This is a genomic window from Salmonella sp. FC25216, from assembly GCF_057751355.1.
On the sequence record NZ_JBDGON010000016.1, the window covers coordinates 1 to 57,671 of the forward strand.

General features: G+C 53.3%; 54 protein-coding genes, 6 tRNA genes and 1 pseudogene (1 of these 61 running past the window's edge). 46 read left to right on the forward strand and 15 right to left on the reverse strand.

Going from position 1 to position 57,671, the window contains the following annotated elements:
• Positions 1-33 precede the first annotated feature (33 nt).
• Together AC3G3F_RS22080 and AC3G3F_RS22085 are read left to right on the forward strand one after the other, a co-directional pair.
• Positions 34-110, forward strand: a tRNA-Asp gene (locus AC3G3F_RS22080).
• An 8-nt stretch (positions 111-118) separates the two neighbouring features.
• A tRNA-Trp gene (locus AC3G3F_RS22085) sits at positions 119-194 on the forward strand.
• A gap of 92 nt (positions 195-286) precedes the next feature.
• Here the strand turns inward: AC3G3F_RS22085 and hdfR are convergent.
• On the reverse strand, positions 287-1,135 hold the full coding sequence (gene hdfR, locus AC3G3F_RS22090; RefSeq protein WP_077944465.1) for an HTH-type transcriptional regulator HdfR: 849 nt from the start codon (positions 1,133-1,135) through the stop codon (positions 287-289).
• A gap of 106 nt (positions 1,136-1,241) precedes the next feature.
• On the opposite strand from hdfR, the gene maoP reads away from it, so the two are divergent.
• Positions 1,242-1,580 (forward strand): macrodomain Ori organization protein MaoP, encoded by a 339-nt coding sequence (gene maoP / locus AC3G3F_RS22095; protein ID WP_000840996.1) that lies wholly within the window; start codon positions 1,242-1,244, stop codon positions 1,578-1,580.
• A 24-nt stretch (positions 1,581-1,604) separates the two neighbouring features.
• Here the strand turns inward: maoP and AC3G3F_RS22100 are convergent, their stop codons facing one another.
• Positions 1,605-3,125, reverse strand: coding sequence for a YifB family Mg chelatase-like AAA ATPase (locus AC3G3F_RS22100; RefSeq protein WP_053528826.1), 1,521 nt, complete (start codon positions 3,123-3,125; stop codon positions 1,605-1,607).
• A gap of 351 nt (positions 3,126-3,476) precedes the next feature.
• Between AC3G3F_RS22100 and ilvL the strand changes: the two genes are divergently transcribed.
• The 7 genes from ilvL (at position 3,477) to ilvA (ending at position 10,126) form a co-directional block, all read left to right on the forward strand.
• Positions 3,477-3,575: an ilv operon leader peptide gene (gene ilvL, locus AC3G3F_RS22105; protein WP_024149608.1), complete on the forward strand. Its 99-nt coding sequence runs from the start codon at positions 3,477-3,479 to the stop codon at positions 3,573-3,575.
• Positions 3,576-3,661: 86 nt separating this feature from the next.
• Positions 3,662-3,712, forward strand: coding sequence for a peptide IlvX (gene ilvX, locus AC3G3F_RS22110; protein WP_193394364.1), 51 nt, complete (start codon positions 3,662-3,664; stop codon positions 3,710-3,712).
• Between the two features lie 2 nt (positions 3,713-3,714).
• Positions 3,715-5,361, forward strand: coding sequence for an acetolactate synthase 2 catalytic subunit (gene ilvG, locus AC3G3F_RS22115; protein WP_023247361.1), 1,647 nt, complete (start codon positions 3,715-3,717; stop codon positions 5,359-5,361).
• Positions 5,358-5,621 (forward strand): acetolactate synthase 2 small subunit, encoded by a 264-nt coding sequence (gene ilvM / locus AC3G3F_RS22120; RefSeq protein ID WP_000983260.1) that lies wholly within the window; start codon positions 5,358-5,360, stop codon positions 5,619-5,621. Before ilvG ends, ilvM begins: the two co-directional genes overlap by 4 nt.
• 17 nt (positions 5,622-5,638) lie before the next feature.
• The gene (ilvE, locus tag AC3G3F_RS22125) at positions 5,639-6,568 is read left to right on the forward strand and encodes a branched-chain-amino-acid transaminase (protein WP_053528823.1); all 930 of its coding nucleotides are present in this window, start codon (positions 5,639-5,641) and stop codon (positions 6,566-6,568) included.
• A gap of 160 nt (positions 6,569-6,728) precedes the next feature.
• The gene (gene ilvD, locus AC3G3F_RS22130) at positions 6,729-8,579 is read left to right on the forward strand and encodes a dihydroxy-acid dehydratase (RefSeq protein WP_488395776.1); all 1,851 of its coding nucleotides are present in this window, start codon (positions 6,729-6,731) and stop codon (positions 8,577-8,579) included.
• Positions 8,580-8,581: 2 nt separating this feature from the next.
• A complete protein-coding gene (ilvA, locus tag AC3G3F_RS22135; RefSeq protein ID WP_053528828.1) occupies positions 8,582-10,126 on the forward strand; it encodes a threonine ammonia-lyase, biosynthetic in 1,545 nt (514 codons plus the stop codon).
• Positions 10,127-10,147: 21 nt separating this feature from the next.
• Here ilvA and ilvY read toward each other — a convergent pair whose 3' ends face one another.
• Complete coding sequence (ilvY, locus tag AC3G3F_RS22140; RefSeq protein ID WP_063390929.1) at positions 10,148-11,038, reverse strand: HTH-type transcriptional activator IlvY; 891 nt, start codon at positions 11,036-11,038, stop codon at positions 10,148-10,150.
• A 154-nt stretch (positions 11,039-11,192) separates the two neighbouring features.
• Between ilvY and ilvC the strand changes: the two genes are divergently transcribed.
• Positions 11,193-12,668, forward strand: coding sequence for a ketol-acid reductoisomerase (gene ilvC, locus AC3G3F_RS22145; protein WP_070802876.1), 1,476 nt, complete (start codon positions 11,193-11,195; stop codon positions 12,666-12,668).
• Between the two features lie 166 nt (positions 12,669-12,834).
• On the opposite strand, the gene ppiC is transcribed toward ilvC, so the two are convergent.
• Positions 12,835-13,116, reverse strand: a complete 282-nt coding sequence (gene ppiC / locus AC3G3F_RS22150) for a peptidylprolyl isomerase PpiC (protein ID WP_001140255.1) — start codon at positions 13,114-13,116, stop codon at positions 12,835-12,837.
• A 193-nt stretch (positions 13,117-13,309) separates the two neighbouring features.
• Between ppiC and AC3G3F_RS22155 the strand changes: the two genes are divergently transcribed.
• The 4 genes from AC3G3F_RS22155 to rep all read left to right on the forward strand — a co-directional run bounded on the left by AC3G3F_RS22155 (position 13,310) and on the right by rep (position 17,635).
• Positions 13,310-14,011, forward strand: a complete 702-nt coding sequence (locus tag AC3G3F_RS22155) for a Crp/Fnr family transcriptional regulator (protein WP_024149609.1) — start codon at positions 13,310-13,312, stop codon at positions 14,009-14,011.
• A 28-nt stretch (positions 14,012-14,039) separates the two neighbouring features.
• Complete coding sequence (locus AC3G3F_RS22160) at positions 14,040-14,783, forward strand: nucleoside phosphorylase (protein WP_023247370.1); 744 nt, start codon at positions 14,040-14,042, stop codon at positions 14,781-14,783.
• Entirely contained in the window at positions 14,783-15,511 is a 729-nt protein-coding gene (gene pnuC, locus AC3G3F_RS22165; RefSeq protein WP_001804215.1) for a nicotinamide riboside transporter PnuC, read from the forward strand. The genes AC3G3F_RS22160 and pnuC overlap by 1 nt, the downstream gene beginning before the upstream one ends.
• A gap of 99 nt (positions 15,512-15,610) precedes the next feature.
• The gene (gene rep / locus AC3G3F_RS22170) at positions 15,611-17,635 is read left to right on the forward strand and encodes a DNA helicase Rep (protein WP_053528820.1); all 2,025 of its coding nucleotides are present in this window, start codon (positions 15,611-15,613) and stop codon (positions 17,633-17,635) included.
• A gap of 39 nt (positions 17,636-17,674) precedes the next feature.
• Here the strand turns inward: rep and gppA are convergent, their stop codons facing one another.
• Together gppA and rhlB are read right to left on the reverse strand one after the other, a co-directional pair.
• Positions 17,675-19,156: a guanosine-5'-triphosphate,3'-diphosphate diphosphatase gene (gene gppA, locus AC3G3F_RS22175; RefSeq protein ID WP_023247372.1), complete on the reverse strand. Its 1,482-nt coding sequence runs from the start codon at positions 19,154-19,156 to the stop codon at positions 17,675-17,677.
• Positions 19,157-19,292: 136 nt separating this feature from the next.
• Positions 19,293-20,558 carry an ATP-dependent RNA helicase RhlB gene (rhlB, locus tag AC3G3F_RS22180; RefSeq protein ID WP_000047525.1) on the reverse strand — a complete coding sequence of 422 codons (1,266 nt, stop codon included), beginning with the start codon at positions 20,556-20,558 and terminating at the stop codon, positions 19,293-19,295.
• A 143-nt stretch (positions 20,559-20,701) separates the two neighbouring features.
• On the opposite strand from rhlB, the gene trxA reads away from it, so the two are divergent.
• The 20 genes from trxA to AC3G3F_RS22280 all read left to right on the forward strand — a co-directional run bounded on the left by trxA (position 20,702) and on the right by AC3G3F_RS22280 (position 37,873).
• Positions 20,702-21,031, forward strand: a complete 330-nt coding sequence (trxA, locus tag AC3G3F_RS22185; RefSeq protein ID WP_001280776.1) for a thioredoxin TrxA — start codon at positions 20,702-20,704, stop codon at positions 21,029-21,031.
• A gap of 247 nt (positions 21,032-21,278) precedes the next feature.
• Entirely contained in the window at positions 21,279-21,362 is an 84-nt protein-coding gene (locus tag AC3G3F_RS22190) for a rho operon leader peptide (protein WP_134820045.1), read from the forward strand.
• Positions 21,363-21,449: 87 nt separating this feature from the next.
• Positions 21,450-22,709, forward strand: a complete 1,260-nt coding sequence (gene rho, locus AC3G3F_RS22195; RefSeq protein ID WP_001054532.1) for a transcription termination factor Rho — start codon at positions 21,450-21,452, stop codon at positions 22,707-22,709.
• A 239-nt stretch (positions 22,710-22,948) separates the two neighbouring features.
• Complete coding sequence (gene wecA, locus AC3G3F_RS22200) at positions 22,949-24,052, forward strand: UDP-N-acetylglucosamine--undecaprenyl-phosphate N-acetylglucosaminephosphotransferase (protein ID WP_023247374.1); 1,104 nt, start codon at positions 22,949-22,951, stop codon at positions 24,050-24,052.
• Between the two features lie 11 nt (positions 24,053-24,063).
• Positions 24,064-25,110, forward strand: a complete 1,047-nt coding sequence (gene wzzE, locus AC3G3F_RS22205) for an ECA polysaccharide chain length modulation protein (protein ID WP_000193413.1) — start codon at positions 24,064-24,066, stop codon at positions 25,108-25,110.
• 55 nt (positions 25,111-25,165) lie between these two features.
• Entirely contained in the window at positions 25,166-26,296 is a 1,131-nt protein-coding gene (wecB, locus tag AC3G3F_RS22210) for a non-hydrolyzing UDP-N-acetylglucosamine 2-epimerase (protein ID WP_023247375.1), read from the forward strand.
• Positions 26,293-27,555, forward strand: coding sequence for a UDP-N-acetyl-D-mannosamine dehydrogenase (wecC, locus tag AC3G3F_RS22215; protein WP_023247376.1), 1,263 nt, complete (start codon positions 26,293-26,295; stop codon positions 27,553-27,555). The genes wecB and wecC overlap by 4 nt, the downstream gene beginning before the upstream one ends.
• Positions 27,555-28,622 (forward strand): dTDP-glucose 4,6-dehydratase, encoded by a 1,068-nt coding sequence (gene rffG / locus AC3G3F_RS22220; RefSeq protein ID WP_070804302.1) that lies wholly within the window; start codon positions 27,555-27,557, stop codon positions 28,620-28,622. The genes wecC and rffG overlap by 1 nt, the downstream gene beginning before the upstream one ends.
• A 32-nt stretch (positions 28,623-28,654) precedes the next feature.
• A complete protein-coding gene (gene rfbA / locus AC3G3F_RS22225; RefSeq protein ID WP_023247378.1) occupies positions 28,655-29,536 on the forward strand; it encodes a glucose-1-phosphate thymidylyltransferase RfbA in 882 nt (293 codons plus the stop codon).
• On the forward strand, positions 29,514-30,191 hold the full coding sequence (gene rffC, locus AC3G3F_RS22230; protein WP_488395782.1) for a dTDP-4-amino-4,6-dideoxy-D-galactose acyltransferase: 678 nt from the start codon (positions 29,514-29,516) through the stop codon (positions 30,189-30,191). The genes rfbA and rffC overlap by 23 nt, the downstream gene beginning before the upstream one ends.
• 4 nt (positions 30,192-30,195) lie before the next feature.
• Entirely contained in the window at positions 30,196-31,326 is a 1,131-nt protein-coding gene (gene rffA / locus AC3G3F_RS22235; RefSeq protein WP_053510976.1) for a dTDP-4-amino-4,6-dideoxygalactose transaminase, read from the forward strand.
• Between the two features lies 1 nt (position 31,327).
• Complete coding sequence (gene wzxE, locus AC3G3F_RS22240) at positions 31,328-32,578, forward strand: lipid III flippase WzxE (RefSeq protein WP_488395784.1); 1,251 nt, start codon at positions 31,328-31,330, stop codon at positions 32,576-32,578.
• Complete coding sequence (locus tag AC3G3F_RS22245) at positions 32,575-33,654, forward strand: TDP-N-acetylfucosamine:lipid II N-acetylfucosaminyltransferase (protein WP_053510977.1); 1,080 nt, start codon at positions 32,575-32,577, stop codon at positions 33,652-33,654. Before wzxE ends, AC3G3F_RS22245 begins: the two co-directional genes overlap by 4 nt.
• Complete coding sequence (gene wzyE / locus AC3G3F_RS22250) at positions 33,651-35,009, forward strand: ECA oligosaccharide polymerase (RefSeq protein ID WP_063389949.1); 1,359 nt, start codon at positions 33,651-33,653, stop codon at positions 35,007-35,009. The genes AC3G3F_RS22245 and wzyE overlap by 4 nt, the downstream gene beginning before the upstream one ends.
• A complete protein-coding gene (gene wecG / locus AC3G3F_RS22255; RefSeq protein ID WP_023247384.1) occupies positions 35,006-35,746 on the forward strand; it encodes a lipopolysaccharide N-acetylmannosaminouronosyltransferase in 741 nt (246 codons plus the stop codon). The genes wzyE and wecG overlap by 4 nt, the downstream gene beginning before the upstream one ends.
• 206 nt (positions 35,747-35,952) lie before the next feature.
• A complete protein-coding gene (gene thrP, locus AC3G3F_RS22260) occupies positions 35,953-37,338 on the forward strand; it encodes a bifunctional threonine/serine APC transporter ThrP (protein ID WP_023247385.1) in 1,386 nt (461 codons plus the stop codon).
• A gap of 102 nt (positions 37,339-37,440) precedes the next feature.
• Positions 37,441-37,517, forward strand: a tRNA-Arg gene (locus AC3G3F_RS22265).
• A 54-nt stretch (positions 37,518-37,571) separates the two neighbouring features.
• Positions 37,572-37,647, forward strand: a tRNA-His gene (locus tag AC3G3F_RS22270).
• Between the two features lie 20 nt (positions 37,648-37,667).
• A tRNA-Leu gene (locus AC3G3F_RS22275) sits at positions 37,668-37,754 on the forward strand.
• Between the two features lie 42 nt (positions 37,755-37,796).
• Positions 37,797-37,873, forward strand: a tRNA-Pro gene (locus AC3G3F_RS22280).
• A gap of 587 nt (positions 37,874-38,460) precedes the next feature.
• On the opposite strand, the gene hemY is transcribed toward AC3G3F_RS22280, so the two are convergent.
• From hemY to hemC, 4 genes are read right to left on the reverse strand one after another with little or no spacing between them, the layout of a single operon-like run.
• The gene (gene hemY, locus AC3G3F_RS22285; RefSeq protein ID WP_044136175.1) at positions 38,461-39,657 is read right to left on the reverse strand and encodes a protoheme IX biogenesis protein HemY; all 1,197 of its coding nucleotides are present in this window, start codon (positions 39,655-39,657) and stop codon (positions 38,461-38,463) included.
• 2 nt (positions 39,658-39,659) lie between these two features.
• Positions 39,660-40,829, reverse strand: a complete 1,170-nt coding sequence (gene hemX, locus AC3G3F_RS22290; RefSeq protein WP_023247387.1) for a uroporphyrinogen-III C-methyltransferase — start codon at positions 40,827-40,829, stop codon at positions 39,660-39,662.
• Positions 40,830-40,850: 21 nt separating this feature from the next.
• A complete protein-coding gene (hemD, locus tag AC3G3F_RS22295) occupies positions 40,851-41,591 on the reverse strand; it encodes a uroporphyrinogen-III synthase (protein WP_079814183.1) in 741 nt (246 codons plus the stop codon).
• Entirely contained in the window at positions 41,588-42,529 is a 942-nt protein-coding gene (gene hemC / locus AC3G3F_RS22300) for a hydroxymethylbilane synthase (RefSeq protein ID WP_023247389.1), read from the reverse strand. Before hemC ends, hemD begins: the two co-directional genes overlap by 4 nt.
• A gap of 376 nt (positions 42,530-42,905) precedes the next feature.
• On the opposite strand from hemC, the gene cyaA reads away from it, so the two are divergent.
• Positions 42,906-45,452, forward strand: a complete 2,547-nt coding sequence (cyaA, locus tag AC3G3F_RS22305; protein ID WP_023247390.1) for a class I adenylate cyclase — start codon at positions 42,906-42,908, stop codon at positions 45,450-45,452.
• Positions 45,453-45,547: 95 nt separating this feature from the next.
• Here the strand turns inward: cyaA and cyaY are convergent, their stop codons facing one another.
• Positions 45,548-45,868: an iron donor protein CyaY gene (gene cyaY, locus AC3G3F_RS22310; protein ID WP_023247391.1), complete on the reverse strand. Its 321-nt coding sequence runs from the start codon at positions 45,866-45,868 to the stop codon at positions 45,548-45,550.
• Positions 45,869-46,006: 138 nt separating this feature from the next.
• Between cyaY and lptM the strand changes: the two genes are divergently transcribed.
• The 8 genes from lptM (at position 46,007) to corA (ending at position 53,108) form a co-directional block, all read left to right on the forward strand.
• Entirely contained in the window at positions 46,007-46,210 is a 204-nt protein-coding gene (gene lptM, locus AC3G3F_RS22315; protein WP_023247392.1) for an LPS translocon maturation chaperone LptM, read from the forward strand.
• A gap of 36 nt (positions 46,211-46,246) precedes the next feature.
• Positions 46,247-47,071, forward strand: a complete 825-nt coding sequence (dapF, locus tag AC3G3F_RS22320) for a diaminopimelate epimerase (RefSeq protein ID WP_023247393.1) — start codon at positions 46,247-46,249, stop codon at positions 47,069-47,071.
• Positions 47,068-47,775: a DUF484 domain-containing protein gene (locus tag AC3G3F_RS22325; protein WP_023247394.1), complete on the forward strand. Its 708-nt coding sequence runs from the start codon at positions 47,068-47,070 to the stop codon at positions 47,773-47,775. The genes dapF and AC3G3F_RS22325 overlap by 4 nt, the downstream gene beginning before the upstream one ends.
• Complete coding sequence (gene xerC / locus AC3G3F_RS22330) at positions 47,772-48,674, forward strand: tyrosine recombinase XerC (protein ID WP_000132874.1); 903 nt, start codon at positions 47,772-47,774, stop codon at positions 48,672-48,674. Before AC3G3F_RS22325 ends, xerC begins: the two co-directional genes overlap by 4 nt.
• Positions 48,674-49,390: a 5-amino-6-(5-phospho-D-ribitylamino)uracil phosphatase YigB gene (gene yigB / locus AC3G3F_RS22335; RefSeq protein ID WP_023247395.1), complete on the forward strand. Its 717-nt coding sequence runs from the start codon at positions 48,674-48,676 to the stop codon at positions 49,388-49,390. The genes xerC and yigB overlap by 1 nt, the downstream gene beginning before the upstream one ends.
• 135 nt (positions 49,391-49,525) lie before the next feature.
• Entirely contained in the window at positions 49,526-51,688 is a 2,163-nt protein-coding gene (uvrD, locus tag AC3G3F_RS22340) for a DNA helicase II (RefSeq protein ID WP_488395789.1), read from the forward strand.
• 258 nt (positions 51,689-51,946) lie between these two features.
• Positions 51,947-52,003, forward strand: coding sequence for a YsgD/CorL family protein (gene ysgD / locus AC3G3F_RS22345; protein ID WP_212723238.1), 57 nt, complete (start codon positions 51,947-51,949; stop codon positions 52,001-52,003).
• A 154-nt stretch (positions 52,004-52,157) separates the two neighbouring features.
• Positions 52,158-53,108, forward strand: a complete 951-nt coding sequence (corA, locus tag AC3G3F_RS22350) for a magnesium/cobalt transporter CorA (protein WP_000947142.1) — start codon at positions 52,158-52,160, stop codon at positions 53,106-53,108.
• Between the two features lie 94 nt (positions 53,109-53,202).
• Here the strand turns inward: corA and AC3G3F_RS22355 are convergent, their stop codons facing one another.
• From AC3G3F_RS22355 to yigI, 4 genes and pseudogenes are all read right to left on the reverse strand, one after another.
• A complete protein-coding gene (locus AC3G3F_RS22355) occupies positions 53,203-53,679 on the reverse strand; it encodes a DUF943 family protein (RefSeq protein ID WP_488395792.1) in 477 nt (158 codons plus the stop codon).
• A pseudogene (locus tag AC3G3F_RS22360) lies at positions 53,679-54,523 on the reverse strand (YPO3983 family protein). The gene AC3G3F_RS22355 and the pseudogene AC3G3F_RS22360 overlap by 1 nt, the downstream one beginning before the upstream one ends.
• Positions 54,524-54,724: 201 nt before the next feature.
• On the reverse strand, positions 54,725-55,621 hold the full coding sequence (gene rarD, locus AC3G3F_RS22365; protein WP_053510992.1) for an EamA family transporter RarD: 897 nt from the start codon (positions 55,619-55,621) through the stop codon (positions 54,725-54,727).
• A gap of 43 nt (positions 55,622-55,664) precedes the next feature.
• Complete coding sequence (gene yigI / locus AC3G3F_RS22370; RefSeq protein ID WP_001277136.1) at positions 55,665-56,132, reverse strand: acyl-CoA thioesterase YigI; 468 nt, start codon at positions 56,130-56,132, stop codon at positions 55,665-55,667.
• Positions 56,133-56,296: 164 nt separating this feature from the next.
• Between yigI and pldA the strand changes: the two genes are divergently transcribed.
• Together pldA and recQ are read left to right on the forward strand one after the other, a co-directional pair.
• On the forward strand, positions 56,297-57,166 hold the full coding sequence (gene pldA / locus AC3G3F_RS22375; protein WP_023247398.1) for a phospholipase A: 870 nt from the start codon (positions 56,297-56,299) through the stop codon (positions 57,164-57,166).
• Between the two features lie 83 nt (positions 57,167-57,249).
• Positions 57,250-57,671: the 5' end (the start) of an ATP-dependent DNA helicase RecQ gene (gene recQ / locus AC3G3F_RS22380; protein ID WP_001664819.1), read on the forward strand. It continues 1,408 nt past the right edge of the window; 422 of the gene's 1,830 nt are visible here — the first part of the coding sequence; its start codon is at positions 57,250-57,252; the stop codon falls past the right edge of the window.

A 57,671-nucleotide genomic window follows, 5' to 3' on the forward strand; every position in this document is an offset into this window, starting at 1 on the left:
ACAGCCGGTGGTAGTAAAGTAAAAGAATTCGGTGGAGCGGTAGTTCAGTTGGTTAGAATACCTGCCTGTCACGCAGGGGGTCGCGGGTTCGAGTCCCGTCCGTTCCGCCACCCTAATTAGGGGCGTAGTTCAATTGGTAGAGCACCGGTCTCCAAAACCGGGTGTTGGGAGTTCGAGTCTCTCCGCCCCTGCCAGAAATAATCCTTAGCAGATGCTAAGGATTTTTTTTGCCTAAAATTACCTGGTCAGGTAATCGTAAACTCCCTTCTTTTTCTCTTCATCATTTTCATTTTTCATCCAGCACATCAGTTTTTAACAGATCGCGGATAAGCGAATATTTATCGCTGTTTTGCAGCCAAATGGCGTATAGCGGCCTTGAAAGCGTTGCGCTATCGGCAACGGTATGTAATCCGCCCTTTTCGTTTGCCCAGTTTACAGGAAGCCAGCTACAGCCATTTAATGCGCTAAGCTGCTGTCGGGCGAGTTCGGCTGAGCTGGTTGTTAATACCGGCACTTCATCTGCTGCGATCAATCCTGTTTCATGCTGTTGGAAGTCTGGTCCCCACTCCAGCCGCAGATAATTGAGTTCTGATTTCATACGGGCAGGGCTGCTGCAATATAGCGCCAGAGTGAAGTGCCCTAACAGTTGACTGCTGAATTCATCCATTTTGGGCGCTTCGGTAGTAATGAGGAGATCAAGCTGGCGTTCATGAAGTTGCTTCACAAGCGATTGCCGTTGAGCGATTCTGGCTTCGAATTGCAGGCCGCTTTGCGGCTCCTGTAGTTGGTACAGTCGGCCCAGCCAGTCGTTAAGCATACACTCCCATAAAGACGCGCTGGCGCCAATGGAAAACTCGTTATGACGCGAGGTATTCGCCACCTCTTTACGCGCCGCCTGCCACGTATTCATCAGCGTTTCCGCATACGGTAAAAGCTTTTCGCCAGCCGCGGTTAAACGGATATTGTTTCTGTGCCGCGTAAAGAGGTTTACGCCCAGTTGATTCTCCAGTTGCCTGATACGGAAGCTCACCGCGGATTGCGTCAGGTAAAGTGCTTCTGCGGCCCGCCCGAAATGTCGCGTCCGGCTAACTTCCAGGAAAGTTTTTAACAATTCCGTATCCACTGTGCTCTCCACAAAATTATTTGTCGTTATGATTTAAATGTTTTGTTTTACACTCTGTCAAGCGTAACTAATACTCCGCGCCATAAATAGCTCAGACAAAGAATTAGGAGCGTGCAGGATGGCGGAAAGCTTTACGACGACTAATCGATATTTTGACAATAAACATTATCCACGTGGATTCTCTCGTCATGGGGATTTCACGATTAAAGAGGCACAATTGCTTGAGCGTCATGGTCATGCCTTTAATGATCTGGATCTTGGTAAGCGTGAGCCAGTAACTGAAGAAGAGAAGCTGTTTGTAGCGGTATGTCGCGGTGAACGCGAGCCGGTAACGGATGCAGAACGCGTCTGGTCTAAGTATATGACGCGTATCAAGCGCCCAAAACGCTTTCACACCTTGTCTGGCGGCAAGCCGCAAGTTGAAGGCGCAGAAGACTACACCGAAGCTGATGATTAATAAAAAGGGCGTAATGCCCTTTTTTTACGCCAATAGCTTTTGCAAATGAATTAACAACCTGTCTATCGCCCGATAGCTTACCGCCTCCTGCAAATGCTGACGCGAGATACTGTCTGCCTGTTCTATGTCGGCAATGGTTCTGGCCACCTTTAGCAAGCGCTGCCAGGCGCGAATGGATAATCCAAGATGCACCAGCGTGCCCTCAAGCCAGCGGGCGTCATCGTGATGTAAAACACAGTATTTTTGGATCTCGCGACCTTCCAGATGCGCGTTTAACTTCTTCTGGCGTTGGTACTGCCGCTCCTGGGCGGCGATGACCCGCTTTTTTACCGTAGCGCTGTTCTCACCCTTTGAGGCGTGTTGGCTAAGAATCCCGGGCGGAGGAAGCGGTATCTCAAGCGAAAGGTCGAAACGATCAAGAAACGGGCCTGACAACCTATTAAGGTAACGTAGTGTCTGTTCTGGCGTGCAGCGATTATGGTTTCCCTGATAATGTCCGGTCGGGCTGGGATTCATTGCGGCGATTAACTGGAATCTGGCAGGGTACGTTATTTTCGCTCTGGTGCGAGATAAATGAATTTGGCCGGATTCTATAGGTTCACGTAGTGCATCCAGTGTGCGTCGCTCAAATTCAGGCAATTCATCAAGAAACAAAATTCCGTTGTGCGCCAACGATATCTCTCCCGGTGCGGGTATTGCGCCGCCGCCGACCATAGCAGTAAGTGAGGCGCTATGATGAGGTGAGCGAAAGGGACGTTGCTGCCATTGTTTTTGTACCGTATCTGCATTAACCAGACTGAGGATCGCGGCGCTTTCCAACGCCTCTTCATTACTTAATGGTGGAAGAATCCCGCTCAGTCGACTGGCCAGCATGGTTTTACCCGTACCCGGCGGGCCGATCAATAACAGGTTATGTCCACCTGCCGCTGTAATCTCCAGGCCGCGTTTACCCTGCTCCTGACCGATTACATCGCTAAGATCGGCAGTTGTGGTAGGCGATGCCATATCCTGGGCTAAGGGTCTTTCCAGGGCGTGCTTCCCTTCCAGAAAGGCGCAGACGGTTTGTAGATGATCGGCGATAAAACAACCTTCTTTGCTGATAAGCCCAACCTCCGCCGCGTTCTCTGTTGCGACGATAATATTTCTGCCAGCCCTGATGGCTTCAGTTGCGCTTGATATTGCGCCAGGAACGCCGCGTAATGCGCCTGTAAGCGCTAACTCACCTACCAGCTCATATGCCTCAAGATTCAACGCCGTAAGCTGCTCAGACGCGGCCAGAAGCGCAACAGCAATAGGCAGGTCATACCTTCCGCCTTCTTTCGGTAGATCGGCTGGAGCAAGGTTAATGGTTATCTTTTTAGCCGGAAATTCATATCCGCTATTAATGATCGCACTGCGTACCCGATCACGCGCCTCTTTTACCGTGGTTTCCGGTAGGCCTACCATAGTTAATCCCGGTAACCCATTACTGATATGCACCTCTATAGTGATAGGCGGCGCATTGACGCCAAGTGCGGCGCGGGTATGAACAATCGACAGTGACATAATCCCTCCTGTTGCGTGGATTATGCGGAATAGAAGAGAACATTGAATTACTGATTTTTTGTTTTTTAGTGGTGGATTCCTGAATTTTGGCGTCATTTTCAGGTAATAAACATAAATCTGGAAGAACACTCGCAGAAGCGAAAAGGAGGAAAACAGGAGGGAAAGCGCACCAAAAGAGGGAAGAAAACGTGAAAATTTTTCAGTTGCTAATTTTTCTTATAAAAAACAAAGAGCTTTTAGGTATACACCTGCACTATCTGAAACGTGGTTAAAAAAATATCTTGTGCTATTGGCGAAACCTATGGTAACTCTTTAGGTATTCCTTCGAACAAGATGCAAGAATAGACAAAAATGACAGCCCTTCTACAAGTGATTAGCCTGGTCGTGATTAGCGTGGTGGTGATTATTATCCCACCGTGCGGGGCTGCACTTGGACGAGGAAAGGCTTAGAAATCAAGCCTTAACGAACTAAGACCCCCGCACCGAAAGGTCCGGGGGTTTTTTTTGGCCTGAAAAACTTAAGCGAGGAGCAGATCGTGAATAACAGCATAAAATTCTGTTTCTCCAGAATTATGACGGGGATGTAACTATGAACGGGGCACAGTGGGTGGTACATGCTTTGCGAGCTCAGGGGGTGAAAACCGTATTTGGTTATCCTGGCGGCGCAATTATGCCGGTTTACGATGCGTTGTATGACGGTGGTGTGGAGCATCTGTTGTGCCGTCATGAGCAGGGCGCGGTGATGGCTGCGATCGGTTATGCCCGTTCTACCGGTAAAACCGGTGTTTGTATCGCCACCTCCGGCCCTGGCGCCACTAACCTGATCACTGGCCTGGCGGATGCGTTGTTAGATTCGGTACCCGTCGTCGCGATCACGGGTCAGGTTTCCGCTCCGTTCATCGGCACCGATGCGTTCCAGGAGGTGGATGTGTTAGGGCTGTCGCTGGCATGTACCAAGCACAGCTTTCTGGTGCAGTCGCTGGCAGAGCTGCCTCGTATCATGGCAGAGGCTTTTGAAGTCGCCAATGCTGGCCGTCCCGGACCCGTTCTGGTGGATATCCCTAAAGATATCCAGTTAGCCAGCGGAGCGCTGGAGCCCTGGTTCACTACCGTTGCTAACGAAGCGATATTCCCCCATACCGCGGTTGAGAAGGCGCGTAACATGCTGGCGCAGGCGCAGAAGCCGATGCTGTACGTCGGCGGCGGTGTTGGTATGGCGCAGGCGGTTCCGGCGCTGCGTAAATTTATCGCGGTAACGCAAATGCCGGTTACCTGTACGCTGAAAGGGCTGGGCGCTGTTGAAGCTGATTATCCGTACTATCTGGGAATGCTGGGAATGCACGGTGCCAAAGCCGCAAATTACGCGGTGCAGCAGTGCGATCTGCTGATTGCCGTCGGGGCGCGTTTTGATGACCGGGTGACCGGTAAGCTGAATACGTTTGCGCCGAACGCCAGTGTGATCCATTTAGATATTGATCAGGCCGAATTGAACAAATTACGCCAGGCGCACGTAGCGTTACAGGGCGATCTGAATACGCTGTTACCTGCGTTACAGCAACCGTTATCTATCGATGAGTGGCGGCAGCATAACGCTGCAATGCGTTCCGAGCACGCCTGGCGCTATGACCATCCTGGAGAGGCTATCTATGCGCCGTTGTTGTTGAAGCAATTGTCGGAACGCAAACCCGCAGACAGTGTGGTGACGACGGATGTGGGACAGCATCAGATGTGGTCAGCCCAGCATATGACTTACACCCGCCCGGAGAATTTCATTACCTCCAGCGGTCTGGGGACGATGGGCTTTGGTCTGCCTGCTGCCGTTGGCGCACAGGTAGCGCGACCGAATGATACCGTTATCTGTATCTCCGGTGACGGCTCCTTCATGATGAATGTTCAGGAGTTGGGCACCGTAAAACGCAAGCAGTTACCGTTGAAGATAGTCTTACTCGACAACCAGCGGTTAGGGATGGTTCGACAATGGCAGCAACTGTTTTTCCAGGAACGATATAGCGAAACCACCCTCACCGATAACCCCGATTTCCTCATGCTGGCCAGCGCCTTCGGCATTCAAGGCCAGCACATTACTCGTAAAGACCAGGTTGAAGCGGCACTTGACACGATGTTGGCAAGCGAAGGTCCGTACCTGCTTCACGTCTCAATCGACGAACTTGAAAATGTCTGGCCGTTGGTGCCGCCTGGCGCCAGTAACTCTGAAATGCTGGAGAAATTATCATGATGCAACATCAGGTCAATGTATCGGCACGCTTTAATCCAGAAACCTTAGAACGTGTTTTACGCGTGGTGCGCCATCGTGGTTTTCAGGTGTGCTCCATGAATATGGAAGCCGCGACCGATGCGCAGAATATAAATATTGAATTGACCGTTGCCAGTCCCCGGTCGGTCGACTTACTGTTTAGTCAGTTAAGTAAACTGGTAGATGTTGCGCATGTCGCGATCTGCCAGAGCGCTGCCACATCACAACAAATCCGCGCCTGAGCGCAAAAGGAAGAAAAATGACGACGAAAAAAGCTGATTACATTTGGTTCAATGGCGAGATGGTGCGCTGGGAAGACGCGAAGGTTCACGTAATGTCTCATGCGTTGCACTACGGTACGTCGGTATTTGAAGGGATTCGGTGCTATGACTCTCACAAAGGCCCGGTGGTGTTCCGTCATCGTGAACATATGCAGCGCCTGCGCGACTCAGCAAAAATTTACCGTTTTCCGGTTTCCCAGAGTATTGATGAACTGATGGAAGCCTGCCGCGCCGTGATTCGTAAAAATAATCTGACCAGCGCCTATATCCGTCCGTTGGTATTTGTGGGCGATGTCGGTATGGGCGTTAATCCGCCCCCGGGATACACCACTGACGTCATCATTGCCGCGTTCCCGTGGGGGGCATACCTGGGCGCCGAAGCGCTGGATCAGGGGATCGATGCGATGGTTTCTTCCTGGAATCGCGCTGCACCGAACACCATTCCGACCGCCGCCAAAGCGGGCGGGAACTACCTTTCCTCACTGCTGGTGGGTAGCGAAGCGCGCCGCCACGGCTATCAGGAAGGCATTGCTCTGGATGTAAACGGCTATATCTCCGAAGGCGCAGGCGAAAACCTGTTTGAGGTAAAAGATGGCGTGCTGTTTACTCCGCCGTTTACCTCTTCCGCGTTGCCAGGCATTACTCGCGACGCGATCATCAAACTGGCGAAAGAGCTGGGTATTGAAGTGCGCGAGCAGGTGCTGTCCCGTGAATCGCTGTATCTGGCCGACGAAGTGTTTATGTCCGGAACAGCGGCAGAGATTACTCCGGTACGCAGCGTTGATGGTATCCAGGTAGGCGAAGGCCGCTGCGGTCCTGTTACCAAGTGTATTCAACAAGCCTTCTTTGGTCTCTTCACTGGAGAAACCGAGGATAAATGGGGCTGGTTGGATCAGGTAAATTCATAATAAATAAAATTAATATTTTCCCAAAATAATTTGCGTCACAGGAAGGCGGCAACGCAGCGAATCCCCAGGAGCTTACTGTAGTAAGTGACTGGGGTGAGTGAGGCAGCCAACGCGCCTGTGGCGTGAAGTATGAAGGGAAAAGATGGGGAGTAAATAAAGCATGCCTAAATACCGTTCCGCCACCACCACCCATGGCCGTAATATGGCGGGTGCCCGCGCGCTGTGGCGCGCCACCGGAATGACCGACAGTGATTTTGGCAAACCGATTATCGCCGTGGTGAACTCATTCACTCAGTTTGTGCCGGGTCACGTTCATCTGCGCGATCTCGGTAAGCTGGTCGCCGAACAGATTGAAGCTTCCGGCGGTGTGGCGAAAGAGTTCAACACTATTGCCGTGGATGACGGCATCGCGATGGGTCATGGGGGGATGCTTTATTCACTGCCATCGCGCGAGCTGATCGCCGACTCCGTTGAGTACATGGTGAACGCTCACTGCGCCGACGCGATGGTGTGTATCTCCAATTGTGACAAAATCACCCCAGGCATGTTGATGGCTTCGCTGCGCCTGAACATTCCGGTGATCTTTGTCTCCGGCGGACCGATGGAAGCCGGGAAAACCAAGCTTTCAGATAAAATTATCAAGCTGGATCTGGTTGATGCCATGATTCAAGGGGCGGATCCGAAGGTCTCTGACGATCAAAGTAACCAGGTGGAACGCTCCGCGTGCCCAACCTGCGGCTCCTGCTCTGGCATGTTTACCGCTAACTCCATGAATTGCCTGACCGAAGCGCTGGGCCTGTCGCAGCCGGGCAACGGTTCGTTGCTGGCGACTCACACTGACCGGAAGCAGTTGTTCCTCAATGCTGGTAAGCGGATTGTTGAACTGACTAAACGCTATTACGAGCAGGATGATGAAAGCGCACTGCCGCGAAACATTGCCAACAAGGCGGCGTTCGAAAACGCTATGACGCTGGATATTGCGATGGGCGGTTCGACCAATACCGTTCTGCATCTGCTGGCGGCGGCGCAGGAAGCAGAAATCGACTTTACAATGAGCGATATCGATAAGCTTTCCCGCAAAGTCCCGCAGTTGTGCAAAGTGGCGCCGAGCACGCAGAAGTATCATATGGAAGATGTCCACCGCGCGGGGGGCGTCTTAGGCATTCTGGGCGAGCTGGATCGTGCGGGTCTGTTGAACCGTGATGTGAAAAACGTATTAGGCCTGACGCTGCCGCAAACGCTTGAGCGGTATGACGTTATGGTGACGGAAGATGAAGCCGTGAAACAGATGTTCCGCGCCGGGCCTGCGGGCATTCGCACGACTAAAGCGTTTTCGCAGGATTGTCGCTGGGATTCGCTGGATGACGACCGCGCAGAGGGTTGCATCCGCTCGCTGGAGTATGCCTATAGCAAAGACGGTGGTCTGGCGGTGCTGTATGGCAACTTCGCCGAAAACGGCTGCATTGTGAAAACCGCAGGCGTGGATGACAGCATTCTCTCCTTCACCGGCCCGGCAAAAGTGTATGAAAGCCAGGACGACGCGGTAGAGGCGATTCTCGGCGGGAAAGTAGTGGAAGGCGATGTGGTCGTGATCCGCTACGAAGGGCCGAAAGGCGGGCCGGGAATGCAGGAAATGCTCTATCCGACCAGCTTCCTGAAGTCGATGGGGCTGGGCAAAGCCTGCGCGCTCATCACCGATGGGCGTTTCTCCGGCGGTACTTCGGGTCTTTCCATCGGCCACGTCTCGCCGGAAGCGGCCAGCGGCGGCACTATTGCGCTGATTGAAGATGGCGACACCATTGCGATTGATATCCCGAACCGCAGTATTCAGTTGCAGTTGAGCGAGACTGAAATCGCCGCACGCCGCGAGGCGCAGGAGGCTCGCGGTGATAAAGCCTGGACGCCGAAAGATCGTCAGCGTCAGGTTTCGTTTGCCCTGCGTGCCTACGCCAGCCTGGCGACCAGCGCCGATAAAGGCGCGGTGCGCGATAAATCGAAACTGGGAGGTTGATGATGGCGGAATCTCAACCTCTGTCAGCCGCACCGGAAGGGGCGGAGTATCTGCGCGCAGTGCTACGCGCGCCAGTATACGAAGCGGCGCAGGTGACGCCGCTGCAAAAAATGGAAAAGCTCTCGTCACGTCTGGACAACGTTATTCTCGTCAAACGCGAAGACCGGCAGCCGGTACATAGCTTTAAGTTGCGCGGCGCTTACGCGATGATGGCCGGATTGACCGAAGAACAAAAAGCCCACGGCGTGATTACCGCTTCGGCGGGGAACCATGCACAGGGCGTGGCGTTTTCCTCCGCGCGGCTTGGCGTTAACTCTCTGATCGTCATGCCAAAAGCAACGGCAGATATTAAAGTCGATGCGGTACGCGGTTTTGGCGGCGAAGTGCTGTTGCACGGCGCTAATTTTGATGAAGCGAAAGCGAAAGCTATTGAACTGGCGCAGCAGCAGGGTTTTACCTGGGTGCCGCCGTTTGATCACCCAATGGTGATCGCCGGGCAGGGCACGCTGGCGCTGGAGCTGCTTCAGCAGGATTCGCATCTCGATCGTGTCTTTGTGCCGGTTGGCGGCGGCGGCCTGGCGGCGGGCGTAGCGGTACTGATCAAACAATTGATGCCGCAAATCAAAGTTATTGCCGTCGAAGCGGAAGATTCCGCCTGCCTGAAAGCGGCGTTGGAAGCAGGTCATCCAGTGGATCTCCCGCGCGTTGGGTTGTTTGCTGAAGGCGTGGCGGTAAAACGCATCGGCGACGAAACGTTCCGGCTGTGTCAGGAATACCTTGATGATATTGTCACCGTGGATAGCGACGCTATCTGCGCGGCGATGAAAGATCTGTTTGAAGATGTGCGTGCAGTGGCGGAGCCGTCCGGCGCGCTGGCGCTGGCGGGGATGAAAAAATATATCGCCCAGCACAATATTCGCGGCGAACGCCTGGCGCACGTCCTTTCCGGCGCCAACGTCAACTTCCACGGCTTGCGCTATGTGTCTGAACGCTGCGAGCTAGGGGAACAGCGCGAAGCGTTACTGGCAGTGACCATTCCGGAAGAAAAGGGTAGCTTCCTCAAATTCTGCCAGTTGCTTGGCGGGCGTATGGTCACAGAATTTAACTACCGTTTTGCCGACGCGAAAAATGCCTGTATTTTTGTCGGCGTACGCGTCAGTCAGGGTCTGGAGGAGCGAAAAGAGATTATCACCCAACTGTGCGACGGCGGTTATAGCGTAGTGGATCTCTCCGACGATGAAATGGCGAAACTGCATGTGCGCTATATGGTCGGTGGCCGTCCCTCCAAGCCGTTACAGGAGCGTTTGTATAGCTTCGAATTTCCGGAGTCGCCCGGCGCGTTGCTTAAATTCCTGCATACGCTTGGCACGCACTGGAATATTTCGCTATTTCATTACCGTAGCCACGGTACCGATTATGGCCGCGTGCTGGCGGCGTTCGAGTTGGGCGATCATGAGCCGGATTTCGAAACCCGGCTCTATGAACTGGGTTATGAATGTCATGATGAGAGCAATAACCCGGCGTTCCGGTTCTTCCTCGCGGGCTAAGCGAAGCGCCGCCATCTCGCATTAGTGGCCAGGCAGTAAGTTCCAGAACGCATCAATAAGCGGCTCATGCAGCCGCTTTTTTTGTGCGCACACGCCCAGTTCAAACGGCGTTTTCTCATCGCTACGTTCTAAAATCATCACACGATTACGTACCGGCTCCGGACTGTTTTCCAGTACAACCTCCGGAATTAAAGCCACACCGCAGCCCAATGCGACCATTGATACCATCGCCTCATGACCGCCCACCGTGGCGTAAATCGATGGATTACTGATTTTATGCCGACGGAACCACAGTTCAATGCGGCGACGTACCGGCCCCTGATCGGCCATGATAAACGGCACCGTCGCCCAGTCCGGTTTTTCTACCGCGACCTGGCTACGTACCGGGCAGGGCAGCGCCGGGGCGATCAGCACAACAGCCAGATTCTCCAGCATCGAAAACGCCACCGCGCCCGGCAGCGTTTCTGGTTTGCCGGCGATTGCCAGGTCCGCTTCTCCCGTCACTACCTTCTCCATCGCGTCGGCGGCGTCGCCGGTGGTGAGCTTAATTTCGACGGAGGGATGCTCGGCGCGGAAGCGGTCGAGGATCGGCGGCAGGTGGCTGTAGGCGGCGGTCACTGAACAAAAGATATGCAATTCACCGGAGAGCGATGGTCCCTGTTGGTCGAGCGTATGGCGTAGCTGCTGATACTGTAATAACGTTTGCTGGGCGAACACTCGCAGTTCCTCCCCGGCGTCAGTGAGCGTCACGGTGCGGTTATCGCGCACAAACAGCGACTGCCCGAGGTCTTCTTCCAGGCGTTGTATCTGGCGGGAAAGCGTGGAGGGGCTGACGTGCATTGCCCGCGCGCTGCGGCCAAAGTGGCGGCTTTCCGCCAGATGCAGGAACGTTTTTAGATCGCGTAAATCCACAGACAGACCTCCGTTTTTTGACGTTGCATAAACCGCAACATAACGTTGTGAATATATCAATTTCCGCAATAAATTTCCTGTCATATAGTGGGTTCAATCTCGCAAAAGCGAACCGAATAATAAGCACCACAACACAACATCATGAGGTATCACCATGGCTAACTACTTTAATACACTGAACTTGCGCCAGCAGTTGGCGCAACTGGGTAAATGCCGCTTTATGAGTCGCGATGAATTCGCCGATGGCGCAAGTTACCTTCAGGGTAAAAAAGTGGTTATCGTCGGCTGCGGCGCGCAGGGTCTGAACCAGGGCCTGAACATGCGCGACTCCGGCCTGGATATCGCCTACGCCCTGCGTAAAGAAGCCATTGCTGAAAAGCGTGCTTCCTGGCGCAAAGCGACCGAAAACGGCTTTAAAGTGGGAACCTATGAAGAGCTGATCCCGCAGGCGGACCTGGTGGTTAACCTGACGCCGGACAAGCAGCACTCTGACGTGGTACGCTCCGTACAGCCGCTGATGAAAGACGGCGCTGCGCTGGGCTACTCCCACGGATTTAACATCGTGGAAGTGGGCGAGCAGATCCGTAAAGACATTACCGTGGTGATGGTGGCGCCGAAGTGTCCGGGTACCGAAGTACGTGAAGAATACAAGCGTGGCTTCGGCGTACCGACGCTAATCGCCGTTCACCCGGAAAACGATCCGAAAGGCGAAGGCATGGCGATTGCCAAAGCCTGGGCCGCTGCAACTGGCGGTCACCGCGCGGGCGTGCTGGAATCTTCCTTTGTCGCGGAAGTGAAATCCGACCTGATGGGCGAGCAGACCATTCTGTGCGGTATGTTGCAGGCTGGTTCTCTGCTGTGCTTCGACAAGCTGGTGGCAGAAGGCACTGACCCGGCGTATGCGGAAAAACTGATTCAGTTCGGCTGGGAAACCATCACCGAAGCGCTGAAGCAGGGCGGTATCACCCTGATGATGGACCGTCTGTCTAACCCGGCGAAACTGCGCGCTTACGCGCTGTCCGAGCAATTGAAAGAGATCATGGCGCCGCTGTTCCAGAAACATATGGACGACATCATCTCCGGTGAATTCTCTTCCGGTATGATGGCGGACTGGGCTAACGATGATAAGAAACTGCTGACCTGGCGTGAAGAGACCGGCAAAACCGCGTTCGAAACCGCACCGCAGTTTGAAGGTAAAATCGGCGAGCAGGAATACTTCGACAAAGGCGTACTGATGATCGCGATGGTGAAAGCGGGCGTTGAGCTGGCGTTCGAAACCATGGTCGATTCCGGCATTATCGAAGAGTCTGCTTACTACGAATCCCTGCACGAGCTGCCGCTGATCGCGAATACTATCGCCCGTAAGCGCCTGTATGAAATGAACGTCGTGATCTCCGATACCGCAGAATACGGTAACTACCTGTTCTCTTACGCTTGCGTACCGCTGTTGAAACCGTTTATGGCGGAATTGCAACCGGGCGATCTGGGTAACGCTATCCCGGAAGGCGCGGTAGACAACGCACAGCTTCGCGACGTGAACAACGCGATTCGCAGTCATGCTATCGAGAAGGTGGGCCAGAAACTGCGCGGTTATATGACGGATATGAAGCGTATTGCCGTCGCCGGATAATACCCCGTCGTCTTTCAACTTACAGATGCGTTGGCTACGTTCGTACACCCCAGTCACATAGTTATCTATGCTCCTGGGGCTGTACTCACTTGCCGCCTTCCTGCAAGTTGAAATCCTTAGGGGAAGGCTTTGAGATAAAAAACCGGTGCAATTAGACACCGGTCTTTTAATTTCGGTACAGCACCTTAATGATGTGATAGCCGAACTGGGTGTGCAGTGGGCCGGTTGGCTCCAGTACCGGGCAGGAAAAGACCACTTTATCGAATGCCGGAACCATCTGGCCCTGACGAAATTCGCCTAAATGACCGCCTTTTTTACCGGATGGGCAGATAGAATGCTTCTTCGCCAGCTTCTCAAAATCGCCGCCGTTTTTAATTTGCTCCAGAAGATCTAAAGCCAGTTTCTCTTCTTTTACAAGGATATGCAGCGCTGCTGCCGTTTTTGCCATTATTGTGTTCTCACGTCGCAAAGATTGGCCGTCACTTTATCACTCCTTAGGCTGTCAGACATATACTCTTCGCCATTACAGGACAGATGTCCCGCCTGATTTAATGAACCGGGAGATAAGCGGCATTTTTAGCGGGCGTATTGCGGATGTGCGGGACGGCGGTCCTGTCCTTTCTGACAAGGGGCGAGATACCATGAACATAATGAAAAACGCAGAATTTCCAGACGACTGGCTTTTAGGGCTACGCCAGGTCGTACGCGACCCTGTGCTCTATGAATTACTCAAATATTGTCCGCTGGAAATCATGCAGTGCTGGCGATTTGACGACATTTCCCGCGGCGCGCTTATCTGCCGCCAGGGGGAAATATGCCAGCAATTTTCGCTCATCGTGGCCGGCGAAGTGGATGTTTTTTACGAAGCTGAAGATGGACGCCGTTACCGGCAGGCGCGTTATGGCAAAGGCGACATGCTGGGCGAGCTGGAGATATTTGAGTCGCGGCATTACATCTGTTCTGTCGTAGCCGTCGGCAATGTACAGCTACTCAGCCTGCCGCAAGCGCATTTTTGCCGCTGGCTAACGCTGGATAACCATTTTAACCAGCGAATGCTGCGGTTTTTCAGTCAACAGTATTACCAGTTGTCGAAAAAGGCCAGTAGCGACAATTTGTACTCGCTGCATCAGCGCGTATGCCAGGCATTATGGCTGCGTTATCAACAATATGAATCAACCATTATTTTGCTTGATAAGCAGAATCTTGGTCAGGAATTTGCGGCGACGACGCGCAGTATCAACCGGATACTGCACGATCTGAAATCGCTGAACATTATCGATACCGACGGTGAGCGGATCATTTTACTGGCTCCTGAAAAACTCAAACAGGAGGCGGAAATCTGAACCTCTCAGAACAATAAGGAGACGGGAGATGCAACCCCATATTCGGCTTAACACAAGCATGACCTGCGCGAAATATGCGCTTTTGCCCGGCGATCCCGGGCGGGTGGATAGAATCGCCCGTTTTCTTGATAAGGCTAAAATTTTGGGGCAAAACCGGGAATTTCGCGCGGCGTGCGGCTGGTATCGGGGCGTTGAAATAGTCGTGCTTTCCACGGGAATCGGCGGACCATCAACCGCTATCGCCATCGAGGAGTTACGCCAGGTTGGTGTCAACACGCTAATCCGTATCGGTAGTTGCGGCGCGTTGCAGGACTCGCTGGCGTTGGGCGATGTGATCATCGCCCACGGCGCGGTGGCTGACGACGGCGCCAGCAAAACCTATGCGCCCGCCAGTTATCCGGCCTGTGCGGACCCGTATCTTACCGCCACGCTGATACAGCAGGCGAAACAGATGAACATCTCTGCCGTTTGTGGACTGGTACGCAGCCATGACAGCTTTTATACCGATCGCGAAGCTGAACTGGATGCCGAATGGTCGGCCCGGGGGGTTCTCGGCGCGGATATGGAAACCGCCGCGCTGATGGTCGTGGGGGCGTTACGTGGGCTGCGTACAGCGTCGTTACTAAACGTGGTCGTCGCGCATAATGGCTGTCTGGAGAGCAGTATTAACCATTATGTTCAGCAGGAAACCTTGTGCCAGCAAGGTGAAGAGCGCCAGATTTCTCTGGCGCTTCAGGCCATTTATTTCGATAGTTTGCAAGGGGAGCAATGATGGACTTTTTCAGCATTAACAATGTAATGGTCAACATTCCTCTCGGCGAGGGTGGGTATGCGCTGTCGTGGATTGAGGCTATCGGCACCGTCTTTGGCTTATTGTGCATCTGGTGCGCCAGCCGGGAAAAAATCATTAATTACCTGTTTGGCTTGATTAACGTCACTCTGTTTGCCGCCATCTTTTTTCAGATTCAACTATATGCCAGCTTGCTACTTCAGGTGTTTTTCTTTGCGGCGAATATTTACGGCTGGTACGCATGGAGCCGGCAGAATGACGCCCAGGAAGCCGCTCTGAAAGTACGCTGGCTCTCTCGTCAACAAACATGGAGGTTGGGGGGCATATGTATTATCGCCATTCTGCTGATGACGTGGTTTATCGATCCGGTCTTTGCTATGTTGACCCGCGTTATGCTCGCCCTGCTGCAAACGGTAGGTATTCAGGTGGCGATGCCTGAACTCCAGCCGGACGCGTTCCCGTTCTGGGATTCCACCATGCTGGTGTTGTCGATTGCGGCGATGGTGCTGATGACCCGCAAGTACGTGGAAAACTGGCTGCTGTGGGTGATTATTGATGTGATTAGTGTTGTGATCTATGCGGTACAAGGCGTTTATGCGATGTCGCTTGAGTATGTTCTGCTGACGGCGATCGCGCTAATGGGTTCTTACAGTTGGATCAAGAGTGCGCAGCGTAATGGCTATACGCCGCTTGCCGCCAGAGCCTGCTGATTGACCTTTTCCAGGCTGCCAGAAAAGGCAGCCTGGTCTTCTCTGAGCCTCGCTTTCTGCTACAATCCCTCCCCCGTTCGAAGATTGAGCACTATTCCCATGCGTTTAAATCCCGGCCAACAACACGCTGTCGAATTCGTCACCGGACCCTGCCTGGTGCTGGCTGGGGCGGGTTCTGGTAAAACTCGCGTAATTACCAATAAAATCGCCCACCTGATCCGCGGATGCGGCTATCAGGCCCGGCATATTGCGGCGGTGACGTTTACTAATAAAGCGGCGCGCGAAATGAAAGAACGCGTCGGGCAGACGCTCGGTCGTAAGGAAGCGCGCGGTTTGATGATCTCCACCTTTCATACGCTAGGGCTGGATATTATTAAGCGCGAGTACGCTGCGCTGGGGATGAAATCGAACTTTTCATTGTTTGACGATACCGACCAGGTCGCCTTGCTCAAAGAGCTGACCGAAGGCCTGATCGAAGACGACAAGGTTCTGTTACAACAGCTGATCTCCACGATCTCCAACTGGAAAAACGATCTCAAAACGCCTGCGCAGGCAGCGGCGGAGGCAAAAGGTGAACGCGATCGTATTTTTGCCCACAGCTACGGGCTTTATGACGCCCATATGAAGGCATGTAACGTTCTCGATTTTGATGATTTGATTCTGCTGCCGACGCTGCTGCTGCAACGCAATGACGAGGTACGCGAGCGCTGGCAGAATAAAATTCGTTATCTACTGGTGGATGAATATCAGGATACTAATACCAGCCAGTATGAGCTGGTTAAGCTGCTGGTCGGGCAACGTGCGCGCTTTACCGTGGTGGGCGATGACGATCAGTCTATCTACTCCTGGCGTGGGGCGCGCCCACAAAACCTGGTGTTACTGAGCCAGGATTTCCCGGCGTTGCAGGTGATCAAGCTGGAACAAAACTATCGCTCTTCGGGCCGCATTCTGAAAGCGGCGAATATTCTTATCGCCAATAATCCGCACGTCTTTGAAAAACGCCTCTTTTCCGAACTCGGTTACGGCGCGGAACTCAAAGTGTTAAGCGCAAACAATGAAGAGCATGAAGCTGAGCGCGTTACCGGCGAACTGATTGCCCATCACTTTGTGAACAAGACCCAGTACAAGGATTACGCCATTCTGTATCGCGGGAACCATCAGTCGCGGGTATTTGAAAAATTCCTCATGCAGAACCGTATTCCGTACAAAATTTCCGGCGGCACATCGTTCTTCTCCCGTCCTGAGATTAAAGACCTGCTGGCCTACCTGCGGGTGTTGACCAACCCGGATGATGACAGCGCTTTCCTGCGCATCGTGAATACGCCAAAACGCGAAATCGGTTCGGCCACTCTGCAAAAGCTGGGTGAATGGGCAATGACGCGTAATAAAAGCCTGTTTACCGCCAGCTTTGATATGGGGCTTAGCCAGAAGCTGACCGGGCGTGGTTACGATTCATTGACGCGTTTTACCCACTGGCTGGGGGAAATCCAGCGTCTGGCCGAACGCGAGCCTATCGCCGCCGTGCGCGATCTCATCCACGGTATTGATTATGAATCCTGGTTGTACGAAACCTCGCCGAGTCCCAAAGCGGCGGAAATGCGTATGAAAAACGTTAACCAGCTCTTTAGCTGGATGACCGAAATGCTGGAAGGCAACGAACTTGATGAGCCGATGACGCTGACCCAGGTGGTTACACGCTTTACGCTGCGCGATATGATGGAGCGAGGCGAGAGCGAAGAAGAGCTGGATCAGGTACAGTTGATGACGCTTCATGCTTCGAAGGGGCTGGAATTCCCGTATGTGTATATGGTGGGAATGGAAGAAGGATTTTTGCCGCATCAAAGCAGCATTGACGAAGATAATATTGAGGAAGAGCGTCGGCTGGCCTATGTCGGGATCACCCGCGCGCAGAAAGAGCTCACCTTTACATTATGTAAAGAGCGCCGTCAGTATGGGGAACTGGTACGCCCGGAACCCAGTCGCTTCCTGCTGGAACTGCCGCAGGATGATTTAATCTGGGAGCAGGAGCGCAAAGTGGTGAGCGCCGAAGAACGAATGCAAAAAGGGCAAAGTCACCTGGCTAATCTAAAAGCCATGATGGCGGCAAAGCGAGCGAAACCGTAGGCTGGATAAGCGAAGCGCCATCCGGAAATCAGACTACGTTTAGCGAACATCCAGCGGCCAGTGTACATAGCTTTGCCACTGGCTTTCCTGATCAATCAACTCTTTACCCAGCGGGTGATGCGCCAGCCAGCCGTCAGGCAAGGTTAACGTCAGATTTTCATTTAGCGCCTGTAGCGTAATTTCTGGTACCAGATCGTCACGACGGCGACCGGCAAAGAGAATCGCCAGTCGCAGCAAACGGCATAGCTGTTCCGCAACACGGGGTGGTACCGCGTTTTGCTGATGAAGCGAAGAGAGATCGACCGGATTGGTCTGATTCAGTAAGAGGGTAGCGAGCAACTTTTTCTGCGCGGGCGTATAGCCAGGCAGATCCAAATGGCGTACTAAATAGGCGGCATGATAGGGCGCCTGTTTAAAATCAACGCTCAGACCGATCTCATGCAACTGGCAGGCGCTAAGCAACAGTTCACGACTGATAGGCTCAATATGCCATTCATTTTCTACCTGTTTGAGGAAGTTATCCGCCAGCTTCGCTACGCGATTCGCCTGATCGGTATCGACGATAAACCGACGCTGAATGTTTCGCAGCGTGCGGCTGCGGATATCCTGATCCACCGCCAGGTGCAGCATCCCATACACCAGCCCTTCGCGTAACGCGCCGCCTGCCAGCGTCATGCACTGGATGTTCAACTCGGTAAATATCGCGATCAGAATAGCCAGCCCGCTTGGGAAAACCAGCGCGCGTTCCAGCGTCAGGCCTTCGATTTCCAGCTCTTCCAGACGCCCGCACTGTATCGCGCGTTGTTTTAGCTGCTGCAGTTTGGCGAGCGTAATGCGCTCGTCCATCCCCTGCGCCATCATGATTTCCTGCAATGCCTGTACGGTGCCGGAGGCACCCACGCAGACTTTCCAGCCATGAAAACGCAGTTCATCGGCGACCGGACGCAGCACATCGCGCGCGGCCTTCTCCGCATCATCAAAGTTTTCTTGCGCCAGATTACGATCGCTAAAATAGCGTTCAAGCCACGTTACGCAGCCCATCGACAGGCTAAACAGCGACGTGGTTTGTGCGCCAGTGCCGGTAACCAGTTCAGTACTGGCGCCGCCGATATCCACCACCAGCCGCTGATCTGCGCCGCCAGTGGTATGAGCGACACCTTGATAAATCAGCCGCGCCTCTTCTTCGCCGCTGATAACCTGCACCGGACAACCGAGGATGATCTGCGCTTTTGCGATAAATTCACCCGCATTGACGGCGAGACGCAATGTTGCGGTGGCAACCACGCGGATTTGCGGCTGTGGAATATCCTGCAAACGTTCAGCAAACAGGCGCAGGCATTGCCAGCCGCGTTCCATCGCTTCGGCTGAAAGTCGGTTGTCGCTGTTCAGACCAGCGGCCAGACGCACCTTGCGTTTTATTCGGGTCAGCGTCTGGATGCTTCCCGCCACCTCACGTACGACCAGCATATGAAAACTATTGGAACCGAGATCAATGGCTGCATACAACGAGGTAGAATTCATACACTTCATCCTTCAACCTGTATCCGTGTTGGCTGCGTACTCTCCCCCAAATCACTTACTAAAGTAAGCTTATCGGGATTCGTTTTCTTGCCGCCTTGATACAGGCTAAATGATTTTGTGTATGGCATAACTTTTCTTAACCTGAACGACGACGATTACGCGGAGCGCCAGCGCGGCGCGGACCATTGCCAGGGCGCGAACGCGTCAGGCGCAACGGCTTGGGCAGATCGTTCATGAGCGCTTCCGGATTGTATTTGCTGACCGGAATCGAGTGGCCGATATAGCTCTCAATGGCGGGCAAATTCAGCGCATATTCTTCGCAAGCCAGACTGATGGAATGTCCGCTGGCGCCTGCGCGACCGGTACGACCGATACGGTGAACATAGTCTTCACAATCGTCCGGCAGATCGTAGTTAAAGACGTGCGTTACGGCGGGAATATGCAGCCCGCGCGCCGCAACATCGGTCGCCACAAGAATATCCAGATCGCCGCGGGTGAACTCATCCAGAATCCGCAGGCGCTTTTTCTGCGCGACGTCGCCGGTCAACAGACCAACACGATGGCCGTCTGCCGCCAGATGTCCCCAGATATCTTCGCAACGATGCTTGGTGTTGGCGAAAATAATGGCGCGATCTGGCCACTCTTCTTCGATCAGCGTTTGCAGTAAACGCATTTTCTCTTCATTAGAGGGGTAGAAAAGCTCTTCTTTAATGCGGTGGCCGGTCTTTTGCTCCGGTTCAACTTCAACATATTCGGCGTTGTTCATCTGTTCAAACGCCAGTTCGCGAACCCGGTAAGACAGGGTGGCGGAGAACAACATATTCAGACGCTGCGCAGCCGGCGGCATACGACGGAACAGCCAGCGGATATCTTTAATAAAGCCCAAATCGTACATGCGATCGGCTTCATCGAGTACGACGACCTGAATGGCGCCGAGGTTAATGTGATTTTGTTTGGCGTAGTCGATCAGTCGGCCCGTCGTACCGATAAGAATATCAACGCCGCTTTCCAGCACTTTAAGCTGTTTGTCGTAACCATCGCCGCCGTAAGCCAGGCCTAATTTTAAGCCTGTCGCTTGCGCCAACGGTTCCGCGTCGGCGTGAATTTGTACGGCTAATTCACGCGTCGGTGCCATGATCAGCGCGCGCGGCTGGTTCACCTTGCGATCGTCGATCGCGGGATGAGAAAGTAAATAATGAAACGTTGACGTCAGAAACGCCATCGTTTTCCCGGTACCGGTTTGCGCCTGCCCTGCAACGTCACGACCCGCCAGCGTTAGCGGAAGGGCCAGTGCCTGAATGGGCGTACAATTATAAAACCCTTTTTTTTCAAGGGCTTCAACCACCTGTGGGTGCAGGGCGAAGTCGGAAAACTTCTGTTCTGTTAAATGTGTTTTGCTCATAGTGTGGTAGAATATCAGCTTACTATTGCTTTACGAAAGCGTATCCGGTGAAATAAAGTCAACCTTTGTTGGCGAAGTTAACATCAGCACCTCGTTGGTTAATGCTACACCAACACGCCAGGCTTATTCCTGTGGAGTTATATATGAGCGATAAAATTATTCACCTGACTGACGACAGTTTTGACACGGATGTACTCAAAGCGGACGGGGCTATCCTCGTTGATTTCTGGGCAGAGTGGTGCGGACCGTGTAAAATGATCGCTCCGATTCTGGATGAAATCGCTGACGAATATCAGGGCAAATTGACTGTTGCCAAACTGAACATTGACCAGAACCCAGGTACTGCGCCTAAGTATGGCATCCGCGGTATTCCGACTCTGCTGCTGTTTAAAAACGGCGAAGTGGCGGCAACCAAAGTAGGCGCATTGTCTAAAGGTCAGTTGAAAGAGTTTCTCGACGCCAATCTGGCGTAATACCGTTTATACGTCGAATGATAAAGGCGCTGTATGGTCAGGGGTCTGTCATTCGACGAATGATTAAGGTATCAGGCAGTTTCGTGGCGTCCGTTGTCCTTTCGTTATTCTTAAATTGTCAGGATCTCTGGACGCCCGGTCTGAGTCGTGCTAAGTTAGTATTGACTTCGAATTAAACATACCTTATTAAGTTTGAATCTGGTTTTATCCGTCACTTCCCGTTTTTTCTCGCACGAGAAGTGGAAAGATTCCTGGCTCTTCGCTCATTCCGTCTTGTCGTTTCAGTTCTGCGTACTTTCCTGTGACCAGACAGCGAACAGACATGAGTTGATAGCCGTAAACAGGCATGGATGACCCTGCCATACCATTCACAACATTAAGTTCGAGATTTACCCCAAGTTTAAGAACTCACACCATTATGAATCTTACCGAATTAAAGAATACGCCGGTTTCTGAGCTGATCACTCTCGGCGAAAGTATGGGGCTGGAAAACCTGGCCCGTATGCGCAAGCAGGACATTATTTTTGCCATCCTGAAGCAGCACGCAAAGAGTGGCGAAGATATCTTTGGCGACGGTGTGCTGGAGATACTGCAGGATGGATTTGGTTTCCTCCGTTCTGCAGACAGCTCCTACCTCGCCGGTCCTGATGATATCTACGTTTCCCCCAGCCAAATCCGCCGTTTCAACCTCCGCACTGGTGATACCATTTCTGGTAAGATTCGCCCGCCGAAAGAAGGTGAACGCTATTTTGCGCTGTTGAAAGTTAACGAAGTTAACTACGATAAACCGGAAAACGCCCGTAACAAAATCCTCTTTGAGAACTTAACCCCGCTGCACGCAAACTCTCGTCTGCGTATGGAACGTGGTAACGGTTCTACCGAAGACTTAACGGCGCGCGTTCTGGATCTGGCTTCGCCGATTGGCCGCGGCCAGCGTGGTCTGATTGTCGCGCCGCCGAAGGCGGGTAAAACCATGCTGCTGCAGAACATCGCGCAGAGCATTGCGTATAACCATCCAGACTGCGTGCTGATGGTGTTGTTGATCGACGAACGTCCGGAAGAAGTGACCGAGATGCAGCGTCTGGTGAAAGGCGAAGTCGTTGCTTCTACCTTTGACGAACCGGCATCCCGCCACGTTCAGGTTGCCGAAATGGTTATCGAGAAGGCGAAACGTTTGGTTGAACACAAAAAAGACGTTATCATCCTGCTCGACTCCATCACCCGTCTGGCGCGTGCCTACAACACCGTGGTGCCTGCTTCTGGTAAAGTACTGACCGGTGGTGTGGACGCTAACGCCCTGCATCGTCCGAAGCGTTTCTTCGGTGCGGCGCGTAACGTGGAAGAGGGCGGTAGCCTGACTATCATCGCGACGGCGCTGATCGATACCGGTTCCAAGATGGACGAAGTTATCTACGAAGAGTTTAAAGGCACCGGTAACATGGAGCTGCATCTCTCGCGTAAGATCGCTGAAAAACGTGTCTTCCCGGCTATCGACTACAACCGTTCCGGTACGCGTAAAGAAGAGCTGCTTACCACCCAGGAAGAGCTGCAGAAAATGTGGATACTGCGTAAAATCATCCATCCGATGGGTGAAATTGACGCGATGGAATTCCTCATTAACAAACTGGCGATGACCAAAACTAATGACGACTTTTTCGAGATGATGAAGCGCTCATAATCTGGTCTTTACCTGAAAACGCCACGTTTTTACGTGGCGTTTTTGTTTTATATCTGTAATCTTAACGACACATTTACAAAACGATGATAAACCGGGTCGGGGCTTCGCGATCCATTCGTTATCGGTATCGTGTGGTTGATATTTAAACAATTCTGCCTGATTCAGAGCAGGGTTTCCCTTCTGAATAAAGGTCTTCATGGTTATACTTCTGGTATTAATTTTATCTGAGAGCACGCATTGTGAATTTACTGACCGTGAGTACTGATCTCATCAGTATTTTTTTATTCACGACACTGTTCCTGTTTTTTGCGCGTAAGGTCGCAAAAAAAATCGGTTTAGTGGATAAACCCAACTTCCGTAAACGCCACCAGGGGCTGATACCGTTGGTTGGAGGGATTTCGGTTTACGCAGGGATTTGCTTCACATTCGGAATCGTTGATCACTATATTCCTCATGCGTCGCTTTATCTTTCTTGTGCGGGCGTACTGGTTCTTATCGGTGCGCTGGACGACCGTTTTGATATCAGCGTAAAGATCCGTGCGACCATACAGGCTGCGATCGGTATCATTATGATGGTATTCGGTAAACTCTATCTTAGCAGCCTCGGTTATATCTTTGGCTCCTGGGAGATGGTACTCGGTCCCTTCGGTTATTTCCTTACTCTGTTTGCCGTATGGGCGGCGATCAACGCCTTCAATATGGTTGACGGTATTGACGGCCTGCTGGGCGGGCTATCCAGCGTCTCATTTGCGGCGATGGGGCTGATTTTATGGTTTGATGGCCAAACCAGCCTGGCAATATGGTGCTTCGCCATGATCGCCGCAATTCTGCCTTACATTATGCTTAATCTTGGTATTTTGGGGCGGCGTTATAAAGTCTTTATGGGTGATGCCGGTAGTACTCTGATTGGTTTTACCGTTATTTGGATCTTACTGGAAACGACGCAGGGGAAAACTCACCCTATTAGTCCGGTTACCGCGCTATGGATTATCGCTATCCCGCTGATGGATATGGTGGCGATTATGTATCGCCGTCTGCGTAAAGGAATGAGTCCCTTCTCACCCGATCGTCAACACATTCACCACCTTATCATGCGCGCCGGATTTACCTCTCGTCAGGCGTTTGTACTGATTACGCTTGCTGCCGCCATTCTGGCGGGAGTAGGCGTAACGGCAGAATATTCTCATTTTGTTCCTGAGTGGGTTATGTTGGTGCTCTTTTTGCTAGCATTCTTCCTCTATGGCTACTGTATTAAGCGGGCCTGGAAGGTGGCGAGATTTATTAAGCGTGTGAAACGCCGCCTGCGCAGGCACCGTGAGAACCGGCCAAACTTAACTAAGTAAATGAGGATACGATGACACAACCATTACCGGGGGCACGCGCGGTGAGCGCTGAAAATGAACTGGATATTCGCGGGTTGTTTCGTACTTTATGGGCCGGCAAATTCTGGATTATCGGCATTGGCCTGCTATTTGCCCTTATCGCGTTAGCCTATACCTTTTTTGCTCGTCAGGAGTGGAGCGCGACGGCGATCACCGATCGCCCAACCGTAAATATGTTGGGCGGTTATTACTCCCAGCAACAGTTTCTGCGCAATCTGGATATTAAGACCGATCCCGCCTCTTCCGATAAGCCCTCGGTGATGGACGAAGCGTATAAAGAGTTCATCATGCAGCTTGCCTCCTGGGATACGCGTCGCGATTTCTGGTTACAGACGGATTATTATAAGCAGCGAATGGTCGGGAATAGCAAAGCTGATGCGGCGATGCTTGATGAACTGATCAATAACATTCAGTTTACGCCAGGTGATTTTACACGCGCTATCAACGACAACGTGAAGCTGATTGCTGAAACCGCGCCGGACGCCAATAATCTGCTGCGTCAGTATGTCGCGTTCGCCAGTCAGCGGGCGGCGAGCCATCTGAATGATGAATTAAAAGGCGCCTGGGCTGCGCGTACCGTGCAGATGAAAGCGCAGGTCAAACGGCAGGAAGAGGTTGCGAAAGCGATCTATTCACGTCGTGTAAACAGTATTGAGCAGGCGCTCAAAATTGCGGAACAACATAATATTTCTCGTAGCGCGACGGATGTCCCGGCGGATGAATTACCGGACTCAGAGCTTTTTTTACTCGGTCGCCCTATGTTACAGGCGCGTCTTGAAAACCTGCAAGCGGTTGGCCCTGCGTTCGATTTGGACTACTTTCAAAATCGGGCAATGTTGAATACGCTTAATGTGGGGCCGACCCTGGACCCTCGTTTTCAGACCTATCGTTATTTGCGTACGCCGGAAGAACCGGTAAAACGTGATAGCCCACGCCGAGCCTTCCTGATGATCATGTGGGGTATCGTTGGGGCGCTAATCGGTGCGGGCGTTGCCTTAACCCGTCGCCGCACGATTTAGCAACACCTCTGCAGTAGGGGGCTGGGCCCCTGCTGTCTATTCGAAGAGAATCGATGTGAAAGTACTGACTGTATTTGGTACACGACCGGAGGCCATTAAGATGGCGCCTCTGGTCCATGCGCTGGAAAAAGATCCTCATTTCGAGGCCAAAGTATGCGTTACTGCGCAGCATCGGGAGATGCTTGATCAGGTATTAACTCTTTTTTCTATTGTGCCTGATTACGATCTCAATATTATGCAGCCGGGACAGGGGTTGACGGAAATTACCTGCCGAATTCTGGAGGGATTAAAGCCGATCCTGGCAGATTTTAAACCTGATGTGGTGCTGGTTCATGGCGATACCACCACTACGATTGCTACCAGCCTGGCGGCTTTCTATCAACGTATTCCGGTGGGGCACGTAGAAGCTGGGTTGCGAACCGGCGATCTCTATTCCCCGTGGCCGGAAGAGGCAAACCGCACGCTGACCGGACATCTGGCGATGTACCACTTTGCGCCGACCGAAAACTCGCGGCAGAATCTGTTGCGGGAGAATATTCCGGATGGGCGCATTTTTGTCACCGGCAATACCGTTATCGACGCGCTGATCTGGGTACGCGATCGCGTTCTGGCGAGCGATACATTACAGGCTGAACTGGCCGAGCAGTATCCTTTCCTCGACGTGAATAAGAAGATGATTCTGGTGACCGGTCATCGACGTGAAAGCTTTGGTCAGGGCTTTGAGCATATCTGCCATGCGCTGGCGGAAATCGCCGCAGCGAACCAGGATGTGCAAATTGTCTATCCGGTGCATCTCAATCCCAACGTCAGCGAACCTGTCAACCGTATCCTCGGCCATGTTGAAAACGTAGTACTGATTGAGCCGCAGGACTACTTACCTTTTGTCTGGCTGATGAATCACGCCTGGCTCATTCTGACGGATTCCGGCGGTATTCAGGAAGAAGCGCCGTCACTGGGTAAACCGGTATTGGTCATGCGTGAAACCACAGAGCGTCCGGAAGCGATTACCGCCGGTACGGTAAGGCTGGTCGGCACGGACTCCCGGCGCATTGTGGCGGAAGTCATGCGTCTGCTGCACGACGAAAATGAATATCAAACCATGAGCCGCGCCCATAATCCTTATGGCGACGGGCAGTCATGCGCGCGCATTTTACAGGCGTTAAAAAGTTATCGGGTATCGTTATGAGTTTTACGACCATTTCTGTTATTGGGTTGGGGTATATCGGATTACCCACTGCGGCCGCTTTTGCTTCCCGTCAGAAGCAGGTTATCGGCGTGGATATCAACCAACATGCGGTAGACACCATAAATCGCGGTGAAATTCACATCGTGGAGCCGGCGTTGGGCAATGTAGTGAAGATGGCGGTGAAAGGCGGCTTTCTGCGTGCAACGACGACGCCTGTCGAGGCCGATGCATACCTGATTGCAGTGCCGACGCCATTCAAAGGCGATCACGACCCTGACATGGCTTATGTGGAAGCCGCGGCGAAATCCATTGCGCCCGTATTAAAAAAAGGGGCGCTGGTGATTCTGGAATCGACATCGCCGGTTGGCGCAACGGAGCAAATGGCTGGCTGGCTGGCCGGGATGCGTCCGGATCTGACTTTTCCCCAGCAGGCGGGCGAGCAGGCCGACGTTAATGTCGCCTATTGTCCGGAGCGTGTGCTGCCGGGTCAGGTGATGGTGGAACTCATTAAAAATGACCGCGTGATTGGCGGTATGACGCCAGTATGTTCGGCTCGCGCCAGTGCGCTGTACAAAATTTTCCTTGAGGGCGAATGCGTTGTCACCAACTCGCGCACCGCAGAGATGTGCAAGCTGACAGAAAATAGCTTCCGTGATGTGAATATCGCCTTTGCGAATGAATTGTCGCTGATTTGCGCCGATCAGGGGATTAACGTCTGGGAATTGATCCGCCTGGCGAACCGCCATCCGCGCGTCAATATTTTGCAGCCGGGCCCCGGCGTTGGCGGGCACTGCATTGCAGTCGATCCGTGGTTTATTGTGGCGCAAAATCCGCAGCAGGCGAGACTGATTCGCACCGCGCGTGAAGTGAACGACGGCAAACCGCACTGGGTGGTCGACCAGGTAAAAGCCGCGGTCGCAGATTGCCTGGCGGCCACCGATAAACGCGCCAGCGAAGTGAAAATCGCCTGTTTTGGGCTGGCCTTTAAGCCGAATATCGACGATCTGCGCGAAAGCCCGGCGATGGGGATCGCGCAAAGTATCGCCCGCTGGCACAGCGGCGAAACCCTGGTCGTCGAGCCGAATATTCGTCAGTTGCCGAAAAAATTAGATGGAGTTTGCACGCTGGCGAAACTGGACGCGGCGCTGGCCGCCGCCGATGTGCTGGTGATGCTGGTCGATCATGACGAATTTAAAGCGATTCCCGGCGATGCGGTTCATCAACGTTATGTGGTTGATACCAAAGGAGTCTGGCGCTGATGAAACGCATTCTGGTGACCGGCGGCGCAGGCTTTATCGGATCTGCGGTGGTGCGGCATATCATCCATGAAACGGCAGACGCGGTGGTGGTGGTGGATAAACTCACCTATGCGGGCAACCTGATGTCTCTGGCGTCGGTGGCGCAAAGCGACCGTTTCGCCTTTGAGAAGGTGGATATCTGCGATCGGGCATCACTGGAGCGAATTTTCCAGCAGTATCAGCCCAATAGCGTGATGCACCTGGCGGCGGAAAGCCATGTAGACCGTTCCATCGACGGCCCGGCGGCGTTTATTGAAACGAATATCGTAGGTACTTACACCTTGCTGGAGGCCGCTCGCGCTTACTGGTCCGCGCTTGACGCGGACGCTAAAGCGGCGTTCCGCTTCCATCATATCTCCACCGATGAAGTGTATGGCGACCTGCATACTGCAGACGATTTCTTCACCGAAACCACGCCATATGCGCCAAGCAGCCCTTATTCCGCCTCCAAAGCCAGCAGCGACCATCTGGTACGCGCCTGGTTACGTACCTACGGTCTGCCTACGCTTGTCACCAACTGCTCTAATAACTACGGGCCCTACCATTTCCCGGAAAAACTGATCCCGCTGATGATTCTGAATGCGCTGGCGGGTAAACCATTGCCGGTCTATGGCAACGGTCAGCAAATTCGCGACTGGCTGTATGTGGAGGATCATGCCCGTGCGTTGTATCACGTGGTGACGAACGGTGCGGTGGGCGAAACGTATAATATCGGCGGTCATAACGAACGTAAAAATCTGGATGTGGTCAGGTCGATCTGCGCTCTGTTGGAGGAACTGGCCCCGCAAAAACCGCCGGGTGTGGTGAATTATCACGATCTGATTACCTTTGTCGACGATCGGCCCGGTCATGACTTACGTTATGCCATCGACGCGTCGAAAATCGCCCGCGAGCTGGGCTGGACGCCGCAGGAAACCTTCGAAAGCGGGATGCGAAAAACCGTTCAGTGGTATCTCGCCAATGAGGCCTGGTGGAAACCCGTGCAGGATGGCAGTTATCAGGGCGAACGCTTAGGTCTGAAACGCTAAACGGCAGGCTCTTACTCCTGGAGGAGAAACGAATGAAAGGCATCATTCTGGCGGGAGGTTCCGGTACCCGGTTGCATCCCATTACGCGCGGCGTATCAAAGCAGCTTCTGCCCGTCTACGACAAGCCGATGATTTATTATCCGTTATCGGTGCTAATGCTGGCGGGCATTCGTGAGATCCTGATCATCACCACGCCGGAAGATAAACGCGACTTTCAGCGTTTGCTGGGCAACGGTGCAGCGTTCGGTATCGATTTACATTATGCCGAGCAGCCCAGTCCGGACGGGCTGGCACAGGCCTTTATCATTGGCGAAGCGTTCCTCAACGGTGAACCTTCCTGCCTGGTATTAGGCGATAATATCTTTTTTGGTCAGGGCTTTAGTCCCAAACTCCGTCAGGTCGCGGCGCGTACCGAAGGCGCCACGGTATTTGGCTATCAGGTCATGGACCCGGAACGCTTTGGCGTCGTGGAGTTTGACGATGATTTTCGCGCGCTCTCGCTGGAAGAAAAGCCGAAACAGCCTAAATCTAACTGGGCGGTCACCGGCCTCTATTTCTATGACAGCAAGGTCGTCGAGTATGCGAAGCGCGTGAAACCGTCCGGGCGTGGTGAGCTGGAGATCACTTCTATCAACCAGATGTATCTGGAGGAAGGTAAGCTGACCGTTGAACTGCTGGGCCGCGGCTTCGCCTGGCTGGATACTGGCACCCACGACAGCCTGATTGAGGCGAGCACTTTTGTGCAGACGGTGGAAAAGCGCCAGGGCTTCAAAATTGCCTGTCTGGAGGAAATTGCCTGGCGCAACGGCTGGCTGGATGATGATGGTTTGAAACGCGCCGCCAGTCAGCTTGAAAAAACCGGCTATGGCCAATATTTACTGGAGTTGCTCCGTGCCCGTCCGCGCCAGTATTGAACCGTTACTCTGGGAAAATACGTTCTTTGGCGTGAATAGCGGCATTGTGCGTATCGATGCCTCAGCGCCCGAATTAACGCCAGAAGCGCTGCAGGCGTGGCAACGCGTGCAGGTAAAAGTACCGGCTGAAAACATCGCCTGGCTGTCGGCGTTGCAATCGCTGGGATTCTCTTTGGTTGAAGGCGAGGTGGATTTTGCGTTGCCGGTAAAAGGGCATGCCTACCAGCATGGCGCGGAAATTGCACGCCTTACGGACATCCCTGCTTTGCGTCAGTTGGCTGGAGAGGCGTTTACGCAGAGTCGTTTTCGCGCGCCGTGGTATGTGCCCGACGCCAGCGCCCGTTTTTACGCCCAGTGGATTGAGAATGCGGTACGCGGCACGTTTGATCACCAATGCCTGGTGCTTCGCACGGAAACAGGCGCTATCCGCGGTTACGTCTCGCTGCGGGAATTGAATGATACCGACGCGCGCATCGGTCTGTTGGCCGGACGCGGCGCGGGAGCGGAACTTATGCAGGCGGCGATCTGTTGGGCGCAGCGTCGCGGCAAAGCAACATTGCGGGTGGCGACCCAGTTGGGCAACACCGCCGCGCTTAAACGTTACATACAAAGCGGTGCCAACATCGAAAGCACTGCGTACTGGTTATACAGGTGACAACATGATTCCTTTTAATGCGCCGCCGGTGGTGGGAACCGAACTCGAATACATGCAGTCTGCAATGAGCAGCGGCAAACTGTGCGGCGACGGCGGCTTTACGCGTCGTTGCCAGCAGTGGCTGGAGCAACATTTCGGCAGCGCGAAGGTGTTGCTGACGCCTTCCTGTACCGCGTCGCTGGAGATGGCGGCCCTGTTGTTGGATATTCAGCCCGGCGATGAAGTGATCATGCCGAGCTTTACGTTTGTCTCCACCGCTAACGCTTTTGTCCTGCGCGGCGCGAAAATTGTGTTTGTCGATATTCGTCCGGATACGATGAATATTGACGAAATGCTGATTGAGGCGGCGATCACCGATAAGACCCGCGCTATCGTGCCGGTACACTACGCTGGCGTCGCTTGTGAAATGGACGTCATCATGGCGCTGGCGGATAAGTATAATCTGTTCGTTGTCGAGGACGCCGCCCAGGGCGTGATGTCCACGTACAAAGGCCGCGCGTTAGGGACGATCGGTCATATCGGCTGTTTTAGTTTCCATGAAACCAAAAATTACACCGCTGGTGGCGAAGGCGGTGCGACGTTGATTAACGATCGGGCGCTGATTGAACGCGCGGAGATCATCCGCGAAAAAGGCACCAACCGCAGTCAGTTCTTCCGTGGTCAGGTGGATAAATACACCTGGCGGGATATCGGCTCCAGTTATTTGATGTCCGATCTGCAGGCTGCCTACCTGTGGGCGCAACTGGAGGCCGCCGATCGTATCAATCAACAGCGTCTGTCGCTGTGGCGGACTTACTACGATGCGTTAACCCCGCTGGCGCGCGCCGGGCGTATCGAGCTGCCTTCTATTCCGGAAAACTGCGGGCATAATGCCCACATGTTTTACATCAAACTGCGGGATATCGCCGATCGCAGCGCGCTAATTAATTTCCTGAAAGAGGCGGAAATCATGGCGGTATTCCATTACATTCCGCTGCATGATTGTCCGGCGGGCGATAAATTCGGCGAGTTTATCGGGGACGATGTCTACACCACAAAAGAGAGCGAACGTTTGCTGCGTCTGCCGCTGTTTTATAATCTTGCGCCCGTCGATCAACGGACGGTGATTGCCACCTTGCTAAATTATTTCTCCTGATATGTCGCTTGCTAAAGCCTCCCTGTGGACGGCGGTCAGTACGCTGGTAAAAATTGGCGCCGGACTGCTGGTGGTGAAACTGCTGGCCGTCTCTTTTGGCCCGGCGGGTGTCGGACAAGCGGGTAACTTCCGCCAGATGATCACCGTGCTGGGCGTATTGGCGGGTGCCGGGATATTTAACGGCGTGACCAAACTCGTCGCACAACATCATGATGACCCGGCGCAGTTACGTACCGTGGTGGGAACCTCCTCCGCGATGGTATTGGGTTTCTCTACGCTACTGGCGCTGGTCTTCCTGCTGGCGGCGGCGCCGATTAGCCAGGGACTGTTCGGTCACACGGACTATCAAGGGCTGGTGCGTCTGGTTGCGCTGGTACAAATGGGGATCGCTTGGGCGAACCTGCTGCTGGCGCTGATGAAGGGCTTTCGGGACGCGTCGGGTAATGCCTTATCGTTAATTGTCGGCAGCTTTTTGGGCGTCGCCGCCTGGTATCTCTGCTACCGTGTTGGCGGCTATGAAGGCGCGTTGCTTGGCCTGGCGCTGGTGCCGGCGCTGGTGGTAGTGCCTGCCGGTATGATATTGATTAAGCGCGGCACCGTCCCGCTACACTATCTCAGGCCCTCCTGGGACAACGGTCTGGTAGGGCAGCTCAGTAAATTTACCCTGATGGCGCTGATTACCTCCGTTACGATGCCGGTCGCCTATGTGATGATGCGAAACCAACTGGCCGCGCACTATAGCTGGAGCGATGTCGGGATCTGGCAGGGCGTAAGCAGCATTTCTGACGCCTATCTGCAATTTATCACCGCCTCTTTTAGTGTTTACCTGTTACCCACGCTTTCACGCCTGACGGAAAAACAGGACATTACGCGTGAGGTGGTAAAAGCGCTGAAATTTGTTTTACCGGCGGTCGCGGCCGCGAGTTTTACCGTCTGGCTACTGCGCGATTTTGCTATCTGGCTGCTTTTTTCCGCTAAATTCACCGCGATGCGCGATCTGTTCGCCTGGCAGTTAGTGGGTGACGTGCTGAAAGTCGGCGCCTATGTTTTCGGTTATCTGGTGATTGCCAAAGCGTCGTTGCGATTTTACATTCTGGCCGAAATTAGCCAGTTCATTCTGTTAACGGCGTTCGCTCACTGGCTGATTCCCGCTCACGGCGCACTGGGTGCGGCACAGGCTTATATGGCCACCTATATTGTCTATTTTTCACTTTGTTGCGGCATATTTTTACTCTGGCGTAGGCGAGCATGACTGTACTGATTCACGTCCTGGGATCGGATATCCCTCACCATAACCACACCGTGCTGCGGTTTTTCAATGATACGCTGGCTGCCACAAGCGAGCACGCGCGCGAATTTATGGTTGCCGGCGAGGATAACGGCTTCACGGAAAGCTGTCCGGCGCTCTCGCTTCGCTTTTATGGTAGTAAGAAAGCGCTGGCTCAGGCGGTCATCGCCAAAGCGAAAGCAAATCGTCGACAGCGATTCTTCTTTCACGGTCAGTTCAACACCAGCCTGTGGCTGGCGCTGTTAAGCGGCGGTATTAAGCCTGCCCAGTTTTACTGGCATATCTGGGGCGCGGATCTCTACGAAGTGTCCAGCGGGCTGAAATTCCGCCTTTTCTACCCGCTTCGTCGTATCGCGCAGGGGCGAGTAGGGGGCGTATTCGCGACGCGCGGCGATCTCAGCTATTTTGCGCGCCAGCACCCGGGCGTACGCGGCGAGTTACTCTATTTCCCGACGCGCATGGACCCTTCCCTGAATTCTATGGCAAAAGAGCGCCAACGTGCGGGGAAATTGACTATTTTGGTAGGTAACTCCGGCGATCGCAGTAACGAGCATATTGCGGCGTTACGGGCGGTGTATCAGCAGTTTGGCGATACGGTAAACGTGGTGGTGCCGATGGGCTATCCGGTCAATAACCAGGCCTATATTGATGAGGTTCGTCAGGCAGGTCTGACGCTATTTAGCGATGAAAATTTGCAAATTCTTAGTGAAAAAATGGAATTTGATGCCTATCTTGCGCTGCTTCGTCAGTGCGACCTCGGTTATTTTATTTTTGCCCGCCAACAGGGGATTGGGACGTTGTGTCTGCTAATTCAGGCCGATATCCCGTGCGTACTGAATCGTGACAACCCTTTCTGGCAGGATATGGCGGAACAGCATCTGCCCGTTCTGTTTACCACCGATGATTTGAATGAGCAGGTGGTGCGCGAGGCGCAGCGTCAGCTCGCATCGGTAGATAAAAGCGGCATCACCTTCTTTAGCCCCAATTACCTGCAACCGTGGCATAATGCGTTGAGAGTCGCCGCAGGAGAAGCCGAATGAGTTTGATGCAATTCAGCGGGCTGCTGGTGGTCTGGCTGCTTTCTACGCTGTTTATCGCCACGCTGACCTGGTTTGAATTCCGCCGCGTGCGTTTTAATTTTAACGTTTTCTTTTCGTTGCTGTTTTTATTGACCTTCTTTTTTGGTTTTCCGCTAACCAGCGTGCTGGTATTTCGTTTCGACGTTGGCGTCGCGCCGCCGGAAATCTTATTGCAGGCTTTATTATCCGCCGCCTGTTTCTACGGCGTGTATTACGTGACCTATAAAACGCGTTTACGCAAACGCGTTGTGGATGTACCACGCAAGCCGCTATTTACCATGAACCGGGTGGAAACCCACCTTACCTGGGTGATCCTGATGGGCATCGCGCTGGTGAGCGTCGGGATTTTCTTTATGCATAACGGCTTTTTGCTGTTCCGGCTGCACTCCTACAGCCAGATCTTTTCCAGCGAAGTTTCCGGCGTGGCGTTAAAACGGTTCTTCTATTTCTTCATTCCGGCAATGCTGGTGGTCTATTTCCTGCGCCAGGACAGCAAAGCGTGGCTGTTCTTTCTGGTGAGCACCGTCGCGTTTGGTCTGTTGACCTACATGATTGTCGGCGGCACGCGCGCCAACATCATTATTGCGTTTGCTATCTTCCTGTTTATCGGAATTATTCGGGGCTGGATCAGCCTGTGGATGCTGGCGGCGGCGGGCATACTGGGGATTGTCGGTATGTTCTGGCTGGCGCTCAAACGCTACGGATTAAATGTGAGCGGTGATGAAGCGTTCTATACGTTTCTTTATCTGACGCGCGATACCTTTTCGCCGTGGGAGAATCTGGCGCTGCTATTGCAAAATTACCATAATATTGATTTTCAGGGGCTGGCCCCTATCGTGCGTGATTTCTACGTCTTTATTCCCACCTGGCTATGGCCGGGACGACCCAGTATCGTGCTGAATTCTGCTAATTACTTTACCTGGGAAGTCCTGAATAACCATTCCGGCCTGGCGATATCGCCAACGCTTATCGGTTCGCTGGTGGTCATGGGCGGGGCGCTGTTTATTCCGCTCGGCGCGATCGTCGTCGGGCTGATTATCAAATGGTTCGACTGGCTGTATGAACTGGGTAACCGGGAGACCAATCGTTATAAGGCGGCGATTCTGCACAGTTTCTGCTTTGGCGCCATCTTTAATATGATTGTGCTGGCGCGAGAAGGGCTGGATTCGTTTGTCTCGCGCGTGGTTTTCTTCCTGGTGGTTTTTGGCACCAGCCTGCTGGTCGCTAAGCTTCTGTTCTGGCTATTTGATAGCGCCGGACTAATTCATAAACGTACAACTTCGCTCCCTCAGGCACAGGTGGAAGGAAAACTATGACCAATAATGCCGCTGCGCCCCTTTACTCGCTGCGTGGCTTACCTCTGATTGGCTGGCGCGACATGTCACATGCGCTGAATTATCTGTTTGCCGATGGTCAACTGAAGCAAGGCACGTTGGTGGCGATCAACGCCGAAAAGCTGCTGACGGCGGAAGATAATCCGGAAGTACGCGCGTTGATAGCAGCGGCGGAATTTAAATATGCCGATGGCATCAGCGTGGTGCGTTCAATACGTAAAAAATTTCCGCAGGCGCAGGTCTCTCGCGTGGCTGGCGCCGACCTTTGGGAAGCGTTAATGGCGCGCGCGGGTAAAGAAGGCACGCCGGTATTTCTTGTCGGCGGCAAGCCTGAGGTGCTGGCGCAGACGGAAGCAAAACTGCGGACGCAGTGGAACGTCAATATTGTGGGTAGCCAGGATGGTTACTTTACGCCGGAGCAGCGTCAGGCGCTATTTGGGCGAATCCATGCCAGCGGCGCGAAAATTGTCACCGTCGCGATGGGATCGCCAAAACAGGAATTGCTAATGCGCGATTGTCGGGAAGTGCATCCCCATGCGCTATATATGGGCGTGGGCGGCACCTATGATGTGTTTACCGGTCACGTCAAACGCGCCCCGAAAATATGGCAGAACCTGGGGCTGGAGTGGTTGTATCGTCTGCTTTCCCAACCGAGTCGTATTACCCGCCAGATGCGTCTGCTGCGCTACCTTCGCTGGCACTATACTGGCGATCTCTAATTCCCCCTTCTGATGACTTGAGCAGCGGATTGTGCTTATGGCGCTGCTTATTCATAACATAATCGATGCTTTCTTACACAATAAGTGCATTTTTTTAATGCTTCATTTGCCATTTGTCCAAATTTAAGAAAATATTCGCAACAATCGATGTACCCATAACAATAACCGGTACTACCGGAACCGTTGCAAACACGACATGAGGATTTATGGCAGAGAAAAAACCGGAGCTACAGCGTGGGCTGGAAGCTCGTCATATTGAATTGATTGCCCTCGGGGGCACCATCGGCGTCGGACTCTTTATGGGCGCTGCCAGTACGCTGAAATGGGCGGGCCCGTCAGTGCTGCTGGCGTATATCATCGCCGGATTGTTCGTCTTTTTCATCATGCGTTCAATGGGGGAGATGCTCTTTCTGGAACCTGTTACCGGCTCCTTTGCCGTGTACGCCCACCGGTATATGAGTCCCTTTTTTGGCTATCTTACCGCCTGGTCATACTGGTTTATGTGGATGGCGGTCGGGATCTCGGAAATTACCGCCATTGGGGTCTACGTCCAGTTCTGGTTTCCGGAGATGGCGCAGTGGATACCGGCGCTGATTGCTGTAGGACTGGTCGCGTTGGCGAATCTGGCTGCGGTGCGCCTGTATGGTGAAATCGAGTTCTGGTTTGCGATGATCAAAGTCACCACTATTATTGTGATGATCATCATCGGCCTGGGGGTGATTTTCTTCGGTTTTGGTAACGGCGGCCAGGCGATTGGCTTTGGTAATCTGACTGAGCATGGCGGCTTTTTTGCCGGCGGCTGGAAAGGCTTTCTGACCGCATTATGTATCGTGGTGGCCTCTTATCAGGGGGTTGAGCTGATCGGTATTACCGCCGGTGAAGCGAAGAATCCGCAGGTGACGTTGCGTAGCGCGGTGGGTAAGGTGCTATGGCGTATCCTGATTTTTTATGTGGGTGCGATTTTCGTTATCGTCACTATTTTCCCGTGGAATGAGATTGGCAGCAACGGCAGCCCCTTTGTGCTCACCTTCGCGAAAATCGGCATCACCGCCGCGGCAGGCATTATCAACTTTGTCGTGTTGACGGCGGCGCTCTCCGGCTGTAACAGCGGAATGTATAGCTGTGGGCGTATGCTTTACGCGCTGGCGAAAAACCGTCAACTGCCGGCGGCAGTCGCGAAAGTCTCTCGCCACGGCGTGCCGGTCGCGGGTGTGGCGCTCTCTATTTTGATTTTGCTGGTAGGTTCCTGCCTGAACTACATCATCCCCAATCCGCAGCGCGTCTTTGTTTACGTTTATAGCGCCAGCGTACTGCCGGGGATGGTGCCGTGGTTTGTCATTCTGATTAGCCAGTTGCGCTTTCGTCGGGCGCATAAAGAAGCGATTGCGGATCATCCTTTTCGTTCCATTATGTTCCCGTGGGCGAACTATTTGACGATGGCGTTTCTGGTTTGCGTTTTAATCGGCATGTACTTTAATGAAGATACGCGCATGTCGCTGTTTGTCGGCGTCATCTTCCTGCTGGCCGTGACGCTGATCTATAAAGTTTTCGGCCTGAATCGTCACGGAACCGCCCACAAGGTGGGGGAATAAGCGCCAAAATGCGCAAAGCATAACCAAACGCGCATTTTATTTAAAAAGGCACTGGACAGCGGGGTGTGAAGTCCGTATTATCCACCCCCGCAACGGCGCTAAGCGCCCGTAGCTCAGCTGGATAGAGCGCTGCCCTCCGGAGGCAGAGGTCTCAGGTTCGAATCCTGTCGGGCGTACCATTTATTTAGGTGCTTGAGCTGCGGTGGTTTAATACCGCGTAAAAAGTTTCAGTGGTGGCTATAGCTCAGTTGGTAGAGCCCTGGATTGTGATTCCAGTTGTCGTGGGTTCGAATCCCATTAGCCACCCCATTAATATAGAGTTGTGAAACGCGAAGGTGGCGGAATTGGTAGACGCGCTAGCTTCAGGTGTTAGTGTCCTTACGGACGTGGGGGTTCAAGTCCCCCCCCTCGCACCACGACTCAATGAATTGAACTAAAAATTCAAAAAAGCAGTATATCGGCGAGTAGCGCAGCTTGGTAGCGCAACTGGTTTGGGACCAGTGGGTCGGAGGTTCGAATCCTCTCTCGCCGACCAATTTTGAACCCCGCTTCGGCGGGGTTTTTTGTTTTCTGTTCCTTTTCAACCTTTTATCCCGCACGAGTTATCATTGTGGTTTATTGGCGATATCCTTGTCTTCATTTGTCGCTGTTCGGTGACGAATAATCTATTGATTAATAATCACTTTATAAAAAGCATCCTGTTCTGTCTCCATCGGGCGACATGCTAAAGCCTCGCCAGCGGCGGGAAGATGACAATCGCGTGAATTCTCTACGTTTTTTAACACCAGCGCCTGTTTTTTAGCGGTGCAAAGATGGCACGTTATGTGCAATAATATACGGGTAGATGCTCATTCCATCTCTTATGCTCGCCTTTTGGCCTCATAAACTCAGGAATGATGCAGAGCCGTTTACGGTGCTTATCGTCCACTGACAGATGTCGCTTATGCCTCATCAAACACCCTGGACACAACGTTGAGTGAAGCACCCCTTTATGTTGTCATACAGACCTGTTTTGACGCCTGCCCCTAACCGGCAGGCGTTTTTTTATTTATGGCTAAAAGAGATTTTTGCCGGGAGGCAGTGCGGGCCCGGTAAGCAAAAACGCCACCGGGCAGCAGACGATTACTGCGGGGAATTGTTCTGTAGCGTTAGCATCAGGCCGTCGCGCCGCATGGTGGCGGCTTCTTCCGGTTGATGCAGTCGATCGAGCGCATCGGCAAGCCAGGCATAATCATACGCGTCCGGGCGTTGTTTCAGCGCGGCGCGGAAAGCCAGGGTTGCCTCCTGCCATTCACCGTGTTTCATCAGCGACTGGCCGAGCGTGCTCCATAACAGCGGGCGATCGCCTACCGTCTTGATTTGCTGGCGCAGTACTTTCTCCAGTTGTTCCGGATTATTGGTTCTGAGGCGAGGAATTGGCAGCACCAGCCGATCGTCATACTGGCGTTTCAGACCGTCGATGATAATCTGCTGCGCCATATCATGATCGTCACATTCGATCAGATGCTCGGCCATCGCGACCTGAAGCGCCACTTGATGGCGGGTTTTACGGCTTTGGTTTTTCCACCAGGTGCGTAATCCCTCGCTGCCTTGCTCGGCGCGCGCCTGATCCATCAGTCCTATCCACGCCTGTTGTTCGAGCATGGCGCGATGCGCTTCATCGCCGACGTGCGCTTTTGCCATGGATGGGATGATATCCAGTAAAGAACTCCATGCGCCGGTGCGAATATAGGCCTGCTCCGCCAGACGCAGGACTTCCGGGTGACGCGGCGTGACCTCCAGCAGTTTGTCCACGCCGTGACGCGCCGCATGATTTTCATTGCGCGCTAGCTGTAAGCGCACGCGCGTGATCTCGACCGGGATGGTGTCGTTCCCCGCCAGCTCTGCCGCACGTTCAAGGTGCTGATTGGCGCGCGCTTCATCGCCGCGCTGCTGCGCCGCTTCTGCCGCCAGCAGATAATTCACCACCGGCTGTTCAGCATGATCGGCATTTTTTGACATCAGCTTTTCAACCTGCTGATAGTCGCCCTCCGCCAGCTTCAGCAGCGCCTGTTCGGTCTGTTTGCGGGCGCGACGGCGTTTACGTCCGGCAAACCAACCGCGGGTGTGCGCGCCGGTACGAAACAGACGGCGTAGCAACCACTCAATGGCGAATAGCACCACCATAGTGACGATGAGAATGATCGCCAGTCCGGTTACGCTGGTTTCAATGTTGTAGTTATCGGTCTGGATTAACACATAGCCCTGGTGACCGGCTATCATCGGGCCGACCACGATACCCGCGAGCAACAACACAAAGAGCAATAATACTTTTAGCATCATTATTCTCCTTGCGGCGCGGTTGCCGGAGCGTCTGTCTGCGTGGCGGGCGCTTCCGTAGAGGCTGTCGGTTGCGCCAGCAGATTACGCACGCGGGTTTGCATCAGTTTTTCAAGAATCGCCTGGCTTTCCAGGGTTTCCGGCAGATCCATCGTGATATTTTGCTGGCTTAATTTATCGACTTCCTCCAGGAAGGCTTTTGTCGCGGCGTCGTCAGTATCGTAATAAGCGCGAACCCAGGTCGAAACGTTATCCAGCGCCTGGCGGTATGTTTCTTCCTGATGGCGTGGGACGGCCTGTGCGGCGACTAACAGGCGGGAGCGAATATTTTCGCGTAAATAGACGTCCTGGTTCGGCGCCAGCAGCGGTACGGCGGTATCATCGCGGCGGCGAATGGTAATAAAGCTGTCCATAAAGTTCTGCCAGCTTTTTTGCAGGTTAACGCGCCATTCGCTTAGCGAACTGGACAGCTCGCTGCTATCTGAATCCATCGGCGAGTCATCGCTATCGTTATCCGCCAGACGCAGGTTATCGATTTGGTTAGAAAGCTGATTGAGTTTGAGAATAATGCCGTCGTAGTCGATCTGCGCAACGGATGACAAGCTGGCGATATCGTCAGTAATCGCACGTCGTGCGGTAATCAGGCTGGGGTCATTCATGTCTGCCAGACTGGCGTCAGCGCTTTTGAGTAGCGCAGCGGCGGTAGTGACGTCCTGATCGCTCCACAGCTTGCGTCCGGCGAGTTTCACCAGGAAATCAGCCTGCGCCAGCAGCCAGGTTTTAGCGTCGCTGCCGGAAATGGTGGCGACTTTTTGTTGTACTTCATCAAGTTGTTTCGCCAGCGCCGCCTGTTGGCGATTCGCGTCATCTAACTGCGCCGCTTGTTTTTTGATAATCCCTTCCAGCTCTGATTTTTGGCTCTCCTGCGCCTTTTGCAAGGCGGTCAGCTGATTCGCCAGCGCATCGCTGGTTTCCGTTTGCGCGGTTGCCTGCTGTTTTCCCCAGCCATAAAGCCCAATACCTGCCGCCAGGGCAATCGCGATCGCCACCGCGCTTAATACCAGCGCGGCGCCGTTCTTACTTTTTTTCTCGGTATTGACTGGCTGTGGCGTGGTTTCCACGGTCTCCCTGGTCTCATCAACCACGGCGGAGGATTTTTCTTGTTCCGTCATTATGGCATCCCATTATGAGAGTTATTGTAATGCGCGCAACAGCGCATCGTTGTCGGCGTTATCAGCGACCCTAATATCTTGCCAGCCCAGTTCCCGGGCGAGGTGCGCCAGACGCTCACTGACGACCAACAGCCGACAGCGTAGTAACCAGTGCTCACGATACCACTGGGGAATCAGCGACCAGAGCTGTTGCAACATCTCGCCGCTGGTGACAACAAGCGTTGTTATGCCGCGAGCATGCCAGCGCATCGCTTCTTCCGCGCCATCGTAATGTTTCGCACTTCGTTGATAACATTCACAAAAATTGACTTCGGCTCCGCGAGCTGTCAGGGTTTCGCCCAGCAGTTCGCGACCGCCATTGCCACGCAAAATCAGCGCGCGTTTGCCCGCAATATTTTGTAATTCAGGTAATTGTAGCAAGACTTCGCTGATTTCCCGACCCAATGGATAACGAATATCGAATCCGCTAACGGTATGAAGGGCGAGCGCCGTGGTGCGGCCAATCGCGAAATAGCGCGGCGACGCAGGCCAGTTTCGACCATCCCGCTGGATCTGGGCGTGGGCAAAGGCGACGGCGTGCTGTGAAAGGGCAAAAACCAGATCGTTTTCCGTCAGCGTCGCCAGACGGTCGGCCAGGGTGGGCAGCTCCCGACCGGCGACAAATTCAATCAGCGGAAAACTCCAGGCCACCTGCCCCAGTGCGCGCAGACGGCTCACTAACGCTTCCCCTGCGGGAGAGGGGCGGGTGACCAGAATACTCATGCGGGCGCCTCGCCGTTATAAACTTCCGTCAGAATCGCGCGTGCGCCGTTTTCCAGCAGTTCCTCCGCAAGCGAGATGCCCATTTGCTCCGCCTGCTCGGGTGAACCACGACGTTCGCCGCGGACCATCACCGAACCGTCCGGCGCGCCAACCAGCGCACGTAGCCAAATTTCGCCGTTGATGATTTCCGCATAGCTGCCAATCGGTACCTGACAACCGCCTTCCAGGCGGGTGTTCATGGCGCGTTCCGCCGTTACGCGCAGCGCGGTTTGCGAGTGATTCAACGGTGCGAGCAGCGCCTGTGTTCTCTCGTCGTCAAGACGACACTCAATCCCGACGGCGCCCTGGCCTACGGCAGGCAGCGAAATTTCGGGCGGCAAGGCTGTGCGAATGCGCGACTCCAGACCTAAGCGTTTCAAACCGGCCACGGCCAGGATAATGGCGTCATAGTCGCCGTTGTCCAGCTTGCCGAGGCGTGTGCCGACGTTACCGCGCAATGAACGGATAATGAGGTCCGGACGGCGCTCCGCCAGTTGACACTGACGACGCAAACTGGACGTCCCGACGATACTACCCGCAGGCAGATCGTCCAGACTGTGATATTGATTCGAGACAAAAGCATCGCGTGGATCTTCGCGCTCGCAAATCGTCACCAGGCCGAGACCGTCCGGGAAGGCCACCGGAACGTCTTTCATGGAGTGCACGGCGATATCGGCGCGTTTTTCCAGCAGCGCGATTTCAAGCTCTTTAACAAACAGTCCCTTACCGCCCACTTTCGCCAGGGGAGTATCGAGGATCACGTCGCCGCGTGTGACCATCGGCACCAGTTCTACCGTCAGTCCCGGATGGGTTGCCATCAATGCGTCTTTGACATAATGTGCCTGCCAAAGCGCAAGGGGACTTTGGCGTGTGGCAATTCTTAAAACATTGTCTAACATGCTTGTTACCGTCATTATCAATCATTGACCATCCTAACATCCTTATAGAGAGGATGTTAGTTTTCCGGTCACCGTGAGTGAGAGGATAAGGCGCTGTGTCGTCAATGGCAGTGAATAATGACGAGAAACCGCCAGCCCGTATTTAAGAATTTACACGCAGCGAACGGTGCTACACTTGTATGTAGTGCATCTTTCTTTACGGTCAATGAGCAAGGTGTTAAATTGATCACGTTTTAGACCATTTTTTCGTCGGTATTAGATAAAAATATGCAGACGAGAAAGGGTAACGGTTATTTTTGACATACGGTTTATCCCGAATGGCGACGGCGAAGTACTGACCTGAACCATGACGGGTAGCAACATCAGGCGATACGTCTTGTACCTCTATATTGAGACTCTGAAACAGAGACTGGATGCCATAAATCAACTGCGCGTGGATCGCGCGCTTGCTGCCATGGGGCCCGCTTTTCAGCAGGTTTACAGTCTTCTGCCGACATTATTGCACTATCACCATCCACTGATGCCGGGTTACCTTGATGGTAACGTTCCCAGCGGTATTTGCTTCTACACGCCTGATGAAACCCAACGCCACTATCTGAACGAACTTGAGTTGTACCGCGGTATGTCGCCGCAGGACCCGCCAAAGGGCGAGCTGCCGATTACCGGCGTTTATACTATGGGCAGCACCTCTTCGGTCGGGCAGAGTTGCTCGTCCGACCTGGATATCTGGGTGTGCCATCAGGCCTGGCTCGACGGCGAAGAGCGTCAGTTGTTGCAACGTAAGTGTAGCCTGCTGGAAAGCTGGGCCGCCTCGCTTGGCGTTGAGGTGAGCTTCTTCCTGATCGATGAAAACCGTTTCCGCCATAACGAAAGCGGCAGTCTGGGCGGGGAAGACTGCGGTTCTACGCAGCACATCCTGTTGCTTGATGAGTTTTATCGTACCGCTGTGCGCCTGGCTGGGAAGCGTATTTTGTGGAGTATGGTGCCGTGCGACGAAGAAGAGCATTACGACGACTATGTCATGACGCTCTACGCGCAGGGCGTATTAACGCCAAACGAGTGGCTGGATCTGGGGGGCTTAAGTTCGCTCTCTGCCGAAGAGTACTTTGGCGCCAGCCTGTGGCAGCTATACAAGAGCATTGACTCGCCGTACAAAGCGGTGCTGAAAACGCTGCTGCTGGAAGCCTACTCATGGGAATATCCCAACCCACGACTGCTGGCGAAAGACATTAAACAACGTCTGCATGACGGTGAAATCGTATCGTTTGGACTCGATCCCTACTGCATGATGCTGGAACGGGTCACTGAATACCTGACGGCAATTGAAGATCCGACGCGGCTGGATTTAGTCCGCCGCTGCTTCTACCTGAAAGTGTGCGAGAAATTAAGCCGTGAGCGCGCCTGCGTAGGCTGGCGTCGGGAAGTATTAAGCCAGTTAGTCAGCGAGTGGGGATGGGACGACGCGCGTCTGACCATGCTCGATAATCGCGCAAACTGGAAAATCGATCAGGTGCGCGAAGCCCACAACGAATTGCTCGACGCAATGATGCAGAGCTACCGCAATCTGATTCGCTTTGCGCGGCGCAACAACCTCAGCGTGAGCGCCAGCCCGCAGGATATCGGCGTACTGACGCGTAAGCTGTACGCCGCTTTTGAAGCGTTGCCGGGTAAAGTCACGCTGGTGAACCCGCAGATATCACCGGATCTGTCCGAGCCGAATTTAACCTTTATTCATGTGCCGCCGGGGCGCGCCAACCGTTCAGGCTGGTATCTCTACAACCGCGCGCCGAACATGGATTCCATTATCAGCCATCAGCCGCTGGAATATAACCGTTATCTTAATAAGCTGGTCGCGTGGGCGTGGTTCAATGGCCTGCTGACGTCTCGAACGCATCTGTTTATTAAGGGCAACGGTATTGTCGACCTGCCTAAGCTGCAGGAGATGGTCGCCGATGTTTCGCACCATTTCCCGTTGCGCTTGCCTGCCCCGACGCCGAAAGCGCTCTACAGCCCCTGTGAAATTCGTCATCTGGCGATTATCGTTAACCTCGAATATGACCCGACGGCGGCGTTCCGCAATAAAGTGGTGCATTTTGACTTCCGTAAGCTGGACGTTTTCAGCTTTGGCGAAGAGCAAAACTGTCTGGTAGGCAGCATCGACTTGTTGTATCGCAACTCGTGGAACGAAGTGCGTACTCTGCACTTTAACGGCGAGCAGGCGATGATCGAAGCGCTGAAAACGATTCTGGGGAAAATGCACCAGGATGCCGCGCCGCCGGATAGCGTGGAGGTGTTCTGCTACAGTCAGCATCTTCGCGGCCTGATTCGCACCCGCGTGCAGCAACTGGTCTCCGAATGTATTGAGCTACGCCTTTCCAGCACCCGTCAGGAGACCGGTCGCTTCAAGGCGCTGCGGGTTTCCGGGCAGACGTGGGGACTATTCTTCGAACGCCTGAATGTCTCGGTGCAGAAGCTGGAGAATGCTATCGAATTCTACGGCGCTATTTCGCATAACAAGCTGCACGGGCTGTCGGTACAGGTGGAAACCAACCATGTGAAATTGCCGTCAGTGGTGGATGGCTTCGCCAGCGAAGGGATTATCCAGTTCTTCTTTGAAGAAACGGGCGATGAGAAAGGCTTTAATATTTATATCCTGGACGAAAGTAACCGGGCGGAAGTGTATCACCACTGCGAAGGTAGTAAGGAAGAACTGGTGCGCGACGTCAGTCGCTTCTATTCGTCATCGCATGATCGCTTCACGTATGGCTCCAGCTTTATCAACTTTAACCTGCCGCAGTTCTACCAGATAGTGAAAACCGATGGCCGCGCGCAGGTGATCCCATTCCGTACGCAGCCTATCAACACCGTGCCGCCGGCAAACCAGGATCATGACGCACCGCTATTGCAGCAGTATTTTTTATAGTTAGCGGGCCGGATGGCGACGCTGACGCGTCTTATCCGGCTTACGTTCGGCTCCGGTAGGCCCGGTAAGCGCAGCGCCACCGGGCAATAAAGCACTTAGCGGAAGCTCACCGCCTCGCCCGCCTGCTGTGTCGCCGCCTGCTCCAGCAGATCCCAGAAGGTTTCGCCGCTGCGATCGCAAATCCACTCGTCGCCTTTCAGATCGCAATGATAGCCGCCCTGTTTGGTTGCCAGCCATACCTGATGCAGCGGCTCCTGACGGTTGATAATGATCTTACTGCCGTTCTCAAAGCTGAGGGTCAGCACGCCGCCGTTGATTTCGCAGTCGATATCGCTGTCGCCGTCCCAGTCATCGAGGCGTTCTTCAATGGTTAGCCACAGAGCGTCAGCCAGGCGATGAAATTCACTGTCATTCATTGTCGTTTCCCGTTTTTTCGTGATGGCGGCAGTATAACCTGGAACAAAAGGCGTTGCAGTTTACCGCCAAACTCTTGCTTTTACGCCTTCTCCTGCGATGATAGAAAACAGAAAGCATGAACTTACAGGCAATCCATAATGAAAAACGTGTTTAAGACACTCGCTGTACTTCTGACTCTGTTCAGCCTGACGGGCTGCGGTTTGAAAGGGCCGCTTTATTTCCCGCCAGCCGATAAAAGTGTGCCGCCGCCGACGAAAAAAGTCGATTCACAAACGCAGTCCACGATGCCCGATAAGAACGATCGCGCAACGGGAGATGGCCCGTCCCAGGTCAATTACTGAGGATAGTTTTCTGTCCCCGCGTGAACGGAGTGAATGATGCAATTCTCTAAAATGCATGGCCTTGGCAACGATTTTATGGTCGTCGACGCGGTAACGCAGAATGTCTTTTTTTCGCCGGAGCTGATTCGTCGGCTATCCGACAGACACCTGGGCGTAGGGTTCGATCAGCTGCTGGTGGTTGAGCCGCCCTATGATCCTGAGCTGGACTTTCATTACCGCATCTTCAACGCCGACGGCAGTGAAGTCTCGCAGTGCGGCAATGGCGCGCGCTGTTTCGCGCGATTTGTTCGCCTGAAAGGGCTAACCAATAAACGCGATATTCGGGTCAGTACCGCGAAGGGCCGGATGGTACTGAGCGTCACGGAAGATGAACTGGTGCGGGTGAATATGGGGGAGCCAAACTTTGAACCCGCGCAGGTGCCTTTTCGCGCCAACAAAGCGGAAAAGACGTATATTATGCGAGCGGCGGAACAGACCATACTGTGCGGCGTAGTTTCAATGGGCAATCCGCACTGTGTCATTCAGGTTGATAACGTCGATACGGCGGCCGTTGAAACGCTGGGACCGGTTCTGGAAAGCCATGAGCGTTTTCCTGAACGCGCCAATATCGGTTTTATGCAGGTTGTAAGACGCGAGTATATCCGGCTGCGAGTCTATGAACGCGGCGCAGGGGAGACCCGCGCGTGCGGCAGCGGCGCGTGTGCTGCCGTTGCCGTGGGGATTCAGCAGGGACTGCTGGCTGAAGAGGTACGCGTGGAATTACCGGGCGGTCGGCTGGATATCGCCTGGAAAGGTCCGGGTCATCCGTTATACATGACTGGCCCGGCGGCACATGTCTACGACGGATTTATCCATTTATGAAGCAACCAGAGGAAGAACTACAGGAAACGCTCATGGAACTGGACGATCGAGCGGTCGTCGATTACTTGCGCCACCACCCTGAGTTTTTTATCCGTAATGCCCATGCCGTGGAAGCGATGCGTGTTCCCCATCCCGTGCGGGGAACGGTTTCGCTCGTTGAGTGGCATATGGCCCGCGCGCGTAATCACATCAATGCGCTTGAAGAAAATATGACGCTGCTGATGGAACAGGCTCATGCCAATGAAAGTCTGTTTTATCGACTGCTGCATCTGCAAAGCCGTCTGGTCGCCGCGGATAGTCTGGATGAGATGCTGATGCGATTGCACCGCTGGGCGCGCGATCTGGGGCTTGCCGGCGCGACGCTGCGTCTGTTCCCGGATCGTTGGCGACTTGGCGCGCCGTCGCGCTATACGCATCTGGCGTTAAACCGTCAGGCTTTCGAGCCGCTGCGTATTCAGCGACTGGGACAGTCGCAACATTATCTTGGTCCGCTAAACGGCCCGGAACTGCTGGTAGTTTTGCCAGAGGCGAAAGCGATTGGTTCGGTTGCGATGTCCATGTTGGGCCGTGACGCCGATCTCGGCGTCGTGCTTTTCAGTAGCCGCGACGTTCATCACTATCAGCCAGAACAGGGGACGCAGCTTTTGCAGGAGATCGCGCTGATGCTGCCGGAACTGCTGGAACGCTGGATTGAACGCGTATGACGGATGTCGCGCTTTCTCAGGATGTCTCGCGGTTCCTGCGCTATTTAGGCGTGGAGCGCCAGCTTAGCCCCATTACCCTGCTGAACTACCAGCGTCAGCTTGATGCCATTATCGCTTTAGCCGGAGAAACCGGGCTGAAAAGCTGGCAGCAATGTGACGCTGCGATAGTGCGCAGTTTTGCGGTTCGCAGTCGGCGCAAAGGGCTTGGTCCTGCCAGTCTGGCGCTACGTCTCTCGGCATTGCGGAGCTTTTTTGACTGGTTAGTCAGTCAGGGCGAATTGAAAGCTAACCCGGCGAAGGGCGTCTCCGCACCGAAAGCGCCGCGTCATCTGCCGAAAAATATTGATGTCGACGACGTTAACCGCCTGCTGGACATCGATCTCAACGATCCGCTCGCAGTACGCGACCGGGCGATGCTGGAGGTGATGTACGGCGCGGGGCTGCGTTTATCCGAACTGGTTGGCCTGGATATAAAACACCTCGATCTCGATACCGGCGAAGTGTGGGTAATGGGCAAAGGCAGCAAAGAGCGGCGCCTGCCGATTGGCCGTAACGCGGTGACGTGGATTGAGCACTGGTTGGATCTGCGCGGTCTGTTCGCCAGCGATGAAGAGGCGTTATTCCTGTCGAAACTTGGCAAGCGTATCTCCGCGCGCAATGTCCAAAAACGGTTCGCCGAATGGGGCATAAAGCAGGGGCTAAACAGCCACGTGCATCCGCATAAGCTGCGCCATTCGTTCGCGACCCATATGCTGGAATCGAGCGGCGATCTGCGCGGCGTGCAAGAGCTGCTGGGTCATGCCAACCTTTCCACCACCCAAATTTATACTCATCTTGATTTTCAACACCTTGCTTCGGTGTACGACGCGGCGCATCCGCGCGCTAAACGGGGGAAATAATGCGTTTTTACCGGCCTTTGGGGCGTATTGCCGCGCTCACCTTTGACCTGGATGATACCCTTTATGATAACCGTCCGGTGATTTTGCGTACTGAGCAGGAAGCGCTCGCTTTTATGCAAAATTATCACCCGTTGCTACGTTCGTTTCAAAACGTCGATTTACAGCGGATACGGCAGGCGGTGCGTGAAGTGGAGCCGGAAATTTATCATGACGTTACCCGCTGGCGCCATCGCGCGATAGAGCAGGCCATGCGGGATGCGGGACTATCGGCGCAGGAGGCCATTGCCGGCGCGAATGCGGCGATGATGCATTTTGCCAAATGGCGTAGCCAGATTGAGGTTCCGCAGGCTACCCATGAGACGTTACAGCGGCTTGCGAAAAAATGGCCGCTGGTGGCGATCACTAACGGCAACGCCCAGCCGGAACTGTTTGGCCTCGGTGATTACTTTAAGTTTGTACTGCGCGCTGGTCCGGATGGGCGTTCCAAGCCGTTTAGCGACATGTATTTCCTGGCGGCGGAAAAACTGCATGTGCCGATCGGCGAGATCCTACATGTCGGCGACGATCTGACTACCGATGTGGCTGGCGCTATTCGCTGTGGGATGCAGGCTTGCTGGATTAAGCCGGAAAATGCCGACCTGATGCGGACACTGGACAGCCGTTTACTGCCGCATATTGAAATTTCGCGGTTGGCATCTCTCACCTCGCTGATATAATCACCAGTAGTTCTGTATAAATTCCCAGTCATTCTGGCGGATGGCGCTATGCTTATCCGCCCTACGATAAGTAGGCCCGGTAAGCGAAGCGCCGCCGGGCGTTTTTAGTTTTCATGTTTTTACGCGGCGGTGCCAATGGACGTTTCTTACCTGCTCGACAGCCTTAATGATAAACAGCGCGAAGCGGTGGCCGCGCCACGTAGCAACATGCTGGTGCTGGCGGGCGCGGGAAGCGGGAAAACCCGCGTGCTGGTGCACCGTATCGCCTGGTTACTGAGCGTAGAAAACAACTCGCCATACTCCATCATGGCGGTGACCTTTACCAACAAAGCGGCGGCGGAAATGCGCCATCGTATTGGCCAGTTGATGGGTACAAGCCAGGGCGGAATGTGGGTGGGGACGTTCCACGGTCTGGCGCACCGCCTGCTGCGCGCGCATCATATGGACGCTAATCTGCCGCAGGATTTCCAGATTCTCGACAGCGAAGATCAGATGCGTTTGCTTAAACGCCTGATTAAGGCGATGAATCTTGATGAGAAGCAGTGGCCGCCGCGTCAGGCGATGTGGTACATCAATAGCCAGAAAGACGAAGGGCTGCGCCCGCACCATATCCAAAGCTATGGTAACCCGGTGGAGCAAACCTGGCAGAAGGTGTATCAGGCCTATCAGGAAGCGTGCGATCGCGCTGGTCTGGTGGATTTCGCCGAGCTACTGCTGCGCGCTCATGAACTATGGTTGAACAAGCCGCACATCCTGCAGCACTACCGCGAGCGGTTTACTAACATTCTGGTGGACGAATTTCAGGATACCAACAACATTCAGTACGCCTGGGTTCGTCTGCTGGCGGGTGATACCGGCAAAGTGATGATTGTCGGCGACGATGACCAGTCGATCTACGGCTGGCGCGGGGCGCAGGTAGAGAATATCCAGCGCTTCCTCAATGATTTTCCCGGCGCGCAGACCATTCGTCTGGAGCAGAACTACCGCTCGACCAGCAACATCCTTAGTGCGGCGAACGCTCTGATTGAGAATAACAATGGGCGTTTGGGTAAAAAACTGTGGACTGACGGCGTTGACGGCGAACCAATATCGCTGTACTGCGCTTTCAACGAACTGGATGAAGCGCGTTTTGTGGTTAACCGCATCAAAACCTGGCAGGACAACGGCGGCGCGCTTGCACAATGTGCCATCCTCTATCGCAGTAACGCCCAGTCGCGCGTGCTGGAAGAAGCTTTATTACAGGCCAGTATGCCGTACCGGATTTACGGCGGTATGCGATTCTTCGAACGTCAGGAGATCAAAGATGCGCTCTCTTATCTGCGTTTGATTGCCAATCGCAACGATGATGCTGCGTTTGAACGCGTGGTGAATACCCCGACGCGCGGTATCGGCGACCGCACGCTGGACGTGGTGCGCCAGACCTCGCGCGACCGCCAGCTAACATTGTGGCAGGCGTGTCGTGAGTTGTTGCAGGAGAAGGCATTGGCCGGGCGTGCGGCCAGCGCGCTACAACGCTTTATGGAGCTGATCGACGCCCTGGCGCAGGAGACCGCCGACATGTCGCTGCATGTGCAGACCGACCGGGTGATCAAAGACTCCGGCCTGCGCACAATGTATGAGCAAGAAAAAGGCGAGAAAGGCCAGACGCGCATCGAAAACTTAGAGGAACTGGTAACGGCGACGCGGCAGTTCAGCTACAACGACGAAGATGAAGATTTGATGCCGCTTCAGGCCTTCCTCTCTCACGCGGCGCTGGAGGCGGGCGAGGGGCAAGCGGATACCTGGCAGGATGCGGTACAGCTCATGACGCTGCACTCGGCAAAAGGGCTGGAGTTTCCGCAGGTATTTATCGTCGGGATGGAAGAAGGGATGTTCCCCAGCCAGATGTCGCTGGATGAGGGCGGGCGTCTGGAAGAGGAGCGTCGTCTGGCCTACGTCGGTGTGACCCGTGCCATGCAGAAACTAACGTTAACCTATGCCGAAACGCGTCGTCTGTACGGTAAAGAGGTCTACCATCGCCCGTCGCGTTTTATCGGCGAGTTGCCGGAGGAGTGCGTGGAGGAGGTACGTCTGCGCGCCACCGTCAGTCGTCCGGTGAGCCATCAACGAATGGGAACGCCGCTGGCGGAAAACGACACAGGCTATAAACTCGGCCAACGTGTGCGCCATGCGAAGTTCGGCGAGGGTACTATTGTCAACCTGGAGGGCAGCGGCGAGCATAGCCGGTTGCAGGTGGCTTTTCAGGGGCAAGGGATCAAATGGTTGGTTGCCGCGTATGCGAAACTGGAAACGGTTTGACCGAATCACATATTGCCGGATGACGCGTCTTATCTGGCCTACGCGGTGGTTAACATGTTGATTTGAGTCCGGATAAGGCGAAGCCGCCATCCAGCGATATAGTGATGTTAATATTCTGAAATCATAGATAAATACCCTCTCTCTGCTAACCTTTCTGCATAAGGGGAAATTATTGCTTTTTCGCGTTTCGTTGCGTGTTGACGGCAAATTTTTGCTGGCGTAACATGCGCCCACGATTACGCTAAGAGGACATTCGCCTTGGACACACCCAGTAGATACTGGCTCATTATCCTGTCATCCAGGATCAACTCCTAAGGCTATCCCTTTTTGCTGATAGCCTTAGCGGTTGTCAGCGACCTTTCATTTTTCCCGTCGCGTTGAGTCAGGCTGTTTAATGGTCTGAAACCCAATTTGTTTCTGTGTGCCCATCTGAGCTGTCCGATATTTTTACGCATTGGGAGTCCCGGTCATGCTGAGCGCATTTCAACTGGAAAAAAACCGACTGACCCGGCTGGAAGTCGAGGAGTCACAAACCCTGATTGATGCCGTATGGATCGATTTGGTCGAACCGGACGACGACGAGCGATTGCGCGTACAATCTGAGCTGGGCCAGAGTCTGGCAACGCGTCCTGAACTGGAAGATATCGAAGCATCCGCGCGCTTCTTTGAAGACGAAGACGGACTGCATATCCACTCTTTCTTCTTCTTCGAAGATGCGGAAGATCATGCCGGTAACTCTACGGTGGCATTCACTATTCGCGATGGCCGTCTGTTTACGCTGCGTGAACGCGAGCTGCCCGCCTTCCGTTTGTATCGTATGCGCGCCCGCAGTCAGGCGATGGTCGACGGTAATGCTTATGAATTATTGCTCGATCTGTTCGAAACCAAAATTGAACAACTGGCGGATGAAATCGAAAACATCTACAGCGATCTGGAAAAACTGAGCCGCGTCATTATGGAAGGGCATCAGGGCGATGAATACGACGAAGCGCTCTCCACGCTGGCGGAGCTGGAAGATATCGGCTGGAAGGTACGCCTGTGTCTGATGGATACCCAGCGCGCGCTGAACTTCCTGGTGCGCAAGGCGCGCTTACCGGGCGGACAGTTGGAGCAGGCACGCGAGATTCTACGCGATATCGAATCTCTGCTGCCGCACAATGAATCGCTGTTCCAGAAGGTGAACTTCCTGATGCAGGCGGCGATGGGGTTCATCAACATCGAGCAGAACCGCATCATCAAAATCTTCTCGGTGGTTTCCGTGGTGTTCCTGCCGCCGACGCTGGTCGCTTCCAGCTATGGGATGAACTTCGAGTTTATGCCGGAACTGAAATGGAGCTTCGGCTACCCTGGCGCGATTATCTTTATGATCCTTGCCGGGCTGGCGCCGTATCTCTACTTTAAGCGGAAGAACTGGCTGTAATTCTGGTGCCGGATGGCGGCTACGCCTTATCCGGCCTACAGTTTCAGCGGAACGCAGAGTCATAGCGGTGGTTCAGCACAGCTCCCGCTATGCTTTACGGATAGAAAACTCTCTCTATTTGTTTCTCGGGCGTTAACTGGTACTCATGCTCGCCATCAATAACGGTTACACCAAAAGTAGTATTACTATCGGAATACTCATCAACGATGAATAAATAGTCTTTCACAATACAATCAGCATCATCCTTAATGGTCGGAAAGCAATATAAATCTTCATACGGCCCATCGTGATAATTTTTAGCATTAGTAAAGCCGTTGCCAATATCTATTACATAATAGCGAAACCAGTCCTGATCCAGTAAAGGGTATTTCCTCTTAAATTCTTCCCTGTACGTCAGGTACCACCTGATTTTATCTCTGTCAGTCCACGGCAGATGATCCACAACCAGAAAAACTGTCGAGCCAAAATATGAATAGGTATACAGAATTTTAACCGGCCGCAGGGTCCACAGATTATAGGTCCCGGCCAGCAAGAATAAACACAGCGCTATTTTTTTACATTTATTATTCATCAGTAAGCACCGATTCTGGTGACTGTATTAAAATTTGTGAAAAAAGGTTTAAAGGCAAAATCTTTGTGCCGCTGTAAAAAGAACCATATGCGGAAAAAACGAAATTTGCGATAAAATTTATTCTTGATATCGGCAACATCCAGCCCAAAATGATCCTGCGCAGCGAAATGTAGCGTAGTGCTCCAGCCCATGGCGTACTTCTGAAGATTCGTGAGGGTTATCTTTTGCGCAGCAATATTGTGAACGCAGATCCCCAGTCCATTGATTCTGTCCTCCAGATTATTAAATTTAGCGAGATGTGAACTAAGCAAGTTTGTTTTGATTCCATGCAATATTACGGGTAAATATATTTGTCTTATGTTTTTTTAAATTCCCTCTGAATGTAGTCTTTAATTATAAAAAGAGGGCTGTCTTTTATATTCTTCTTTACTCTTTTATGAAAGGCGGAATTTAGTTGCTGGCTATAAAATGCGCTGCCATTTCCATATCTGAAATGTCTGATGAGTTCATCTATTAGTGTTTGATATTCACCATAGAATGAAAACATTTTTTCCAGTTCTTTCATTTCTGTGAATAGAATATCGACACATTCATCGTGAGATATTTCTCTGCCGAGGTTTGTTAAGCTAAACACGCCATCTACCATGTAAGGTCGGGGAAAATCATAATATATAAGGCGATAAGGATCGACTTTTTCTGATATGTCATTCAGGCCGAGCGCCAGAAGCTCTTCTTCTCCCATGTCGCCACATTGTATGTCACCGGCAGAATTATCGTTGAAGCGTGTGACGGGTTCAAAGAGGGTATAAGGGAGATACATTGATGAATTGAATATATGAGTAATTTCCATTTATCTCATTAATAATCAGTAACTTATCTCTTGCTGCGGATGAAGGTTACAAGAAAGGGATGGCAGAAAAGTGGCTTCGCTTCACACATCTTTATGAACTATTAAATCAGGATTGTTACTTCAAGTGGGGTTAAAAAGCAGGCGCTACGACTTATCAGGCCTACGGAATTTGTAGGCCTGATAAGTAAACCGCAATCACAATCCTTTACGCGTTCTGCGCTGGGTATACAGCGCATCCATCACGAAAATCGCCAGCGCTACCCAGATAAACCCGAACGTCACCATCTTATCCGCGCCCGGATGTTCATCATAAAAGGTGACTGCCAGCAGGAACATCAGCGTTGGGCCAATGTACTGGAAGAAGCCTAGCGTAGAGAGGCGCAGACGTGTTGCCGCGCCGGTGAAGCACAGCAGCGGAATGGTGGTGACGACACCGGCGGCAATCAACAGCAGGTTCAATGACAGGGGATTCTGTTCCATATGGCTGGTGGCGCTATCGGCGATGCCAAACAGATAAACCGCTGCGACCGGCAACAGCCATAGCGTCTCAACCAGCATACCGGTCTGCGCTTCAACGGCGATCTTCTTACGAACCAGGCCGTAAAACGCAAAGCTAAACGCCAGCCCCAGCGCGATAATCGGCAGCGAGCCAAATGTCCAAAGCTGCACCAGTACGCCGCACACCGCCAGAATCACCGCCAGCCACTGCATACGTCGGAACCGTTCACCGAGAAAAATCATCCCCAGCAAGATGTTAACCAGCGGATTAATAAAATAACCCAGGCTGGCCTCCAGCATATGGTGATTATTTACCGCCCAAATGAATAATAGCCAGTTACCGCCGACCAGTACGGCGGATAAGGCCAGCAGGAAAATCTTCTTTGGCGTTTTCAGTAGGTTCTTAACCTGTCGCCACTGGCGGCTGACGCTAAGCAGCGCCACCATAAAGAAAAATGACCAAATCACGCGGTGCGTCAGGATCTCATCTGCGGGAACATAATAGATCAGCTTGAAATACGCGGGGGCGATCCCCCAAATAAAATAGGCGGCAAGAGCGAGTAATACGCCCTGCCGTGTTTGTTTTGCATCCATCCGGAAAACTCGTATCTGAAGTGTAACAACAGTTTACCTGCTTTTATCCCACCATATAAGTGGCGGTGGCGCTGGCGATGTACAGCTGATCTTCATTGTGTAATTCCACGCGGGCGACGGCCACTTTATTCCCTGCGCGCAGCAGGCTACTGGTGGCCGTAAAGCGGTTGCCTCTGCCCGGACGCAGGTAATCGACGCGCAGGTCAATCGTTCCCATCCGCGACAGGCGCTGGCGTAATTCATCTTCGCTGATTGTTTCGTGACGAGTTAGCGTGCTGCCGACGCATACCAGTCCAGCGGCGACATCCAGCGCAGAGGCGATCACACCGCCGTGTAAAATGCTTTGCGCCCAGTTGCCGACCATCATCGGCTGGTTGTTAAAGGCCAGTTGGGCGAACGCTTTTTCATAGCGTTCCAGCTCCAGTCCTAACGCCCGATTAAACGGCATGTGGTAGACAAACATTTCACCCACTAATTTCAGAGCTTGTTCAGCGGTAAGTACAGCGGACATAGGTTCCTGACACTCCATTAGTTAATTAAATGTTGATATTATGCTTCTTAATTGTTGTTTTCTACTTTAAGAAGGGATAACTAACGGCTATGTGTGTAAATATGTAAAAATGGTTGGCAGAGAATGATTCAAGCTGAAAATATTTCGTCAGGAGAACACCAAGAATGCGGGCGATTCTGAGTTGGTTGTTGCCAACCACGCTACTGCCACTAGCGGTATATGCACAAGAAGCTACGATAAAAGAGGTTCATGATGCGCCTGCAGTGCGGGGAAGTATCATCGCTAACATGCTACAGGAGCATGATAACCCTTTTACGCTTTACCCTTATGACACGAACTACTTGATCTACACGAACACCAGCGATCTGAACAAAGAGGCCATTCGTACCTACAACTGGTCTGAAAACGCACGTAAAGATGAAGTGAAATTTCAGTTGAGTCTGGCGTTTCCGCTGTGGCGCGGAATACTGGGGCCGAACTCGGTACTGGGCGCTTCCTATACGCAGAAATCCTGGTGGCAGCTTTCCAACAGTAAAGAGTCTTCGCCGTTTCGTGAAACCAACTACGAACCGCAGCTTTTTCTTGGTTTTGCTACGGATTATCGCTTTGCCGGCTGGACGCTGCGCGACGTAGAGATGGGCTACAACCATGACTCTAACGGACGTTCGGACCCCACCTCGCGCAGTTGGAACCGTCTGTATACCCGTCTGATGGCCGAAAACGGCAACTGGCTGGTAGAGGTCAAACCGTGGTACGTGATTGGCAGTACCGACGATAATCCGGACATTACCAAATATATGGGTTATTACCAGCTTAAAATCGGTTATCACCTGGGCGAGGCGGTATTAAGCGCCAAAGGCCAGTACAACTGGAATACAGGATATGGCGGCGCGGAGCTTGGATTAAGCTATCCGGTCACCAAACATGTCCGACTTTATACCCAGGTGTACAGCGGCTATGGCGAATCACTGATCGACTATAATTTTAATCAGACACGTGTCGGCGTCGGCGTGATGCTCAACGATATCTTCTGATCGGATTGTATTTTAAACATTGCAGTTTCTCTCGCAGGCGCTGAAAATAGCGCCTGTTTTGATTTATGGTGAACGGGGTTAATGTGGCGCAGGCGGAAGTGTTGAATCTGGAATCAGGGGCTAAACAGGTTTTGCAGGAAACCTTTGGCTACCAACAGTTTCGCCCGGGCCAGGAAGCGATTATTGATACTGCGCTCTCCGGTCGCGACTGTCTGGTCGTCATGCCCACCGGCGGCGGCAAATCTTTGTGCTATCAAATCCCCGCGTTGTTGCTGGACGGGTTGACCGTTGTCGTTTCGCCGTTGATCTCGTTGATGAAAGACCAGGTCGATCAGCTACTGGCGAACGGTGTGGCGGCGGCGTGTCTGAACTCCACTCAAAGCCGCGAGCAGCAGCTTGAGGTGATGGCGGGGTGCCGTACTGGACAGATTCGTCTGCTGTATATTGCGCCGGAACGCCTGATGCTGGACAACTTTCTTGATCATCTGGCGCACTGGAATCCGGT

Excerpts from the sequence above, each read along its gene's own strand:
- AC3G3F_RS22325 (WP_023247394.1), top strand. The coding sequence starts at position 47,068 with ATGAAGCAACCAGAGGAAGAACTACAGGAAACGCTCATGGAACTGGAC.
- cyaY (WP_023247391.1), bottom strand. The coding sequence starts at position 45,868 with ATGAATGACAGTGAATTTCATCGCCTGGCTGACGCTCTGTGGCTAACC.
- ilvL (WP_024149608.1), top strand. The coding sequence starts at position 3,477 with ATGACAGCCCTTCTACAAGTGATTAGCCTGGTCGTGATTAGCGTGGTG.
- AC3G3F_RS22160 (WP_023247370.1), top strand. The coding sequence starts at position 14,040 with ATGCAACCCCATATTCGGCTTAACACAAGCATGACCTGCGCGAAATAT.
- trxA (WP_001280776.1), top strand. The coding sequence starts at position 20,702 with ATGAGCGATAAAATTATTCACCTGACTGACGACAGTTTTGACACGGAT.
- gppA (WP_023247372.1), bottom strand. The coding sequence starts at position 19,156 with ATGAATTCTACCTCGTTGTATGCAGCCATTGATCTCGGTTCCAATAGT.
- ilvG (WP_023247361.1), top strand. The coding sequence starts at position 3,715 with ATGAACGGGGCACAGTGGGTGGTACATGCTTTGCGAGCTCAGGGGGTG.
- hemC (WP_023247389.1), bottom strand. The coding sequence starts at position 42,529 with ATGTTAGACAATGTTTTAAGAATTGCCACACGCCAAAGTCCCCTTGCG.
- AC3G3F_RS22100 (WP_053528826.1), bottom strand. The coding sequence starts at position 3,125 with ATGTCACTGTCGATTGTTCATACCCGCGCCGCACTTGGCGTCAATGCG.
- AC3G3F_RS22155 (WP_024149609.1), top strand. The coding sequence starts at position 13,310 with ATGAACATAATGAAAAACGCAGAATTTCCAGACGACTGGCTTTTAGGG.
- rarD (WP_053510992.1), bottom strand. The coding sequence starts at position 55,621 with ATGGATGCAAAACAAACACGGCAGGGCGTATTACTCGCTCTTGCCGCC.
- hemD (WP_079814183.1), bottom strand. The coding sequence starts at position 41,591 with ATGAGTATTCTGGTCACCCGCCCCTCTCCCGCAGGGGAAGCGTTAGTG.
- hemY (WP_044136175.1), bottom strand. The coding sequence starts at position 39,657 with ATGCTAAAAGTATTATTGCTCTTTGTGTTGTTGCTCGCGGGTATCGTG.
- ilvD (WP_488395776.1), top strand. The coding sequence starts at position 6,729 with ATGCCTAAATACCGTTCCGCCACCACCACCCATGGCCGTAATATGGCG.
- pnuC (WP_001804215.1), top strand. The coding sequence starts at position 14,783 with ATGGACTTTTTCAGCATTAACAATGTAATGGTCAACATTCCTCTCGGC.
- thrP (WP_023247385.1), top strand. The coding sequence starts at position 35,953 with ATGGCAGAGAAAAAACCGGAGCTACAGCGTGGGCTGGAAGCTCGTCAT.
- ilvM (WP_000983260.1), top strand. The coding sequence starts at position 5,358 with ATGATGCAACATCAGGTCAATGTATCGGCACGCTTTAATCCAGAAACC.
- maoP (WP_000840996.1), top strand. The coding sequence starts at position 1,242 with ATGGCGGAAAGCTTTACGACGACTAATCGATATTTTGACAATAAACAT.
- ilvA (WP_053528828.1), top strand. The coding sequence starts at position 8,582 with ATGGCGGAATCTCAACCTCTGTCAGCCGCACCGGAAGGGGCGGAGTAT.
- wecG (WP_023247384.1), top strand. The coding sequence starts at position 35,006 with ATGACCAATAATGCCGCTGCGCCCCTTTACTCGCTGCGTGGCTTACCT.
- hemX (WP_023247387.1), bottom strand. The coding sequence starts at position 40,829 with ATGACGGAACAAGAAAAATCCTCCGCCGTGGTTGATGAGACCAGGGAG.
- uvrD (WP_488395789.1), top strand. The coding sequence starts at position 49,526 with ATGGACGTTTCTTACCTGCTCGACAGCCTTAATGATAAACAGCGCGAA.
- rep (WP_053528820.1), top strand. The coding sequence starts at position 15,611 with ATGCGTTTAAATCCCGGCCAACAACACGCTGTCGAATTCGTCACCGGA.
- yigI (WP_001277136.1), bottom strand. The coding sequence starts at position 56,132 with ATGTCCGCTGTACTTACCGCTGAACAAGCTCTGAAATTAGTGGGTGAA.
- ppiC (WP_001140255.1), bottom strand. The coding sequence starts at position 13,116 with ATGGCAAAAACGGCAGCAGCGCTGCATATCCTTGTAAAAGAAGAGAAA.
- dapF (WP_023247393.1), top strand. The coding sequence starts at position 46,247 with ATGCAATTCTCTAAAATGCATGGCCTTGGCAACGATTTTATGGTCGTC.
- rho (WP_001054532.1), top strand. The coding sequence starts at position 21,450 with ATGAATCTTACCGAATTAAAGAATACGCCGGTTTCTGAGCTGATCACT.
- corA (WP_000947142.1), top strand. The coding sequence starts at position 52,158 with ATGCTGAGCGCATTTCAACTGGAAAAAAACCGACTGACCCGGCTGGAA.
- pldA (WP_023247398.1), top strand. The coding sequence starts at position 56,297 with ATGCGGGCGATTCTGAGTTGGTTGTTGCCAACCACGCTACTGCCACTA.
- lptM (WP_023247392.1), top strand. The coding sequence starts at position 46,007 with ATGAAAAACGTGTTTAAGACACTCGCTGTACTTCTGACTCTGTTCAGC.
- wzzE (WP_000193413.1), top strand. The coding sequence starts at position 24,064 with ATGACACAACCATTACCGGGGGCACGCGCGGTGAGCGCTGAAAATGAA.
- wzyE (WP_063389949.1), top strand. The coding sequence starts at position 33,651 with ATGAGTTTGATGCAATTCAGCGGGCTGCTGGTGGTCTGGCTGCTTTCT.
- ilvE (WP_053528823.1), top strand. The coding sequence starts at position 5,639 with ATGACGACGAAAAAAGCTGATTACATTTGGTTCAATGGCGAGATGGTG.
- AC3G3F_RS22245 (WP_053510977.1), top strand. The coding sequence starts at position 32,575 with ATGACTGTACTGATTCACGTCCTGGGATCGGATATCCCTCACCATAAC.
- ilvC (WP_070802876.1), top strand. The coding sequence starts at position 11,193 with ATGGCTAACTACTTTAATACACTGAACTTGCGCCAGCAGTTGGCGCAA.
- wecC (WP_023247376.1), top strand. The coding sequence starts at position 26,293 with ATGAGTTTTACGACCATTTCTGTTATTGGGTTGGGGTATATCGGATTA.
- rffA (WP_053510976.1), top strand. The coding sequence starts at position 30,196 with ATGATTCCTTTTAATGCGCCGCCGGTGGTGGGAACCGAACTCGAATAC.
- wzxE (WP_488395784.1), top strand. The coding sequence starts at position 31,328 with ATGTCGCTTGCTAAAGCCTCCCTGTGGACGGCGGTCAGTACGCTGGTA.
- xerC (WP_000132874.1), top strand. The coding sequence starts at position 47,772 with ATGACGGATGTCGCGCTTTCTCAGGATGTCTCGCGGTTCCTGCGCTAT.
- rfbA (WP_023247378.1), top strand. The coding sequence starts at position 28,655 with ATGAAAGGCATCATTCTGGCGGGAGGTTCCGGTACCCGGTTGCATCCC.
- rffG (WP_070804302.1), top strand. The coding sequence starts at position 27,555 with ATGAAACGCATTCTGGTGACCGGCGGCGCAGGCTTTATCGGATCTGCG.
- AC3G3F_RS22355 (WP_488395792.1), bottom strand. The coding sequence starts at position 53,679 with ATGAATAATAAATGTAAAAAAATAGCGCTGTGTTTATTCTTGCTGGCC.
- rhlB (WP_000047525.1), bottom strand. The coding sequence starts at position 20,558 with ATGAGCAAAACACATTTAACAGAACAGAAGTTTTCCGACTTCGCCCTG.
- yigB (WP_023247395.1), top strand. The coding sequence starts at position 48,674 with ATGCGTTTTTACCGGCCTTTGGGGCGTATTGCCGCGCTCACCTTTGAC.